Source organism: Xenorhabdus sp. KJ12.1 (assembly GCF_963876495.1).
GTDB classification, from domain to species: domain Bacteria; phylum Pseudomonadota; class Gammaproteobacteria; order Enterobacterales; family Enterobacteriaceae; genus Xenorhabdus; species Xenorhabdus stockiae.
In genome coordinates, this window is record NZ_CAWNQH010000024.1 from 1 (window position 1) to 57,671 (window position 57,671).

General features: G+C 44.8%; 42 protein-coding genes and 4 pseudogenes (1 of these 46 running past the window's edge). 13 read left to right on the forward strand and 33 right to left on the reverse strand.

Annotated elements, in window-relative coordinates; all coding sequences use genetic code 11:
- Positions 1 to 105, reverse strand: a pseudogene (locus AACS92_RS03035) (IS982 family transposase); the annotation flags it as partial.
- 343 nt (positions 106 to 448) lie between these two features.
- On the opposite strand from AACS92_RS03035, the gene AACS92_RS03040 reads away from it, so the two are divergent.
- A complete protein-coding gene (locus tag AACS92_RS03040) occupies positions 449 to 817 on the forward strand; it encodes a type I restriction-modification system subunit M N-terminal domain-containing protein (protein WP_099109892.1) in 369 nt (122 codons plus the stop codon).
- A gap of 98 nt (positions 818 to 915) precedes the next feature.
- Here AACS92_RS03040 and AACS92_RS03045 read toward each other — a convergent pair whose 3' ends face one another.
- From AACS92_RS03045 to AACS92_RS03060, 4 genes and pseudogenes are all read right to left on the reverse strand, one after another.
- Positions 916 to 7,908, reverse strand: a complete 6,993-nt coding sequence (locus AACS92_RS03045; RefSeq protein ID WP_241537933.1) for a TcdA/TcdB pore-forming domain-containing protein — start codon at positions 7,906 to 7,908, stop codon at positions 916 to 918.
- A gap of 481 nt (positions 7,909 to 8,389) precedes the next feature.
- Positions 8,390 to 8,533, reverse strand: a pseudogene (locus AACS92_RS03050) (IS630 transposase-related protein); the annotation flags it as partial.
- Between the two features lie 323 nt (positions 8,534 to 8,856).
- A pseudogene (locus tag AACS92_RS03055) lies at positions 8,857 to 9,492 on the reverse strand (IS256 family transposase); the annotation flags it as partial.
- Between the two features lie 91 nt (positions 9,493 to 9,583).
- Entirely contained in the window at positions 9,584 to 10,087 is a 504-nt protein-coding gene (locus tag AACS92_RS03060; protein ID WP_099109895.1) for a polymorphic toxin type 25 domain-containing protein, read from the reverse strand.
- Positions 10,088 to 10,272: 185 nt separating this feature from the next.
- Here AACS92_RS03060 and AACS92_RS03065 point away from each other — a divergent pair.
- From AACS92_RS03065 to AACS92_RS21820, 3 genes and pseudogenes are all read left to right on the forward strand, one after another.
- Positions 10,273 to 10,979 (forward strand): annotated as a pseudogene (locus AACS92_RS03065) (IS1 family transposase).
- Between the two features lie 561 nt (positions 10,980 to 11,540).
- On the forward strand, positions 11,541 to 12,704 hold the full coding sequence (locus AACS92_RS03070; protein WP_193756923.1) for an MFS transporter: 1,164 nt from the start codon (positions 11,541 to 11,543) through the stop codon (positions 12,702 to 12,704).
- Between the two features lie 73 nt (positions 12,705 to 12,777).
- A complete protein-coding gene (locus AACS92_RS21820; RefSeq protein WP_369800386.1) occupies positions 12,778 to 12,897 on the forward strand; it encodes an IS1 family transposase in 120 nt (39 codons plus the stop codon).
- A gap of 46 nt (positions 12,898 to 12,943) precedes the next feature.
- On the opposite strand, the gene AACS92_RS03075 is transcribed toward AACS92_RS21820, so the two are convergent.
- Both AACS92_RS03075 and AACS92_RS03080 read right to left on the reverse strand, forming a co-directional pair.
- Positions 12,944 to 13,690, reverse strand: a complete 747-nt coding sequence (locus AACS92_RS03075) for a class I SAM-dependent methyltransferase (RefSeq protein ID WP_099109898.1) — start codon at positions 13,688 to 13,690, stop codon at positions 12,944 to 12,946.
- An 81-nt stretch (positions 13,691 to 13,771) separates the two neighbouring features.
- Positions 13,772 to 14,734 (reverse strand): oxidoreductase, encoded by a 963-nt coding sequence (locus AACS92_RS03080; protein ID WP_099109899.1) that lies wholly within the window; start codon positions 14,732 to 14,734, stop codon positions 13,772 to 13,774.
- Positions 14,735 to 15,706: 972 nt separating this feature from the next.
- Between AACS92_RS03080 and AACS92_RS03085 the strand changes: the two genes are divergently transcribed.
- A complete protein-coding gene (locus AACS92_RS03085; RefSeq protein ID WP_099109901.1) occupies positions 15,707 to 16,459 on the forward strand; it encodes a M48 family metalloprotease in 753 nt (250 codons plus the stop codon).
- A 96-nt stretch (positions 16,460 to 16,555) separates the two neighbouring features.
- Here AACS92_RS03085 and secA read toward each other — a convergent pair whose 3' ends face one another.
- Positions 16,556 to 19,264 carry a preprotein translocase subunit SecA gene (gene secA / locus AACS92_RS03090; protein WP_099109902.1) on the reverse strand — a complete coding sequence of 903 codons (2,709 nt, stop codon included), beginning with the start codon at positions 19,262 to 19,264 and terminating at the stop codon, positions 16,556 to 16,558.
- Between the two features lie 155 nt (positions 19,265 to 19,419).
- Positions 19,420 to 19,956, reverse strand: a complete 537-nt coding sequence (secM, locus tag AACS92_RS03095) for a secA translation cis-regulator SecM (protein WP_099109903.1) — start codon at positions 19,954 to 19,956, stop codon at positions 19,420 to 19,422.
- 37 nt (positions 19,957 to 19,993) lie between these two features.
- Here secM and AACS92_RS03100 point away from each other — a divergent pair, with 37 nt between their 5' ends.
- A complete protein-coding gene (locus tag AACS92_RS03100) occupies positions 19,994 to 20,545 on the forward strand; it encodes a DUF721 domain-containing protein (RefSeq protein WP_099109992.1) in 552 nt (183 codons plus the stop codon).
- Between the two features lie 134 nt (positions 20,546 to 20,679).
- Here the strand turns inward: AACS92_RS03100 and lpxC are convergent, their stop codons facing one another.
- The 21 genes from lpxC to leuO form a co-directional block, all read right to left on the reverse strand.
- Positions 20,680 to 21,600, reverse strand: a complete 921-nt coding sequence (gene lpxC / locus AACS92_RS03105; protein WP_099109904.1) for a UDP-3-O-acyl-N-acetylglucosamine deacetylase — start codon at positions 21,598 to 21,600, stop codon at positions 20,680 to 20,682.
- 99 nt (positions 21,601 to 21,699) lie between these two features.
- Complete coding sequence (gene ftsZ, locus AACS92_RS03110) at positions 21,700 to 22,863, reverse strand: cell division protein FtsZ (protein WP_099109905.1); 1,164 nt, start codon at positions 22,861 to 22,863, stop codon at positions 21,700 to 21,702.
- 66 nt (positions 22,864 to 22,929) lie between these two features.
- Positions 22,930 to 24,186: a cell division protein FtsA gene (gene ftsA / locus AACS92_RS03115; protein WP_086955564.1), complete on the reverse strand. Its 1,257-nt coding sequence runs from the start codon at positions 24,184 to 24,186 to the stop codon at positions 22,930 to 22,932.
- Positions 24,187 to 24,221: 35 nt separating this feature from the next.
- A complete protein-coding gene (ftsQ, locus tag AACS92_RS03120) occupies positions 24,222 to 25,028 on the reverse strand; it encodes a cell division protein FtsQ (protein WP_099109906.1) in 807 nt (268 codons plus the stop codon).
- 1 nt (position 25,029) lies between these two features.
- A complete protein-coding gene (locus tag AACS92_RS03125) occupies positions 25,030 to 25,950 on the reverse strand; it encodes a D-alanine--D-alanine ligase (RefSeq protein WP_099109907.1) in 921 nt (306 codons plus the stop codon).
- On the reverse strand, positions 25,943 to 27,418 hold the full coding sequence (murC, locus tag AACS92_RS03130; RefSeq protein WP_099109908.1) for a UDP-N-acetylmuramate--L-alanine ligase: 1,476 nt from the start codon (positions 27,416 to 27,418) through the stop codon (positions 25,943 to 25,945). Before murC ends, AACS92_RS03125 begins: the two co-directional genes overlap by 8 nt.
- Positions 27,419 to 27,492: 74 nt before the next feature.
- Positions 27,493 to 28,560: an undecaprenyldiphospho-muramoylpentapeptide beta-N-acetylglucosaminyltransferase gene (gene murG / locus AACS92_RS03135; protein WP_099109909.1), complete on the reverse strand. Its 1,068-nt coding sequence runs from the start codon at positions 28,558 to 28,560 to the stop codon at positions 27,493 to 27,495.
- Positions 28,557 to 29,750, reverse strand: coding sequence for a cell division protein FtsW (gene ftsW / locus AACS92_RS03140; RefSeq protein ID WP_099109910.1), 1,194 nt, complete (start codon positions 29,748 to 29,750; stop codon positions 28,557 to 28,559). The genes murG and ftsW overlap by 4 nt, the downstream gene beginning before the upstream one ends.
- A complete protein-coding gene (gene murD / locus AACS92_RS03145; RefSeq protein ID WP_099109993.1) occupies positions 29,750 to 31,060 on the reverse strand; it encodes a UDP-N-acetylmuramoyl-L-alanine--D-glutamate ligase in 1,311 nt (436 codons plus the stop codon). The genes ftsW and murD overlap by 1 nt, the downstream gene beginning before the upstream one ends.
- Positions 31,061 to 31,077: 17 nt before the next feature.
- Entirely contained in the window at positions 31,078 to 32,160 is a 1,083-nt protein-coding gene (gene mraY, locus AACS92_RS03150) for a phospho-N-acetylmuramoyl-pentapeptide-transferase (protein ID WP_099109911.1), read from the reverse strand.
- Complete coding sequence (murF, locus tag AACS92_RS03155; RefSeq protein WP_099109912.1) at positions 32,154 to 33,536, reverse strand: UDP-N-acetylmuramoyl-tripeptide--D-alanyl-D-alanine ligase; 1,383 nt, start codon at positions 33,534 to 33,536, stop codon at positions 32,154 to 32,156. The genes mraY and murF overlap by 7 nt, the downstream gene beginning before the upstream one ends.
- Positions 33,533 to 35,035 carry a UDP-N-acetylmuramoyl-L-alanyl-D-glutamate--2,6-diaminopimelate ligase gene (gene murE / locus AACS92_RS03160; RefSeq protein ID WP_099109913.1) on the reverse strand — a complete coding sequence of 501 codons (1,503 nt, stop codon included), beginning with the start codon at positions 35,033 to 35,035 and terminating at the stop codon, positions 33,533 to 33,535. The genes murF and murE overlap by 4 nt, the downstream gene beginning before the upstream one ends.
- Positions 35,036 to 35,077: 42 nt before the next feature.
- Positions 35,078 to 36,832 (reverse strand): peptidoglycan glycosyltransferase FtsI, encoded by a 1,755-nt coding sequence (locus AACS92_RS03165; RefSeq protein WP_099109914.1) that lies wholly within the window; start codon positions 36,830 to 36,832, stop codon positions 35,078 to 35,080.
- A gap of 28 nt (positions 36,833 to 36,860) precedes the next feature.
- The gene (gene ftsL / locus AACS92_RS03170) at positions 36,861 to 37,181 is read right to left on the reverse strand and encodes a cell division protein FtsL (RefSeq protein ID WP_099109915.1); all 321 of its coding nucleotides are present in this window, start codon (positions 37,179 to 37,181) and stop codon (positions 36,861 to 36,863) included.
- On the reverse strand, positions 37,178 to 38,137 hold the full coding sequence (rsmH, locus tag AACS92_RS03175) for a 16S rRNA (cytosine(1402)-N(4))-methyltransferase RsmH (RefSeq protein ID WP_099109916.1): 960 nt from the start codon (positions 38,135 to 38,137) through the stop codon (positions 37,178 to 37,180). Before rsmH ends, ftsL begins: the two co-directional genes overlap by 4 nt.
- Before the next feature lie 2 nt (positions 38,138 to 38,139).
- Entirely contained in the window at positions 38,140 to 38,598 is a 459-nt protein-coding gene (gene mraZ / locus AACS92_RS03180; RefSeq protein WP_086955542.1) for a division/cell wall cluster transcriptional repressor MraZ, read from the reverse strand.
- 650 nt (positions 38,599 to 39,248) lie between these two features.
- Positions 39,249 to 40,256, reverse strand: a complete 1,008-nt coding sequence (gene cra / locus AACS92_RS03185) for a catabolite repressor/activator (RefSeq protein ID WP_099109917.1) — start codon at positions 40,254 to 40,256, stop codon at positions 39,249 to 39,251.
- Positions 40,257 to 40,345: 89 nt separating this feature from the next.
- Positions 40,346 to 40,840, reverse strand: a complete 495-nt coding sequence (ilvN, locus tag AACS92_RS03190; protein ID WP_086956589.1) for an acetolactate synthase small subunit — start codon at positions 40,838 to 40,840, stop codon at positions 40,346 to 40,348.
- Positions 40,840 to 42,567 carry an acetolactate synthase 3 large subunit gene (ilvI, locus tag AACS92_RS03195; protein WP_099109918.1) on the reverse strand — a complete coding sequence of 576 codons (1,728 nt, stop codon included), beginning with the start codon at positions 42,565 to 42,567 and terminating at the stop codon, positions 40,840 to 40,842. Before ilvI ends, ilvN begins: the two co-directional genes overlap by 1 nt.
- Positions 42,568 to 42,841: 274 nt before the next feature.
- A complete protein-coding gene (locus tag AACS92_RS03200) occupies positions 42,842 to 44,644 on the reverse strand; it encodes an AMP-dependent synthetase/ligase (RefSeq protein WP_099109919.1) in 1,803 nt (600 codons plus the stop codon).
- 226 nt (positions 44,645 to 44,870) lie between these two features.
- Positions 44,871 to 45,815, reverse strand: coding sequence for a transcriptional regulator LeuO (gene leuO / locus AACS92_RS03205; protein ID WP_099109920.1), 945 nt, complete (start codon positions 45,813 to 45,815; stop codon positions 44,871 to 44,873).
- Between the two features lie 887 nt (positions 45,816 to 46,702).
- On the opposite strand from leuO, the gene leuA reads away from it, so the two are divergent.
- The 4 genes from leuA to mutH all read left to right on the forward strand — a co-directional run bounded on the left by leuA (position 46,703) and on the right by mutH (position 52,646).
- A complete protein-coding gene (gene leuA / locus AACS92_RS03210) occupies positions 46,703 to 48,280 on the forward strand; it encodes a 2-isopropylmalate synthase (RefSeq protein ID WP_099109921.1) in 1,578 nt (525 codons plus the stop codon).
- Between the two features lie 2 nt (positions 48,281 to 48,282).
- Entirely contained in the window at positions 48,283 to 49,401 is a 1,119-nt protein-coding gene (leuB, locus tag AACS92_RS03215; protein ID WP_099109922.1) for a 3-isopropylmalate dehydrogenase, read from the forward strand.
- Between the two features lie 304 nt (positions 49,402 to 49,705).
- Positions 49,706 to 51,367 (forward strand): HTH-type transcriptional regulator SgrR, encoded by a 1,662-nt coding sequence (gene sgrR, locus AACS92_RS03220; protein ID WP_099109923.1) that lies wholly within the window; start codon positions 49,706 to 49,708, stop codon positions 51,365 to 51,367.
- A gap of 589 nt (positions 51,368 to 51,956) precedes the next feature.
- Positions 51,957 to 52,646: a DNA mismatch repair endonuclease MutH gene (gene mutH / locus AACS92_RS03225; protein WP_099109924.1), complete on the forward strand. Its 690-nt coding sequence runs from the start codon at positions 51,957 to 51,959 to the stop codon at positions 52,644 to 52,646.
- Between the two features lie 101 nt (positions 52,647 to 52,747).
- Here the strand turns inward: mutH and def are convergent, their stop codons facing one another.
- Positions 52,748 to 53,254 carry a peptide deformylase gene (def, locus tag AACS92_RS03230; protein ID WP_099109925.1) on the reverse strand — a complete coding sequence of 169 codons (507 nt, stop codon included), beginning with the start codon at positions 53,252 to 53,254 and terminating at the stop codon, positions 52,748 to 52,750.
- A gap of 47 nt (positions 53,255 to 53,301) precedes the next feature.
- Positions 53,302 to 53,856, reverse strand: a complete 555-nt coding sequence (locus AACS92_RS03235) for a TetR/AcrR family transcriptional regulator (protein ID WP_099109926.1) — start codon at positions 53,854 to 53,856, stop codon at positions 53,302 to 53,304.
- Between the two features lie 121 nt (positions 53,857 to 53,977).
- On the opposite strand from AACS92_RS03235, the gene AACS92_RS03240 reads away from it, so the two are divergent.
- Genes AACS92_RS03240 through AACS92_RS03250 form a run of 3 tightly spaced genes read left to right on the forward strand, consistent with a single transcriptional unit; the run spans position 53,978 to position 56,794 of the window.
- Positions 53,978 to 55,201: an MFS transporter gene (locus AACS92_RS03240; RefSeq protein ID WP_153044760.1), complete on the forward strand. Its 1,224-nt coding sequence runs from the start codon at positions 53,978 to 53,980 to the stop codon at positions 55,199 to 55,201.
- 1 nt (position 55,202) lies between these two features.
- Positions 55,203 to 55,415 carry a hypothetical protein gene (locus AACS92_RS03245; RefSeq protein ID WP_099109927.1) on the forward strand — a complete coding sequence of 71 codons (213 nt, stop codon included), beginning with the start codon at positions 55,203 to 55,205 and terminating at the stop codon, positions 55,413 to 55,415.
- On the forward strand, positions 55,412 to 56,794 hold the full coding sequence (locus AACS92_RS03250; RefSeq protein ID WP_099109928.1) for an amidase: 1,383 nt from the start codon (positions 55,412 to 55,414) through the stop codon (positions 56,792 to 56,794). The genes AACS92_RS03245 and AACS92_RS03250 overlap by 4 nt, the downstream gene beginning before the upstream one ends.
- Positions 56,795 to 56,991: 197 nt before the next feature.
- Here the strand turns inward: AACS92_RS03250 and AACS92_RS03255 are convergent, their stop codons facing one another.
- A protein-coding gene (locus tag AACS92_RS03255; protein ID WP_099109929.1) for a trans-sulfuration enzyme family protein crosses the window boundary here: on the reverse strand, positions 56,992 to 57,671 show its 3' portion. Its footprint extends 475 nt past the window's final position; the window shows 680 of its 1,155 coding nt (coding positions 476–1,155); its start codon lies off the right edge, out of view; its stop codon occupies positions 56,992 to 56,994.

Here is a 57,671-nt window from a genome sequence, read left to right on the forward strand (position 1 = left end):
GCGGCGCAGGCGGTATCCGTTATCGAGACAAAACGGCTCCCACTGGGGGATGAAAAGACGACAAAAGTCGTCGACATCGCAGAAAATTTCAACTAACTTGTCCATGGCCTGTTCCTCCCCGGAGTCGTTTTAGGCTTTCACCAAAACTTTGCTCCTGGAACAGGCCTCTCGTCAATTTCTTATCCAGAATTCAGGTTAGATACGTATTTTTTTGAAGAGAAATATTAGTTCGTAATTCACTAATTCATTTGCAATTTGCTATCTTTTGAAAGCCATAGAGCATATGTCAATCTAACTATTGGAGTCATGACCCACATCTTGACGACTTTGGTCATATAGGGAGACAACAGCGAATGGGATTTGATACAGAAACATACAATTTCGATACCTGCTTTGCCTCATTTAAGCACATTGCTCAGTCATTGATGAATAGTAATGAGAGTAAAACATGAATAAACAACAACTGACCGCCAAGATTTGGGAATCGACTAACCAAATGCGTTCTAAAATCGAAGCAAACGACTACAAAAATTATATCTTAGGCTTCATTTTTCATAACTTTTTGTCTGATAAGCAAATTCAGTTCTTAATCCAAAACGAATTTGATGAGCAATCGCTCAAAGATTTGAATGAGGGCGATAGCGACACCCTCAAATACATTCAAAACGAATTAGGTCACTTCATCGCTTATGACAATCTGTTCTTAACTTGGATCAGTAATGGTAAAGATTTCGACATTACTTATGTACGTGATGCGTTAACTGCCTTTACACTCCACCAGCAATGTATGAATTTGCTGGTGGAGATGCAATATTAGCGACGGTATTGGGCAGATACAGATTTGCCCAGTTGCTAAACACTGCGCTCTGGAGACTTTTTCACCAACTCCAGTTCTATCATAACTGCGGTAAGGCGTTACAATACTGAATTCGTCAGAATAGATGAAAACGACTCTAACTTCTCTGTACACTCAGCTGGTTTTATCCTGAGTTCACCTTCCTCTGATACCAGCGCGAAACAGCTGACATCAGGGTTTAATTCCATCAAGTTGGCCATTCTTCTTAGTAAGTTAATTATCTTCATTCTCTTCAGCGTGATTTCAAACCTCATATCGCGCTGCGCCGCCTGTTCAATATTGACAATACATATACTGGTGTCTTCTGCTGCCTGATGAAGCAGCACGAGATCTTGGTCACTGCGCTGCCGTGACAGGTTGGCTATGCCGGTATCAGAAAACCGGATGATTGAATCCTGACCCCGATCATCTATCGTGATATGTTGGTAATGAGCCAACACTTCGGGGTTAGAAAACCAGTAATACAATTTTTCTGAACGTCCGGTAATAGCCAGTCTATCGATATCCGCTAGCTGCGGCAGGTGGATTTTTGTTCCCGGAGGAACTTGCCCTACCTGCAATACCAGCCTCTCAGGTGTTCGGTTAACAAAACGGTAATTCCCCACTACTCGGGCGGAGCCGGATTCTCCTTCACTGATTTGCCATAAATCTCCGGTAGTCTGGTCATGGACATAACTGGCCTCCTGCCCGGCGACCTGCCCCAGATAATGCAGAACATGATCCGAGTTAAGTATACCGGCGGAACGAAGCGTTTTCTTTTCTTTCGGCAAATACCACGCAGGATAACCATGCTCAGAAAACAGTCTAACGGCTTGCGATAATTCAGCCTCATTACTGAGTGCCTCAATGGCAGAGGCAATTTGACTGTCCGAGCGATCCTGCACATGCCAGGCAATCAGCACTGGATGGTCTGTCATCTTGGCATCAGCTGACAGCAGTAAGACCGCTCCATCCGGGGTTTCCAGCCGGAGTGTATTGCCCTGACGAACCACACTAGAGTATTGATGGCTGGCCCGGAGCCAGGGTTTCGCCGCGGCAGGTTCCCCAGAAAGCACCCGCTTTTCACTCAACTTAAGGTCAGTCTCCGTCGACAGAGGCTGGCGATATAACTGATGGTTGTCAGTGTCAAAAATCCATGCCTGCCTGCCATCTTCCGCTTCCGCTAAACCAAGATAGACCAGAGTGTGTTCTGTATTGAGCCCAACTCTGCCCTGCACCACCAAATCTGCCTTACTGTCATACCAGGCACTGACGGGTTTTCCGTCTCTGTCCTGCAACCCCAGCAGCAGCAGGGTACTGAACTGATCTGGAGTATCCCGTGCCAACTGTCTCAGTGCGGCCGTCAGACCCTGCTGGTGAGGTTGCAGCAGCCAGTCTACCGTTACCCCGATCAGACGGATACTGCCCTGATCGTCTGCCAGCCACAATTTCCCATTGCTGGAGAGTGCAACCAACTGCTTGTTCACGATGGATACGGATCTGATATCATCAACTGACACCTTGCTGGCCGGGGTGTTGGACAGGCCATTATCCTGCTGAAAATAAAGACTATGTCTCTGATGGCTGTAAAAATAATAACCCGGTTTATCACCGGCCGTGGTGAAAACGCGGGTGAAATCCTCCGTTAGGGTCAGCAAATCCGGATTTTTCTTTTTCAGCTCAGCCAAGATGTCGGCATCCTCCTGATCCGGATTTATCCGATTCATTCTGACCACATTTTGCAGCTGTTTTCCATCAGTCTGTAACCAGTAATGTCTGTTCACACCCGCGACTTTCCCAGAAAGGCTGATCACCTCCGCCGGGCTGCTTTTAACCTGACGCTCCGGCGCGCAGAGCTCGACGCTTAACCTCTGCGTCGCTGCCTGTGGTGCCAGCAGGCCATTAAACTCACCGTCATTGGAACCGAGAAGAACAGGCAACGAGATTTTTTTACTGACTTCATCCAGAGTCGCCAGCATGGTCGTATTCCCGTCAACTGCCACCAGTTTCAGTGCTTCCTCTTCCACCTGATAAGTATACGAGATAAGGTTTTCATCCCGCTGCTGTTCCACTACAAACCAAAGCTGGTCATTGCTTTGCATCACGTGACTGCTGATTTTCCCCTGATCACTTTCCGGAAATATTATAGGCAGATACTGTCGCAGAACTTCGCCACTGACAATATCCACTTGCCAGAGCGTGGTATCCCGGTAAAACCATGCCTTATCACCCTTAACGCTCGCCAGCTCTACATTGTTGAGAAAATCTGCTGCGTCAGGGACGTTAGTGTAAATCATACGATCACGACCGGTTTCATAGAATGCACGGCCGACAGGACGGCTTTCCTGTGGTGAGTGTCGGTAGTGTTCCACCACTACATATGGCCTGTTGTGATGATCCGAATTGCTTAACTGCCTGAGATGATCATGCAAAGCCTGAAGGCTGTTAAATCGCTCAGCATTCGTTTCAATCTCTTTTATCTGCCACTGCTGATTCTTTTCGTCCTGCTTGACAGAAAATACCCCTGCATTATTTATCAGGGAAATATTAACCGACGTTTCAGGCAGGGTTATCTTTATATTACCAATATGCAGTTGTCTGTTATCTTCTTTGTTGAAACTGGGGTTATCATCAGAATGAATATGACGGGCATCCAGTACCCAATGGGTAGCGGTGTCATTCCCCTGTAAGGACAGAGAGACACCCTCCTGCAAGCTGATACGGTATTTGCCCTTTCCGCCAGTCAACGAGTAGGACAAGATCCCGTGAATATCCTTCGGTAACTGCGGGATGACAATATCCCGGTCTTCATCGTCCAGAATAATGTCAACCGGTGTTTCAACAAATTCTGGCTTTATACGGCGTACCACGCGTTCTGAGGGAAATGCATAAAAATCAAAGTCGAATCGTCCGTCTTCTTCCAGTCGTCTCAGAACGTCAAATCCCCGGTCGTTGCGAGCAGTGACGAAGGGCAGGATCATATATTCGTAATTAATGTAGGACTTCATGGTAACGGGCAAGATCAATATGTCTCGGCTTCTGGGAGAGAAATGGAAGTCGATCTGCGCCTGTTTGTAGCCGATGCCTTCACGGATATTAATTGCCTGTTTTTTATCAGTATTAGCTGGCCTGCCGGGCCACCAGCCAAAGTAATTACTCCGGCCTGAACCCCATGAGTAAGTTGGGTCGTTGCGATAGAGATACTGGCTGTCAAAAGTCAGATTACCATGGCGCAAATCGAGCTGACGGATTACTGCGCCGGGGATTGGTTCCATCACCGTATAACGACTGCCATCCTGTGCCACTTTTTCCGCCTGCCGGTATCCACCCTGCTGATAAGCTGCTTCCAGATCGGCAAAATAATTGCCTACCGCCTGTACATCACTGGCTACCCTGCCGAACGCTTCGGCCAGAGCCGTAAAACCAATACCCAAACCAGCCAGTGGCACTGCCAACGAAGAGGCAAAACCAGCAACAATCGGGGCACCTAAGCTCCCAGCGCCAATACCCACACCAGTTGTCACCAGGCCAGCACTGTCAAACGCCAGTTGAGTACCATAAACAGCCTTCTGGGATTCATTCTGTGCATGCGCCAGTTCTAGGCTGTCCAGTATCACACTGACGATATTTAACCCCACTCCGATACCCGTGCTGACATGGGACAGCGATGAAAACAGGCTGCTGGTCACTCCCCGGCCTTCACTGGCCATCGCTCTGTACAAACTGGCGAGTTTAGCGCCGTCCTCCAGCGCACCATGAGCCATCTGCGCCAAGTTAACATAAGTGTGCACCTGTAGTGCGGTCTCTAACGTATCAGGCACCTTATCACTGGACACGGTGGTGCGATTTCTATCAGCAAACCATGGGATCAGAGTCTTAACCATAAAGGCGGTATTCAGTCCGTGAACAGCATCTGCTTCGAGGATACCTGTGCGTTGGGTTAGTTTCCCTTTGGTATACTCGTGCGTTTTTCTGACAGTCTCGAGCTCTTTATCATAAGAATGAATAAAATCCATAATACGTTGGTCATCCGTCGTGAATATCCGGGGAGGAAGCTCAGACCGTACCCTATTAGTAAACCATAAAGAATAGCTTCCGGGCCGGGACTCATCCTCCCTGAGGCTGCCCAGTACTGGCAGCCATTCTTCTGCGGACAGTGCATTTTTGCTGTATAGCTGCTCCATGGCCTGCTGAAAATCTTCGGCACGATTAAGCATCGCCAGCAGCCTGATATCAATCTGCGCATTATCTGGGTTATTTTCCAGTGGTGGATTAACCATATCCCTTATAGGGACTGATTTATCTGGTGTTACTGTTCTTGTCTTCTCCGATATACTATTCTCCGGATCAAAATAGCGGCCAAAATGTGGTAAATGGAACTTCTTAGACTCTGGTAAGCCCTTATTGATGAGATCTATCACTCCGGCATACAGTTCACCCTGTAACGTTTTTTCTTTGCCTATATCGCGGTACTTGTCGAACATCTGTAACATGTCCTTGCCGATACTCCCCTTCCCTTCCGGTTCGTAACGTGCTGCGACATAGAAGGTTTCAAAGAACGAGTGATAGCCGTTATGGATCATGAAGGCGGCATTGACCATCTGGAAATCCCAGTATTCCTTGACACTCAACGCACCATCAAACAATTCCGGTAAGACATTGCTGACAGTCTGGGTAGTTCCTGAAATTCCGCCTATAAACGGGGTGTCCAGATCATTCATGTAGCGCGTGGCTTTATTTTCAGGGTCAGGTCGGAATTGGTTGTAGCTGCGGTACTTATCGTCCTTGATTAGGTACGAACCATCATGATATACCCGCTCTTCAGGGCGGGTATTGAGGAGCAGATACGGGTCTGGCTGATTCAGCCGATTATTGATTATGACCTTGTTTTCACCGTTTTCCGACCTCAGCTCAGCATGGGGATTTATCGGGACTGCACGTTTAGAATAGCTATCGGCTACTGGGCGTAAGACATGGAACAAGGCCTGTTTGCGCAGGCTTCTGCCCTTATTGCTCAACAGCGCCTCTCGTGACTTTTCAGCCGTCAGATCCGGTTGTACCTCGTTGCTCTCAAGGCTCTCGGGACCAGCCAACAACAAGGTGAGTAGCTTTTTGTTCACCGAACGCTCAACTTCGGTATGATTGACATCCTGTTTTTTCGGGTTGTTTGGATGCTGTCGGTTGATCCGCTGAGTTTCTTCTTCGATGGCCTGAATGCGCCATTGTTCGTACTGCTGTGCCAGTAACTCCTTAGATTGGGCGATGTCACTTTGCACATAGTTATTTTCTAGGATCTTGTCCACCATCTTGGAGGAGAACACGAGAGTATTCAGTTTATTCGCTAATTTGAACAATAGCGGGTCATATTCGATGTTTTCCCAGACCGAAGTGGCAAATTCCTTTTCCCACAACACCTTGTTCAGATTATTACCCTTGATATCGCGCGTTTTGGCATTGAAGTTCTTCGACTCCAACACCGCTGCGGGGGTGATGTGGTTGCGTTCGAGCAAACGCACCAGTTGCTGCTCGAACACGTTGCGTTCTCCGCTGTCTTCAAACAAATGGCTGGCTTCCGCACCCTTGTCTCGCAATAGATCCAGCTTCTCGAAAAATGCGGCGTTGTATTGATACAATTCGGCGGTCTGCGTCTGAGTCAAGTGCTTACTGTCGATCTTGTCGCCTTCAACGCTTATCTTCAAAAAGGGCGTTGCGGACAGGTAGGTTTCGCCCTGTGGCATTTCCAGCAAGTACTGGCGATCGGCAAAACCAACCGAGCGTTCCAGCTCATGGATATGAGTGAAAAGCCCATCACGATCCGGGTCATAACTGTTATTGCGAAAATCCTCCAAGCTGGTAGTCCGGAAGCTGGTGATATCAGCATTCTGGTTGATTAAGTCACTCAAGGTGCTAGCCAATGGAAACTTATCGGATCTGCTGGACACCTTAATTCCTATTTGGTTCGGTACCTTGCGGTCAACGTTGCTCAATAATATTTTGCGATCGTTATCCAGAAAATGCTCCTTGAGGCCTTCGCGCTCTGAGTTTTCCGAAACCAGATAGTTAGCGAAAAACTTCTCGACGAATTTGATTTTGACCAGTACTGAGCGAATTGGTGCATAGGTCGGGGAGCGCAAGGATGGCTCATACTTGAGCCGGTATTGTTGTTGCCAAGCCAGGGAGCGGGCTGGAGTACCAAAGGAAAAGTTGAATACCCTGCCCTCCGGCACGACCAGCCTGCCGTCCCTCATGAAGAAATCCTTGAAGCGTCCATCGGGGCTGGTATCAACCAGAGCGACACTCATGCGGATGTATCCAGGACGTTCCTCCATCATTAACAGTGAAACATTTACCGGCAGATTATCGGAGGTTTGGGGTATTTTGGTCAGCTTGTTGAGGGCCTCCACTTCTTCCGTAGGGGTTGCCTTGAGAAAGTCGTTGTAGCGAGTTTTGACATACTTGTAGGCCTGCAGATTGGAAAAGTGCTTCACGTATTTTGAGCTTAATTTTTCTAAAATGCGCTTCACGTCTTTTGAGTTTAACTCGGGGTCAGCCTTCTCCTGTATAGTGAGTTGCTGTTCCAGAAGCGGTTTCAGAAACGTTTCCTGAGACGTGATCTCGGTATCTAACTGAGCCTGCTTGTCTGCTGCGTTCTTCCTCAGAGTCTCCGCATCCAAGGGGAGATCATCACTGAGAATATTCAAGGCCTTTTTCCTAGCGTTGTCAAAGTGTGTGATGGCCGCCTGCTGCGTTCTGTATATCCGGATATCGCGCTCCAGTTGCAGCTTGTAGGCCTCTCTTGCCGGCGTGTTAGGTCGTTTGTCCAGCTCCTGCCGGCTTCTCTCTAGTGTCTGCAAATGATCCTCGATAGAAACAGGATTTTCCTGCATCTGAAAATGCTGTGCAGCCAATACACTCAGGGTACTCTGCTGCATTTCTTGCAACCGTTCGTTTACCTGCTTGATATAGTCGGCACGCGCGTTGGTATCCATGTCAAACCATTCAGTCTGACGGCCCGCCGCCTTGATCTGTTGATCGATCAGAGTATTGAGCAATTCTTCGAAGTCTTTGGACATATAAATCATTCCAGTAATCCCTTGGCTGTATTTGAGCAAAAATCAGTCATAATATCTAAAGATATCTACCTAAACAGAATTGATAATTATTATCATTATCAATAAGTAATTACAAGCATCGATTAATTTTTTATAAAATAATCATATGTATAAATCAGTTAGTTGATTTATAGCGATGATGTCTATTATCTTGTTGTTTTAGTTTAATTTATTGTCTGATTATGACGCTAAAGGCTTTATAACGACCTTAGCCAGTTCTGAAAAGTAGTGGGATAAATCCCCGCCATATGTCTGTCAGTTCACCAATAAACATCACGATATTAGCGATATCGGTTTCGGGCAGTTTTTTGAAGAAAGCATCATCAAGTTTTTCAACCCGGTCATAGAGTAGGCTCCAGTATTGTTGGCCTGCTTTAGTTTCCCGGAGACTAAAACCGGGGTTATTATCATTATCTATAGCAGAATCATATTAATGCTTGGGTGTCACGCAGGGTTCTATTTTGTGATACCACCGAAATAAGGTGCGCATAGAAATATCAAAATGGTTACTCGTTTGTTCGAATGTCAACGAATACTTTTCTTTGTATGCCAGTACTCGCTTTTGAAAATCCAGACTGTAGCCCATCTTACTTTATCCTTTTGTTATGTGAATACAGGCATTATGTCATATTAATATGATTTTGTTATAGCAGGGCGGGATTGTGTTGAGTTATTGCAGGAGCTCGCGATGTGCTCAGCACAGCGATGACATGCTCCCCGTTCAGTGCCTGATCAGCTCAGGATGAACGCATCATTATCTTGACGTGATTCATTTCTCCTTAATCTTTACTGCATCAGCCTGCAATCAGGCAGTGGGTTGAAAATCCGATAGGACAATCGTTTAACAGGGTGGTTAATAGTCTGTTTTACATGGTTTCATTGAGTAATGCGGGATTCAAATCGGTCGCCAAGCCAGAACTTCGCTCCTTCATTCTCGGCCAGCCATAAGCCCAGCAGCTCCTTGTGACCTTCGGTATTAATACCTAACGCGATGAAGACCGATTTATTGATAATCCGGTTATCCTGACGCACTTTAACCACCAGGCAGTCCAGATAAACAATCGGATACAAGCTGTCCAAGGGGCGGCTTTGCCACTCAATGACCTGCTCTTTGACCGCATCGGTCACTTTGGCAATCAGTGACGGTGAAACTTCAGCATCATAGAGTTCTTTGAACGCGCTGGCGATATCGCGAGTGGTCATTCCTCTGGCTTACAGGGCCAGTATCTGGCTGTCCCTGCCCGTAATCCGCGTTTGATTTTTCCTGATGATTTGGGGTTCAAAGGTACTTTCACGATCGCGGGGAATTTGCAGCGCCAGTCCGCCTTCTTCAGTCAGTAGCGTTTTAGCGGAGTAGCCATTCCGGGTATTAGAACCCGTTTTGGGTTGGTGTTTTTCATGGCTCAGATGTGCGGCCAGTTCGGCTTGAAGGGCCGTTTCCACGGTCAGTTTTTTGAGGAAACGGGAGAGCTGACTTAAATCTTCGGGCGTTTTGAGATTCTTAGCCAGCTCAGTAGCCAGGGCTTGTAACTGTTTCTCGTCCATCTTTTCACCTGTTTTAGTTGATAAATTAAACATATCAAAAACAGGCAATTACACAAATTTAGAAACAGGGTCGGAATATATACAATCATATTTATTTTTCCTTAAACTCATATTTATATATTTCAGCACCCTCTTTGCCATTTATGTCTACTTCACCCAATGAGATTTTTTGTGTTCCTTTCAAACCATATGATAGCCCGGCACCTAATGATGTACCTATTCCATCTTTTCCTACTGACAGCCCTACTGAACCAAAACCTAGGTCAAAAGAATAGTCTTTATTCAAGGAGCCTAACGAACCTGGGAAGTAAGGACCAAATTCTACTCCAACAGTTGCGCCAGTATGAACACCGATAGCGGTTGTTTCCCCACCATTAATTACAAATTTGTATGGTTCCAACGATACTTCAGCAAATCCAGCCCAACCTGCTTCAAATTCAGCTTCACCTTTCAAATAAGGCTTAACTTTATATTCAACTCCCAACAATGGTCTCTTATGTGAGGATTTTATCGCTTCAGTTATTTCTTCTACCGTTTTTCCTTTACTGTATAACTCAGAGGATAATGATGCATCTGAGCTAACTGAATTAGCCATTTACACCCAGAATGAATTCGGGCCAAATCCATCTCCCAAGGCATTATTCTCGACAACAAAAAATCCCAGCGTCATAGCTGGGATTTTTTTGTTATCTACACAATGGCTCCAAACTAAGTAAATGGGTCATGCTCCCAATAATTAGATGTTGTGATAAACTTCTCACTTTTTATTACTGGTGAGATATGGCTAAAGTTGATGTAGTTTGTCGTTACTGTCACAAAACAGAAGATGTCAAAGGACATGGCAAAGGAAGCAGTGGACATCCTCGATATCACTGCTATGCCTGCCGTAAAACCTTTCAACTGAATTACACCTATCAAGCCTGTAAACCCGGAGTGAAAGAACAAATCGTTGATATGGCAGAGAATAACAGTGGTATCAGAGACACCGCTCGCGTCCTGAAGGTCGGTATCAACACCGTGCTTCGCACGTTAAAAAACTTGAACCAAGACAGGTAGCGACAAGGCCTCTGGCGGGAAGTGATATCCATATTATCTGTGAAATCGACGAACAGTGGTCATTTGTCGGTAGCAAGAAGAATTAGCGTTGGCTTTGGTATGCCTGGGAGCCAAAGAAGAAGCAGATAGTGGCGCATGTATTTGGTGACCGCAGTCAGAAGGCACTGAAAAAATTGCTGGCACTTCTGGCTCCGTTCAAAATTAAATTTTACTGTACAGATGATTATGTCGTTTACAATTGCCTTCCTGTGGAAAAACCTCTCAGAGGCAAGACATTCACTCAGCGTATCGAAAGAACCAATCTCACCCTGCGTACTCGCATCAAACGGCTAAATCGGAAAACTATTGGCTACTCCAAATCCGAAGAAATGCACGACAAAGTGATAGGCACGTTCATTGAGCGTGAATACTATCTTTCAGAAGCAATCTAACTATTGGAGGCATGACCCCAGATTCATTGACCTATTAGCACAGTCTGAGCTTATTTAGCATGCAATGTTAGAGTGATTTTCGATTCCACCTCTGACATAACCAATAAAAAAGAAAACCGCCTAGCATTTAATGTTTATTCAGAAGTATCGCCGAGCAAGCCGGTGAATAAATAAACTATTAATTACAACAGAAAATATAACTCTCGAAACATTATTTATTGTAAATTTACTTCACATTGAATGAGTGTTTATTTCATTTACTTTCATTTTAGTATCAACCACATTGATGAGCTCGTTGATTATCCTCCATGAAAAAAGAGATTAATCAACCTTATTCGCTGCATTCATAGAAATTACCTTTTGTTAATAATAAACTCACCAAATCATTCCTGTTTAATTGAGCGCCTTTCAAATAAATCTGTTTTATATCAAAAATAACGGGAAAATTTCAAATAACATCAAGCATCTAAAAAAATATTTTCCTATTTTTTAGGGTAGAACATACATCACTTTGACGGAATTTTACTCGTATCTGGTTGTTTAAATAAGTGAAATATGAATATGAAAAAATTTAATGATAGTATACTAATAACACTGATAGCCATAATATGTGCTTTTACTGCTGCTAACATGTATTATGTTCAGCCACTAATCCCCATTATTAGGGATAACCTGTTGGTATCTTCTTATGAAAAAGCATCCATGCTATATTCGTTATCTCTGGTGGGTAATGCTGTATCACTATTTTTTATAATACCATTAGGTGATTTCTATAACAAAAAGAGACTAATAGCTATCCTTTACCTCATATCATCATTATCGTTATTAGTTTTTTTTGTATGTGACAACTATTACACCCTGTTATTGATGTCTGTTTTTATTGGTGTTGGAACCTCAGCCATTCCATTAATCATTGCAGGATTAAGTAAAAAAAAGAATGGAACGATATATATTGGTCGGATCATGGCTGGGATATTGATTGGTATTCTTTTTTCAAGATTTTTGTCAAGTATCTTTAGTAAAATTTGGGATTGGAAATCAATATATATTATTTCAAGCATTTTGATGCTATTTTCTGGTTTATTTTTATTAAAAAATTATTCAGCACCAGAAATAACAGAAAAAAACATGGTTAAAAATTATCGAGATATTTTATGTCTTAATATAACAGGCATCATTGAGAATGGCATTATCCGGTATTATTGTTTTAATGCCTTTGTCATTATGTTCGTATTCTCAGCATTCTGGAGTAATGTATCCATGTTTCTGACAACATCATTTAATTTTAGCCAATCAGAAATAGGAGTTTTTTCACTGGTTGGTATTGCAGGTGCTTCCTCTGCTCTGTTTTCATCTTATATCTTAAAAAGAATAAATTATAAAAATAAAATCCTCTATTTATTATCTGTCATAGCCTTAATTATTATGGTTAGTTCTAAAAGATACATTTTAAGTACTATAATAGGCGCATTACTGATTGATGCGTTTATTCAGTTAATACATGTCAACAATCAAAGGAATTTGTATCTTTCCTGTAAAGGGAATGAGGCTCGCGCTGCAAGTTGTTATATGACAAGTTTTATAATCGGTGGTGCCTTCGGAGGATTTGTTTCATCCTATATTTATACAATATATGGGTGGAGTATGGTCTTGATGATTTGTTCAATTATTTCTTTCGTTCCAGTGTGTTTAAATCCTAGAGAAAATAGCCATGAAAAACATTAACACATAACTAAGACGTATTGAATTTTTATGAAAGGGATTTGAACAGCATGATAATCTGGATTCTAACGGGAAGATCAGTAAAAACTATACCCAATGTATAGAGAGGAATAATTTGAGTCTTCGTCAGCATTTGGCAAAACTTCCCCTCAAAATATTATCTTGTCCAACATTCATGGAAATGTACCGCAGATAATTATTAGGCACTATCTGAACATTTATCACAACATCAATAATTCCTCCTAACGATTAACCGCAGTAAAGGCATGAATATCAAAGTTAACAGCTACTGATTCAGTACCTCCTATCTCAATCACTTTCCTCATAAATTCATTGAAATACAACTCACCACCTTCCTGCTCAATATAATGAGTGACATAACTGGTGGATAAGAAAAAAAGCGCCACTTCTTCTGGTGAAAGGAAAATAATGTTGGCAAACACTTCGCGCTGTAGATTATACAGGTGGGAACATTCACTCATCAGCTCCAAAGTATTATCATATTGAGTGAGCCGTGGATCACGATACTTAGCCCAGCGAGTAACCAGCTCTTTTTCAATGTAATCTCGCAGTGGCCCATAAACCAGAGGAAAATCGTACTTATAGGCACAAAACAGTCCACTGGGTTTCAGCCAGTTTTTCAGGTTCATTAGCACCGCCTTACGATCCATCCAATAAAAAGAGGTAGCACTTGTGATCAGATCATATGAATGTGACACCGAAAAAGTTTCTGTTGGTGAGATACTAAAAATAATATCAGGATAATTATGACGCGCTCGTTTAATCAATTCATCACCCAAATCAACCCCTTCAACGTATGCGAAGTATTTTTTCAAACGAGTCGTAGAAACACCATTACCACAACCAATATCTAATGCTGTTTCATTTGTTGGTGCGCGAGCTACGAGTGAATGATACAACTTGTCAGGATAAGTAATTTTTCCTCTGACAGCATCATAAGCTATTGCATTTTTATTGAATTGCTTCATTTAATGCTCCCTATTCATCTGGTTTAATTTAGCATTTATTCTAAGCGCAATATCCGTTTTTTCCTGTCTTCATTTTTTAATTTAGTCTTTGGTTACAAATGTATTTACACCAGTGAGATTAGCTGTGAAGTTCCACAACTTTAAGGCTTCTGACAAATCAATTGCATATTCACAAACACCAGTAAAAGGTTCTTTATAATCTGATGCAAGCCCGGCAATATCACAATCTTCACAATAAAGTCCTCCCAATCCATTCAAAACTGGGTTTGTTGCAGCCCATACCTCAGTCGCAGCACCTTGTGCCGGAGATTTAAAAGTTGGGTCAATTGGATTACCATCCTTATCCAACCATCCCTCGCTCTCCATCTCTTCATAAGACAAATGCCGCTGAAGTGGGGTAAATATTTTCCCCGGATGCAGAGAAAACGCCCTGATGTTTTTATCTTTCCCATATTCATCCAGCTGTAATGCAAAAAGTATATTTGCAGTTTTAGACTGTGCATATGCCACCCACTTGTCATAACCACTGGTAAATTGAATATCATCCCATCTGATTGGTGAATTGTGATGCCCAGCAGAAGAAACACACACGATTCTCCCTCCTACTCGGATATTATTCCATATGAGATTTACCAGTACGTAATGGCCAACATGATTTGTGGCAAACTGTGATTCCCATCCCGGGCCAACCCGTTTTTCCGGAGACGCCATAATGCCAGCATTACAAATCACATAATCAAAGAGATATTTATTCGCATTGATATAATTCGCTAATTTCCTAACAGAATTAACATCGGAAAGATCAAGTGGAAGAATTGTTATATTGCTTAGCTCACTTAATGTCTTAGAAGCATTCAATATATCCCTTGCCCCCACGACCACATGAGCGCCTGCTTCTGATAGTGCTTTGGTGGCCTCATATCCCAGCCCCGAATGCCCACCTGTGATAAAAGCTGTCTTACCTTTAATATCAATACCTTTAAGTATATCCGAGGCTGTCGATGATGAACTAAATCCTGAGTTGATCGGTTTTTGGACTCGCATAAAATTCCCTATCGCTATTTTAATTTAGAAGTAGTCTGCTCTTACAAGTTAAGTATAAAATTCCTTTAAGACAGTAACTCTATCATTGCTAATAGAGACAGTCATTCAACGAATATTTAATAACGTAAATTTGTATTGAATTAATGTGAATACTGATTAGTTTTAAAAACGAATGCGTTGCTGATAATTTATTCAAAAAAAAATAGAAGGGGGATTGAATGTGGATTCAGTCATTATTTTATACATTACTAATAATATCTCTATTCATTATTAGCAACATGGGTTTTATTTCTATCGATTTAACTACTAAGGAGATTTTAACTTTATGGTCAAGCAATAAACACACCTTAGATGAACTATCCTTTCTTATTTGTAGCACTAATTATCTAATGCTGACTAACAATTCACTGTTTCTTTTCTGCATTACTATTTTTTTGCTTCGAAATAAATTAAAGGAAAGTTTATATATGATTCTTTCTGTTATTTTAATCAGTGTCATAAATAATGCTATTACACTAATTTATATCCTTAATTTTTCAACCAGTTACCGATTCATTAAAGATCAGTCTCTAAATTGGATATTGATCTCATTTCCTATTTCAATGGTTATTATTTATCTCATTACCAGGATAGAACTCCATAAAAAGTAGCCAAGATGATCTAGCTAAACTGACTTGCTGCTACTGCTTAAAAGGAGTTATCGTAATGGACGTTCCCATTCTGGTTAACAGCATTATCTTTTCTAGCACGGCGATCATTTACGGCAAAAAGATAACGCATACTGTGCTATATTTGTTAAATTAAACTAAATTACTCTACTTATAGTTTGATTATTTTGTTTAAAACGTTATCAAATTCACATAATCACCATTATTAGAGTTTATTCCTATTATTATTTTTAGCAAAATGCATCATCTTTTAATGCCCTAAAAGTATTAGGGCTGCGTGTATTGCAAAGGAAAAAACAACGTTATGAAAATGAAATCTCTTGTCGCGGTAGCTGTTTCTGCTGTAATGCTGACGGGTTGTCAGAATCTTGATCATGGAATGCTGGCCAGCTCTGGGATGCAATTATTCAAGGCAGCGACGCTAAATGATTCTGATGTTAAACAGCTATCTGACCAATCATGTAGAGATATGGATGCACAGAATAAAATTGCCCCCGCATCCAGCCAATACGCTAAGCGTCTGAACAAAATCGCCAAAGCATTAGGACACGAAATTAATGGTACTCCAGTTAACTACAAGGTTTATCTGACTGATGATGTAAACGCATGGGCAATGGCTAATGGTTGTGTACGTGTATACAGCGGCCTGATGAATATGATGAACGATAATGAAGTCGAAGGTGTTCTGGGCCATGAAATGGGGCACGTTGCATTGGGCCACTCGCGTAAAGCAATGCAGGTTGCCTATGCAGCCGTTGCTGCGCGTACCGCAGCAGCATCAGCCGGTGGTGTCGCAGCACAGTTGAGCGATTCTCAACTTGCAGATCTGGGGCAAAAACTGCTCAACTCGCAGTTTTCACAACATCAGGAAAGTCAGGCTGATGACTTCTCTTATGAGCTACTGAAAAAGCGCAATATTAAAACTGAAGGCTTGGCAACCAGTTTCGAAAAACTGGCTAAGCTGGGCAGTGGTGAAACCAGTATGTTTGATTCACACCCACCTTCAAAGGAACGTGCTGAACACGTTCGTAATCGTATCGCAGCCGATAAGAAATAATAAGTTCTGCCCTGATTGAAGCGGTGACAATGGCACCGCTTCAGACTGCTGACAGCCAGAGATAATTTATCTCTGGCTGCTTATCGCTGGCTTTAATTATAAACGACCGTGGCAATGCTTATATTTTTTGCCTGAGCCACATGGGCAAGGATCGTTACGTCCAACTTTACGGGAACCGCTTGCCATTTGTGCTTCGGCTTCTGACATCAAAGCCCCTTGCTCAATCTCATGGCTTAAGTGCTGCTGGCTTGCCAGACGCTCCGCTTCTGCACGGCGCTGCTGTTCAAGAGCTTCCACTTCTTCCGGCATCCTGACCTGAACTTTGCCCAAGGTGCTGATAACTTCATATTTCAGTGATTCCAGCATATTGGCAAACATAGCGAAAGATTCACGCTTATATTCCTGCTTTGGATCTTTCTGCGCATAACCACGTAGGTGGATGCCCTGACGCAGATAATCCATTGCCGCCAGATGCTCCTTCCACAATGTATCCAGCGTTTGCAGCATGATGCCTTTTTCAAAGTTACGCATCATTTCTGCACCGACGATTTCTTCTTTCTGTTTATAAACTTCTATCGCCTTTTCAAGAATGCGCTCTCGCAATGTTTCTTCATGGAGTTCCGGCTCTTGATCCAGCCACTCTTTAATTGGTAAATGCAGATCAAAGTCATTGACCAAACGCTCTTCCAAGCCCGGAATATCCCACATTTCTTCCAGAGATTGTGGCGGGATATAAGCATCAATGGTCACTTTGAAAACATCTTCACGGATGCTGGAGATGGTTTCGCTGACATCGCTCACATCAAGCAGGTCATTACGTTGCGCATAAATTGCACGGCGCTGGTCATTGGCAACATCGTCATATTCCAGCAATTGTTTACGGATATCGAAGTTACGGCTTTCAACTTTACGCTGTGCATTGGCAATTGCTTTAGTGACCCATGGGTGTTCAATCGCTTCGCCCGGCTGCATCCCCAGTTTGCGCATCATTCCTGTTACACGCTCTGAAGCAAAGATACGCATCAGGGAATCTTCCATTGAGAGGTAGAAGCGTGAAGAACCCGCATCCCCCTGGCGACCAGCACGACCACGCAGCTGGTTATCGATACGGCGTGATTCGTGACGCTCTGTACCAATAATATGTAAACCACCCGCTGCCAGCACTGCATCATGACGTTCCTGCCATGCCGCTTTGATTTGCTCAATTTGATCTTCTGTCGGCTCGTCCAGCTTAGCAATTTCTGCCTGCCAGCTTCCCCCCAGTACGATATCCGTACCACGTCCAGCCATGTTGGTTGCTATAGTAACAGTACCAGCCTGACCTGCCTGTGCAATGATGTCGGCTTCCATTGCGTGGAATTTCGCGTTCAGAACATTATGCACAATATCCGCTTTGGTCAGTGCATTCGAAATCACTTCTGATTTTTCAATCGAGATAGTTCCCACTAACACTGGCTGGTTGTTATTAACGCGCTCTTTAATATCTTCAATGATCGCATCAATTTTTTCCGCTTCCGTCATGTAGACCAGATCAGGTAAATCCTGACGGATCATCGGACGGTTAGTTGGAACGACAATGGTATCCAGTTTATAAATAGAACTGAATTCAAAGGCTTCGGTGTCAGCCGTACCTGTCATACCTGCCAGTTTTTCATACAGGCGGAAGTAGTTCTGGAAGGTGATAGAGGCCAGCGTCTGGTTTTCATTCTGGATCTCAACATGCTCTTTGGCTTCCACTGCTTGATGCAAACCATCAGACCAACGACGCCCCTGCATAGTACGCCCGGTGTGTTCATCAACAATTATGACCTCACCATCTTTAACGATATAGTCAACATCACGGGTAAACAAGACATGTGCCCGCAATGCTGCAGTTACATGGTGCATCAGCATAATATTGGATGGAGAATAAAGGGATTCACCTTCATCCATCACTTTAGCATTCACCAACAACTCTTCAATCAGCACCAGACCACGCTCGGTCAGGTTAACCTGACGTGTTTTTTCATCAACAGAGAAGTGCCCTTCGCCCTGAAAAGTGTCTGAATCCTCTTGTTCCTGTCGGATTAATTGAGGGATCAGTTTATCTACTTTGATATAAAGCTCAGAACTGTCTTCTGCCGGGCCGGAAATAATCAGTGGGGTACGAGCTTCATCGATCAGAATGGAGTCAACTTCATCCACCAGAGCATAATGCAGTTTGCGTTGTACCCGCTCTTCCGGACTGAATGCCATGTTGTCACGCAGGTAATCGAAACCGTATTCGTTATTGGTACCATAAGTAATATCTGCGGCGTAAGCAGCACGTTTTGCTGGAGCTGGCATGTTTGGTAAGTTGATACCAACGCTCAGTCCCAAAAATTCAAACAACGGGCGATTATTTTCAGCATCACGCTGTGCCAGATAATCGTTCACAGTAACAACATGAACACCGCGTCCACTCAGTGCGTTCAAATAGGCTGGCAATGTTGCAGTCAGAGTTTTACCTTCACCTGTACGCATCTCTGCAATACAGCGCTCATTCAGTACCATACCACCCAGTAACTGCACATCGAAGTGACGCATACCAAACACACGTTTACTGGCTTCACGTACTGTAGCAAAGGCTTCTGGCAGAATTTTTTCCAGTGATTCGCCCTCTTTAAGACGGGCACGGAATTGCTCTGTTTTAGCTTTTAGTTCTTCATCAGACAGCTTTTCAAAATCAGGTTCCATACGGTTGATCACATCAACCGATTTACGCAAACGACGCAGGGTACGATCGTTACGGCTACCAAAAATCTTAGTAAGTAATTTAATCAACATAGTTAATACATCTCAAATGAGGCCACAATTACAGCCAATCAATTGTGTCTTTTATACCCATTATTATTCAAATTGCTGCCAGGCAACTTGCTGTCGATTGGGATATATGACTCGAATTTAGTTACTGTCTTATTATCAGAAATCAGACAGATACATTACAATAAAGATTGATGGTCAACCGCAGGCCCGGCTCTAATACCCTGAATTTGAGCAACCCAAAGTGCCGGTGTATGGACATCCGGAGAAATTGCTGCCACAGTCTCAGCACCAACCGCAGATTCAAATCGGGTCGGCGCCTGTATTAGCATGGCATGCAGTGTATCCAGCATGATCTGTTGCATAAAAGGTACTGCAACTCGGATACTTTCTTTTGCTTCTTCATATCTGACAGGCTCAGAAATAGAAAAAGCAAAAGAAAGTTGCCGAATAACATTACGAACAGCGTGTTGTTGCCAATAATTTAAGTAATTAGAGGGCTGGCGCTGAGCGTTTTGTAACTGAAACAGATGTTCAAATGATGAAAGTGCCCGATTTTGGTTTCTCTGGGCAGATGAGGTATTTGTATGTGGCAGGCTTTCTGCGGCTCCGGCCAAAACGGGAGGCACACCAATTCCTGTAGCAACCATGCTCAGTAAAAGATGAGGCCAAAAATAACGCCTGCCAAATTGTCGCCAAAGATTTAGAATACTCATGAAACCTTCATTAATAAATACTGGAACCGCCTTTATTATGCGAGATAGCCGCCCACAATCACTAGACTTGTTATTGTTTGAAAGTCAGCCAGAAAATGCGGCATCTGCCGGAAAAAGCCCGCTTCAGGCCATTCAACGACATGCCATTGCATTACTGAAACTCAACCGGGCTGTTCTTAGCCTGCTTCCGGGGCAAGTACGCCCTTGGTGCCGGGTCGCAAATTATCGTAAACATATTTTGGTGCTGGAAACAGGTAATGCCAGCTGGAAAACCAGACTTTACTATGAAATTCCCGTTTTACTCTCCGCATTAAGAAGTGAAATTCTACCATCTTTATCTTCTATCGACATCAGGATTAACCCATCATTAATGGTTAAAAGTCATAATAATGAACAGAGTGTCGAAAAAATATCAGAAAGAAAACTTAATAATGATAGCCAGAGCTTACCAACTCGCCAACTAAGCCATGAAAGTGCAGAAACATTGATAGCATTGGCCGAACGTAGCCCTGAAAAATTGAAAAGAAGGTTGGAGCGATTGGCTGCGCTGGCCGGAGAGAGTACCAGTACAGCCAAGATGAAACGTTAGCGCTGAATAAAAAACATCAGCGAGAGGAGCGTAATAGATAACATAACCCACTGATGAATCATAAGAATATTCTCAATACATAGATTATCAATAATAGCTGTATTAATAATCTACTGTCTTAACAATCGACTGTATTAATATGCCAACACTGTTGATGGTGCGCGGAAAGCCAGTGGCATTTCAGCTTCATCTTCAAATGTGACAAATTCCCAAGCACTTTCCTGCGCCAAAACTGCCTGTAACAGTTTATTATTCAAAGCATGACCTGATTTAAACGCAGTAAATGCGCCAATAATGTTATAACCACACATAAACAGGTCACCGATGGCATCCAACATTTTATGTCGGACAAACTCATCCTCAAAGCGCAGGCCATCTTCATTGAGTACGCGGTAATCATCTACCACGATCGCACAATCAAAGCTGCCGCCTAAGCACAAACCCTGAGATTGCAGGTACTCAATGTCACGCATAAATCCAAAAGTACGCGCACGACTAATCTGGCGAACAAAAGAATCTGCCGAAAAATCCAGACTATAACGCTGAGTGCTGGAATCAATCGCCGGATGTTTAAAGTCAATGGTGAAATCCAGACTAAAACCGTGATATGGTGCCAGTTCAGCCCATTTATCACCCTCTTCCACGCGAACTGTATCTTTCATACGCACGAATTTTTTCGCAACGTTCAGCTCTTCAATGCCTGCATCCAATAACAGGAAGACAAACGGGCTGGCGCTACCATCCATAATCGGAATTTCTGGCGCGTCAACATCAATAACAATATTATCGATACCCAAACCTGCCAGTGCCGCATTCAGATGCTCAACAGTTGAGATTCGCACATTTTGTTCATTTACCAGACAAGTGCAGAGCATAGTATCACGCACGGATTTGGCATCAGCCGGGAAATCTACCGGGGGATTCAAGTCAGTACGACGATAGATGACCCCGGTATTAGCCGGCGCGGGACGCATTGTTAATGTGACTTTTTTACCGGTATGTAAACCGACACCTGTCGCCTGAACAATACGTTTTAATGTCCTTTGTTTGATCATCGTTTATCTCTCGCAATATTACTAATCCTGCCAATCACTATAAAATATGATTGGCAGAATATTTTAACACAAAAAGCGGAGAAACCAATTTTTTAGCTATCAGTCAGCCTGCTTGCGCAAAAATGCCGGAATATCTAGATAATCAGGTTCTTTACTTGTCTGTGCATTTTGGTCATTGACCACTTTTGCTGCTGGTTTATTTTCATCAGGTAATGATGAAATTCCACCAGGCATTTGCTGATAGCGGCGATCCAATGTATTTGGCTGCGATGCTTTGTTATTAGTCACCAGCGTAATTTCAGGACGTTTATCCATCCCAATACCCGTGGCTACCACAGTGACACGCAGCTCATCATTCATATCCGGATCCAGTGATGTACCGATAACCACCGTTGCATTGTCTGAAGCAAATGCACGGATAGTATTACCCACTGTTTCAAATTCATCCAGACGCAGATCAAAGCCCGCTGTAATGTTGACCAGTACACCACGCGCTCCGGACAGATCGATGTCTTCCAGCAATGGGCTGGAAATAGCCATTTCAGCCGCCTCTTCCGCACGGTCTTCGCCCTGCGCGATACCAGAACCCATCATGGCATAACCCATTTCGGACATCACAGTACGAACGTCAGCGAAGTCAACATTCATCAAGCCGGGACGCGTGATCAGTTCAGCGATACCCTGAACCGCACCTTTCAGCACGTCATTGGCTGCACCAAATGCATCCAACAGAGAGATGCCACGGCCCAGCACTTTCAGCAATTTATCGTTTGGAATAGTGATCAGTGAGTCCACATGTTTGGACAGTTCAGTGATCCCCTGCTCCGCGAAGGCCATACGTTTTTTGCCTTCAAAATTAAATGGCTTGGTGACAACAGCAACGGTCAGAATTCCAAGCTCTTTGGCAATCTCAGCCACAACGGGAGCAGCACCGGTTCCTGTACCGCCACCCATACCGGCAGCGATAAATACCATATCGGCCCCTTCCAGTGCCGTACGCAGTGATTCGCGGTCTTCTTCCGCCGCTGTACGTCCGACCTCAGGGTTTGCACCAGCGCCCAATCCTTTTGTAATGCCGTTGCCAATCTGGATGGTCTGACCGACAGCTGTTTTACGCAATGCCTGAGCATCAGTGTTAACCGCAAAGAAATCGACACCTTCAATACGCTCACGCACCATATGTTCAACAGCATTACCGCCGCCACCGCCGACGCCGATGACTTTAATCACCGCGTCATTGGTTAATTCCAGTGGTTCAAACATAATTTCTCTCCGTTTTGTGCCTTTATGTCGAGGCCGACATCATTTTCACGGCCTCTGTATAAAAAATCAAAATTCTTTTCTCAGCCAGCTACTGACTTTTTTGAACCAGCCGCTTACTGAAGTTCTTTTATCAGCATCAGAATCGCCGCCAAGGTGGGATTCTTTGCCATAATGCAGAAGCCCGACTGCTGTTGAGTAGCAAGGCTCCTGCACGTAATCTGTCAGGCCGGTAATGTTCAGGGGACGTCCAATACGTACCTGAGTATGAAATACTCGTTGGGCACACTCAGCCAACCCATCTATCTGAGCACCCCCACCTGTTAAAACGATCCCTGCGGCCAGATGATGTTTTACCCCCTGCTGACGCAATTGCTCCTGCAATCGTAAAATTTCATCATTGACTAAATTCAGCAGTTCGGTATAACGTGGCTCAATAACCTCAGCCAGAGTCTGGCGTTGCAAACTGCGGGGAGGGCGTCCTCCCACACTCGGAACTTCAACGCTTTCATCCTTGCTGACTATCGAACCCAGTGCGCAACCGTGGCGTACCTTGATGGTCTCAGCGTCACTCGGCGGTGTACCAAATGCATAGGCAATATCACTGGTAACAACATTTCCTGCATATGGGATCACTTTGGTATGACGCAATGCACCGCCAGTATATACCGCGATATCCATCGTTCCGCCGCCGATATCAACGACACATACCCCTAATTCACGCTCATCTTCTGTCAAAACAGCATAACTTGCCGCTAATCCTGCAAAAATAAGCTGGTCAACTTTCAGCCCACAACGCTCAACAGCTTTTACAATATTTTTTGCCATGTCGTTATGGCAGGTAATCAAATGCACTTTCGCCTGCATACGCACACCGGAAAGCCCGACTGGGTTTTTGATACCTTCCTGATAATCGATAGCGTATTCTTGTGGGATCACATGCAAAATACGGTGCTCATCGCGAACACGAACCGATTTGGCTGTATGGACAACACTGTCCACATCATCCTGTGTTACTTCTTCTTCTGAAATTGGCACCATGCCAATTTCGTTCTGGCAACTAATATGTTTGCCAGACAGCGCCAGATAAACTGAAGATATTTGGCAATCTGCCATTAACTCAGCCTGATCAATCGCACGCTGGACGCATTTAACGACTGATTCAAGATCGTTGACGCCGCCTTTATCCATGCCGCGGGATGGGCAATTTCCCACTCCGATAATATTAACCATACCATCGGGCAGAATTTCACCAACCAGGGCAGATACATTTGCTGTCCCGATTTCAAGGCCAACTACCAATTTTCTGTCCGTTGATTTGATCATCGTTGTTCTGCCTGTCTCTGTATTATTGCCAGTCACTATTTATTTTCTTGCCCGTTCATTGAAGCCGGTGCGTCAGTTAATAAAGGAGCCCAGCCAACCGCAGCACCACTGTCATAACGTAAGTCCACATAAGCCACACGTTTTTGCGTGTTTTTCTGCAACACAGGGTAAAGTTCAATAAAACGCTGAATGCGCCCTTCTTGATCTTTATTACCCAATTCCAGCCGGACGTCATTATCCAGTACCAGTTGCCAGGAATTACGAGCCGTCATGATCACTGCTTTCAATTTCATTTTATGTGCAGCAAGCTGTTCAGCCATTGTGCGATATTCTGCCAATACGACTTTTTCTTTGCCTTCCGGGCCATAGAGCATGGAATAATGCCCTCCGGCGCTACGTTCGATAGGCAAACTGAATACTCTTCCTTCTTTATCCAGCATGTGCGTATCGTTCCAACGCACATAAGGGACGTATTCTACCAGATGAATTTTCAGTTCATCAGGCCATTGTTTACGTACAGTGACCTGACGGACCCATGGCAGCCGCTCTATCTGGCCCTGAATGACATTGACATCCTGTGTCATAAATGTCTCTGGCGTGCCCAGTGACAGTATTGCCTGCCTGACATCATCATCCGTGGTGTAATGCCGCTGGCCTGTCAACACCAGTTTTGAGAGTGGCAGCCGGTTTGAATCCTTCATCCACTCTAAGGTTACCCAGCCTCCCCATATGACAGTGCCAACCACCATCAGGAAGAAGAGGAACCCTGCCAGATAATAACCATTACTGGGGCGGGAACTCCGAACTTCAATTTCCCGCGTATTCCGGGCTGCCTGTGACATATCAATCAGCCAGCTCCAGAATTCTCGCTACTAATTGTGAAAAACTTAATCCCGTCTGACGCGCAGCCTGAGGCACCAGACTATGACTTGTCATGCCCGGAGAAGTGTTCACTTCCAGTAGATAGAAATTGCCATTTCCATCATCCATGATATCAACCCTTCCCCAGCCACTACATCCCACGATCTTGTAGGCTCTTAATGCGAGATCCGCCAACTCTTGCTCTTTTTCTGCACTTAAACCACTAGGGCAGAAATATTTAGTTTCGTTTGAGATATATTTCGCATCATAGTCATAAAATACTTCCGGTGCCTGAATACGAATGGAGGGAAGAACTTCATCACCAAGAAATGCCACTGTATATTCCGGGCCAAACATCCATTTCTCAACCAAGATAATTTGGTCATATTGGAATGCCAGCTCCAGTGCTCCACGCAACTCGGAGTAGTCGTTCACTTTTGTCATGCCAACACTGGAACCTTCCAGATTTGGCTTAACCATTAATGGCAGCCCTAATTCTTGAACATATTCTTTGATTTGAAAATCATTAAGTTGTTCAAATTGATGAGAATTAATCACAACATAGGGAGAAACAGGCAGTTTTGCCCCTTGCCATAACTGCTTTGTGCGCAATTTATCCATTGATAAAGCGGATGCCATTACGCCGCTGCCGGTATAAGGAAGCTGCAAAAATTCCAGTACGCCCTGTACTGTACCATCTTCACCACCACGTCCATGCAGGGCGATAAAGACTTTGCTGAACCCTTCTTCCTTGAGTTTAGTCACATCAAAGTATTTTGTATCGACTGAATGTGCATTAATACCTGCTTCCTTCAACCCAGCTACAACAGCCTGCCCGGATTGCAGTGAAACTTCACGTTCAGCAGAAGTTCCTCCCAACAAGACAGCGACCTTATCAGCCATGATGCTCCCCTTCATTAAAAGACGGCTGTAATTTTGTTTCAGCCAAATTGCGCGCTATTTTACCGATATTACCGGCACCCTGTACTAATACTAAGTCGTTGTTTTCCATTATTTGTGACAGCATGACCGAAATTTGCTCCGGTTCTGACACCAGTATCGGGTCTAGCTTCCCTCGACTGCGAATAGTACGACATAAGGAACGGCTGTCCGCACCCGGTATCGGAGTTTCCCCGGCAGAATAAACATCCAGCATTAACAACACATCCACCTGATTCAATACATTGGCAAAGTCATCGTACAAATCACGCGTTCTGGTATAACGGTGAGGCTGGAATACCATAACGATACGTTTATCTGGCCAGCCAGCTCGCGCAGCCTTCACTGTCGCATCAACTTCAGTCGGGTGATGACCATAATCATCAACCAACATGACACTGCCTTCTTTGTTGTTAATATTCCTGAGAGAAAAATCACCCAAGAAGTCAAAGCGGCGTCCGGTTCCCTGAAATTCAGCGAGCGATGCCAGAATCGCTGTATCATCAATGCCTTCTTCAGTTGCGACAGCCACAGCGGCTGTTGCATTCAGTGCGTTATGTTTTCCCGGAGCATTCAGGACAACATGAAGTTCAGGTAAATCTTCACGGCTGATGGTAAAGAAACCCTGTGCACCCTTCTGTTCATAATGGGTAATGCGAACGTCAGCCTCTTTGCTGAAGCCATAAGTCGTCACATAACGACCGATACGCGGAATTAACTCCTTCACAACCGGATCATCAATACACATCACGGCCCGACCATAAAATGGCAAATTATACAGGAAGTTGACAAAAGTCTGCTTCAGGTTTTCAAAGTCTCCCTGATAGGTATCCATATGATCGGGTTCAATATTGGTTACCACCGCCATCATGGGTTGCAAGTGCAGGAAAGACGCATCGCTTTCATCCGCTTCAGCGATCAGGTAACGGCTGGTACCAAGACGAGCATGAGTACCCGCAGACTTGACCAACCCGCCATTGACAAAAGTAGGATCAAGGCCAGCCTGAGCATAGATACCTGCAATCATTGCTGTCGTCGTCGTTTTGCCATGCGTTCCCGCAACAGCGATGCCATGTCGGTAGCGCATCAGCTCTGCCAGCATCTCTGCACGACGGATAACCGGGATACGGGCTTCACGGGCCGCAATAATTTCTGGGTTATCGGCAGGAATTGCTGTTGATGCAACGACCACGCTGGCATTGCGTACATTCTCCGCGCGGTGATTAAAATAAATAGTTGCTCCCAGTTCAATCAGTTGCTGCGTAACAGGATTAGGAGCGAGATCAGAACCACTTATCTGATAACCTTCATTGGCCAACACCTCGGCGATCCCACCCATGCCAGCACCACCAATGCCAACAAAGTGGATATGCCTGACTTTTCTCATTTCAGGCACTGAAGCTCTTAATTTCGCCAACTGTTGTATATTCACGTTTTAATCTTCACTAGTTATGTTTACTTCTCCGCCCTGCCGGTATCTTAAAAACCCACAGAACGGCCTGAATTCTATTTTTTAGCGGCATCAATCAATGCCGCAGCTACTCGTTCAGTAGCATCGATAATGGCAACAGAATGAGCTTTTTCTGCCATTTCCTGCAATTGCGGACGCTGCCACTGTTTCAGCAATTCCACGACGGCATCCGCCGTAAATTGAGGCTGTTCAAGTATTTTTGCTGCTCCTGCTTGTTCCAGCGGCAACGCATTCCAATATTGCTGGCGATCTTTATGCTGAAACGGTACAAAAATCGCCGGTAAACCTGCCGCTGAAATTTCACTGACGGTCAACGCACCAGAGCGGCAAATGACGATATCAGCCCACGCGTAAGCCTGCGCCATATCATCAATAAACTCAGTCACCCTGAAATCAGCGACAGCTAAATCAGCATATTTTTTCTGTGTTTCTGCCTGTGCACCTTTGCCCGCCTGATGCCATACAGAGATACTGTCTCCCAGACGGGAAGCGGCTTCTGGCATTGTCTGGTTCAGAATTCTTGCACCCTGACTACCACCAACAATAAGAACGCGCACAGGCCCTTGTCTGTCTGCGAGGCGCTGTGCTGGTGCAGGTAATGCCAACACATCTTTACGAACCGGATTACCGACCACCGGAGCATCCGGAAATGCTCCCGGAAAAGCCTGCAAAACTGTTTTTGCAATTTTAGCCAGCCAGCGGTTGGTTAATCCTGCGATACCGTTCTGTTCATGGAGAACAACCGGAACCCCACACAACCATGCAGCAATACCGCCCGGCCCTGAGACGTATCCTCCCATTCCCAGCACTACGTCCGGCTGATAACGTCGGATAATCGTTTTTGCCTGCCGGATTGCCTTAAAAATTCTGATAGGTGCAGCAAGTAACGCTTTTATCCCTTTGCCCCGCAACCCTGAAATCTGAATAAACTCGATCTCTATGCCATGTTTCGGAACTAAATCAGCCTCCATGCGATCAGCTGTTCCCAACCAGCGAATCTCCCAGCCCTGTTCTTTCAAATAATGGGCAACCGCCAGCCCCGGAAACACATGGCCTCCGGTTCCGCCCGCCATTACCATCAACCGCCGGTTTTTGCCACTCATTTAGGGCTCCTTACGAACGCCTGCGCTTTTGCCAGACGCACTTCATAATCAATTCGCAATAATAAAACGATGGCCGTTGACATCACGATCAAGCTCGAACCACCATAACTGACAAGAGGCAATGTCAGCCCTTTCGTCGGTAACATCCCTGAAGCTGCACCCACATTGATGAATGCCTGAAAGCTGAACCACAGACCAATGGCACAGGCCAGAAAACCTGCAAATCGCTGATCGAGCTGCAATGCGCGGCGGCCAATCATCATTGCGCGGAAAGCGACGAAGAATACCATTGCCAACACCAAAACCACACCTAAATAACCTAATTCTTCCCCTAAAATGGAGAAAATAAAGTCAGTGTGGGCTTCCGGCAGATATTCCAGTTTCTGAACTGAATTCCCAAGCCCTTGCCCGAAAAAGTCTCCGCGCCCAAATGCCATCAGAGATTGTGTAAGCTGATAGCCACTACCGAAAGGGTCATCCCACGGATTCAGGAAAGAAGTTACCCTGCGCACGCGGTATGGTTCCGCAATAATCAACACGATAACCGCAAAGATGCCGCAGCCAATGATGGCAAGAAACTGCCACAGTTTTGCCCCCGCCAAAAATAACAGAGCCAGAGTTGTTACAAACAGTACAACCACGGTTCCCAAATCGGGTTGGGCCAGCAGCAGGACAGCCAGCGCGATCATGACGCCCATCGGCTTACAGAACCCCCAGAAGTTGTTTCTCACCTCTTCGACTTTTCTCACCAGATAACTGGAGAGGTAACAAAAGAGTGACAACTTCGATAATTCCGCCGGCTGAATACGTAAAGGGCCTATGGCTACCCAACGAGATGCCCCATTCACTGAGCTACCCACAAACAGCACGACAACCAGCATCATGATCGTCATTAATAACATAACAATGCTGTAACGCTGCCAGAACGCCATCGGAATGCGCAGCGTAATCAGCGACAGGCCAAATGACAGCCCCAGATAAGCTGCATCGCGATTCGAAAAGATAAATGGATCCTGAGCAAGACGCTGCCCGACTGGCATTGAAGCCGATGTCACCATCACAAAACCAATCGCCGCTAACCCAAGTACCATCCAGACCAGGGTACGATCATACATGACGATATCTGTGGGATCTGTCTCCACATTACCCGCCAGCCAATTTTTAAATTTACCGAGGCCCGGAATGATCATTAACCCAACTCCTCCGCCAAACGGGAGAACTCATCACCCCGCTGTTCAAAACCACTAAACTGATCAAAGCTCGCACAGGCCGGTGACAATAACACCATGTCTCCGCTAACCAATTTGGGGGTAATTTCCCTCATGGCCTGTTCCATCGTATCCGTCAGTGTGGAAATTTCAGGACGCAGCTGCGCCAGTTGATTTCCATCACGACCAAAACAATAAAGACGAATGTTATTTCCGGCTAAATAAGACCGAAGAGGGGTGAAATCAGCTTCTTTCCCGTCTCCACCGACTAACAGGTAAAGTGTTCCCTCCAGCATCAGGCCACTCAGTGCTGCCTGAGTGCTGCCGACATTTGTGGCTTTGGAATCGTTGACCCAGCGAATACCGTTTCTCATATGAACTACCTGAAAACGGTGAGCCAGCCCCTGATAAGTACGCAGTGCCCGCAGACTTGCTTCACGGGGGATATTAACCGCATCGGCCAGCGCCAGCGCAGCAAGCGCGTTAGTGTAATTATGCTGACCTGTCAGACACATCTCACGTGTAGACAGGACGGGCTGTTGATTGGCAACTAATTGTTGCTGTTCACTGTCAAGCCGGTAATCACCACTTCCTACACCAAAACTGATACAACGGCTGTCTTTACCTGCTACCGGCAGGGTCAGATCATCCTGCTCATTCACAACACATACTTTGGACTGATCATAGATGCGCAGCTTGGCTGCGCGATATTGAGCCAGCCCTTCAGGGTAGCGAACCATATGGTCTTCGGTGACATTCAGCACGGTCGCAGCGGCTGCCCGCAGGCTGTAAGTTGTCTCAAGCTGAAAACTGGAAAGCTCCAAAACATATAGCTGACAAGGTTTTTTCAGTAACTCCAGAGCCGGGACACCGATATTCCCTCCAACTCCAACCTGCCATCCAGCGGCTTTCGCCATTTCACCCACCAGAGTGGTTACTGTGCTTTTACCATTTGAACCCGTAATCGCCACAATCGGCGCTGTTGCCTCACGGCAGAACAGTTCAATATCTCCGACTATTTCAATGCCAGCATCAGCCGCGGCCTTGAGTTCAGGTGTTGCCAGTGCAATACCCGGACTGGAGACGATTAAATCAGCTTCCATCAGCCATTGTTTGTTGAAGCTGCCGGTGTGACATTCAACATTATCAGGCAGCTTGTCACTTCCCGGCGGTACGATACGGGTATCCATCACACGAGGAATCACGCCACGCGCCATGAAAAAGTCAACGCAGGAAAGGCCGGTTAACCCCAGCCCAACAATAACGACTTTTTTACCTTCGTATTTTGTCATGATCCGTTCAGTCATGATTAACGTACCTTCAATGTTGCCAGACCAATCAGTACCAGCATCAGGGAAATAATCCAGAAACGTACAATAACGCGTGGCTCCGGCCAGCCTTTCAGCTCATAGTGATGATGAATAGGAGCCATACGGAAAATACGCTGCCCGCGTAATTTGAACGAGCCAACCTGCAAAATAACGGACAGTGTTTCCACAACAAACACCCCGCCCATAATGACCAGCAGAAATTCCTGACGCAGTAACACCGCGATGGTTCCCAGCGCTCCTCCCAGAGCCAGTGAGCCAACATCACCCATGAAAACCTGTGCCGGATAGGTGTTAAACCACAGGAAACCCAGCCCTGCTCCGACAATTGCGGTGCAGACAATCACTAATTCACCGGCATGGCTCAGGTAAGGAATATGCAAATAATTGGCAAAATTGACGTTACCTGTTGCCCATGCCACTAATGCAAAACCGGCTGCCACCAGTACGGTTGGCATAATTGCCAGACCATCCAGCCCATCGGTCAGGTTAACGGCATTACTGGTTCCGACAATTACGAAATAAGTCAGCAAGATGTACAGCAGGCCAAGCTGCGGCATCACATCTTTGAAAAACGGCACAACCAATTGTGTCGCCGACGTGTCTTTACCAATGCTGTACATCGCAAATGCCACACCAAGCGCCAGTACGGACTGCCAGAAATATTTCCAGCGGGCAATCAACCCCTTCGTGTCTTTACGGACAACCTTCCGATAGTCATCAACGAACCCAACGATGCCGTAACCCAGCAGTACAGCCAGTACACACCAGACATAAGGGTTATCCAGACGCGCCCATAGCAGGACAGAAATAGTAATAGAAAACAGGATCAGCAACCCGCCCATCGTCGGTGTTCCGCGCTTGCTGAAATGGGACTCCGGCCCATCGTTACGTACAACCTGACCGATCTGTAACTTTTGCAGATAAGCAATCAGAGTTGGCCCCATCCACAATGCAATAGACAACGCAGTCAGCAAGCCGACAATCGCTCTGAACGTCAGATAGGAAAAGACGTTAAATCCTGTATGATACTTAACCAGATACTCAGCCAGCCAAACTAACATTGGAAGTTCTCCTTCAGTGAGTCCACTACCTCTTCCATTTTGGCGCTGCGTGAACCTTTAATTAATACAGAAATCGTTTCGTGTTGCTTCAATACAGGAAGCAGTGCTGCAACTAACTCGGCCTTGCTGGAAAAATGCTGACCACGACCACTTGCATCACTAATATGAGCACTTAAAGGCCCGACGCTAAGCAGTTGTTCAATGTCTGTCGATGCAACAGCTTCACCAACCTGACGGTGGCACTCAATCGCCTGCTCACCCAATTCACCCATATCGCTGACTACCATCACGCGATAGCCGGGCATCCGGGCTAATACCTGTGCGGCAGCAATCATGGAGCCGGGATTGGCATTATAAGTATCATCCAGCACCACTTTTCCGGCGGCCAGAGAAACCGGGAATAACCGCCCCGGCACCGCTTTCAGCCCTAATAAACCGGTACGAATATCATCAAGGGATGCTCCGACTGAAATCGCCAGCGCACTGGCGGCTAAGACATTGGCTATATTGTGTCTTCCGGGCAACGGCAACGCGATTTCACAATTGCCGATTGGTGTATGCAGACAGAAGCGCGTTTCCAGAGGCTGCTCCTGAATATCTGTCACATAAAAATCGGCGTCTGCCGCAGGTGTAATGGAAAAACGCCATACCGTCTGCTGATCACTGATGCTCTGCTGCCAGTTATGCCAGTCATTGCTGTCCAGATTGATAATGGCGGTGCCTGTGGACAAAAGCCCTGCAAAAATTTCACCTTTTGCTTTGGCCACTCCCGCCAGTGAGCCAAATCCTTCCAGATGGGCAGAAAACAGATTATTAACCAGCGCACTTTCAGGCCGAACCATATCAGTGGTATACGCAATTTCACCAATATGGTTAGCACCCAGCTCAATAACCGCAAACTGGTGTTCCGGCGTAAGGCGGAACAGGGTTAACGGTACACCGATATCGTTATTAAAGTTGCCTGCGGTATAAAGCGTATTACCGCATTGACGTAAAATCGCAGCAGTCATCTCTTTCACGGAGGTTTTGCCGGAAGATCCCGTCAATGCAACAATTCGTGCATTGCTTTGCCCGCGAACCCAGCCCGCCAGTTTGCCCATTGCCAAACGGGTGTCTTCTACAACCACCTGAGGGCAATCCACTTCAAGAGGTCGCTCGACCAACAAAACAGCGGCACCTTGCTTCGCTACATCAGCCGCGAAGTTATGAGCATCAAAGTTTTCCCCTTTTAAAGCAATGAACAGATCACCACCTGTGATTTTGCGGCTGTCAGTTGTCACCGCTTCAATACGGATAATGGCCGCCTGTTGCCCGGAAACGTGATGTAACGTTCCCTCGGTCACTTGTGCCAGCTGTTGTAGAGTCAGTGAGATCATGCTGTCACCCCCAACAGACGCGCAACTGTCAGACGATCTGAATAATCCAGACGGCGGTTCCCTACCAATTGATAGTCTTCATGGCCTTTACCTGCGACTAACACAACATCGTCTTCTGCCGCCTGCATAATGGCACTGGTAACTGCTTCAACACGCCCATGAATCACCATCGCACGGCCCGGATCGATGAAGCCTGTCAGAATATCCGCAACTATGGACTGAGGCTCTTCGCTACGTGGATTGTCATCAGTCACAACCACCCGATCTGCCTCTTGCTCAGCAACACCTCCCATTAATGGGCGTTTGCCCTTATCGCGATCGCCTCCACAACCGAATACACACCAGAGCTGCCCTTTGCAGTGCAATCTTGCTGCTGCCAGGGCTTTTTCCAGTGCATCCGGTGTGTGAGCATAATCGACGACTACCGTAGGACGGCCTGAGGCTGCAAATACTTCCATTCGCCCACAAACCGGGATCAGACAAGATACAGTTGCCAGCAGTTTTTCTAACGGATATTCTAGTGATAATAGCGTTGCAAGAGCTAATAACAGGTTGCTGACATTAAAGGCTCCCATCAGAGGACTTTCAATAGTTCCGCTTCCCCAGCTGGATGTGAAGGTAATAGACGCGCCTTTATCGTGGTAATGAATGTCTTTTGCCGATAACCACCGCCCCTGCCAGTTTTCCGGCAGGCGATTTTCCATCGTGACAGCGACGGTTTCAGATAACACTGCATCAGGTAAGTGGGATAACCATTTCAGACCGATGTCATCATCAGCATTAATAATTTTTTGTTTAACGTTATGCGTGCTGAACAGCAGCCATTTGGCTTCTTCGTAGCTTTCCATATCGCCATGATAATCAAGGTGATCACGGCTTAAATTAGTAAAAACAGCGGCCTGATACGGTAACGATGCTACACGGCTTTGAATTAAGCCATGTGATGAAACTTCCATTGCTGCAAACGTTGCTTTCTGATTGACGAGTTGCTGTAAATCAAGCTGAATGTCAACGGCTGAACCTGTCGTATTTTCAGTTGGAACCGTCATGCCCAGCAGACCATTTCCCACCGTTCCCATCACGGCACTGGTTTCTCCCAGCCCCTGACTCCACTGTGCCAACAATTGTGTTGTTGTTGTTTTACCGTTGGTTCCTGTGACGCCAACCAGCTTTAATTTGTTACCCGGGTGCTGATAAAATTCACCTGCCAATTTCGACAGTTTATTATTTAAATCATCAAAATAGATAACCGGAACACCGTGCATTTCCTGAATGGTGCCGTTATCCGCTTTTCCCTCCGCTTCAGCGATCACCGCAGCGACCCCCTGAGCGATGGCTTGAGGAATGTATTTTCGACCATCTGCCTGATGCCCTTTAACCGCAACAAACAGATCTCCGGCAGCCGCTTTGCGGCTGTCCAATGTCATTTCTCGTAGCGGAAGCTCAGGGGCGTTAATCCCCCAGAGAGCTAACAAATCGCGTAAATTACGATCTTCCACTTTTATCCTCTTTTTATTTATTCATCACAGATTAGTTATTAATTAGTTATCAACTACAAACTCTTTTTTATCGTCCGCAGGCAAGGCATCAGGCTCAACATTCATCGTACGGAGAACACCACTCATGATGGCACCGAAGATAGGCGCTGAAACTGCACCGCCATAATATTTTCCTGCCTGTGGATCATCGATAATCACAACCAGTGCAAAACGTGGATTACTCGCAGGTGCAACACCTGCGGTATAGGAAATATATTTATTTACATATTTACCGTCCGGCCCGACCTTTTTAGCCGTACCGGTTTTAATCGCAATACGATAACCTTTTATCGCCGCACGTACCCCACCACCACCGGGTAGTGCCACACTTTCCATCATGTGTACCACTGTGCGCATAATATGCTCAGGAAATACCCGGGTTCCCGGAACGGGGGGATCAACTTTGGTAATCGATAATGGACGATAAACACCCAGACTACCTATCGTTGCATAGACTCGCGCTAACTGTAACGGTGTTACCATCAGCCCGTAGCCGAAGGAGAAGGTGGCCCTCTCAAGATCTGACCACCTTTGTCTATTTTTTGGAAATACGCCACTCTTTTCTCCGACCAACCCCAAATCGGTCGGTTTTCCCATCCCAAAGCGGTAATACACATCTACCAGCTCTGAGGCGGGCATCGCTAACGCCAGTTTAGAAACACCAACGTTACTCGACTTCTGTAAGATCCCCGTGATGGTTAATTCAGAGCGAGGGGCAACGTCTTTAATTTCATGGCCTCTCGAACCATACATCAACCGGTAGGGTCTGGTATCCAATACGGTATTTTCTTTGACAATCCCATTATTCAGCGCGCTCATCACAACCAGCGGTTTTATCGTGGAGCCGGGTTCAAACATGTCAGTGATAGCCCGGTTACGCATCGCATCTTTGGGAGTGCCAGCCAGATTATTCGGGTTATAGGACGGGCTGTTTGCCATTGCCAGAACTTCGCCGGTATTAACATCTACTAATACGGCTGTACCGGATTCAGCTTTGTTAAGTACGACGGCTTTAGTTAATTCCCGATAGACCAATGTCTGTAGACGTTCATCAATACTGAGCGCCAAATCATGAGCAGCCCTGCTGTCTACAGATGAGATATCCTCAATAACCCGACCGTTACGATCCTTACGAACAGTCCGGCTACCCGGTTTACCCGTCAGCCAGCTGTCGAAACTCTTTTCCACCCCTTCAATACCATTGCCATCGATATTGGTCACACCGATAATGTGTGCCGTCACCTGACCGGCCGGATAATAACGGCGGGACTCCTGACGCAAATAGATACCCGGGAGTTTCAGTTTTCCGACATAATCGCCAATTGAGGTATTAACCTGACGGGCAAGATAGACGAATCGACCTTTAGGATATTCATTAATTTTACTGGTGAGTTGGTCTAGAGGAATAGAGAGTGCATCAGCCAACGCTTGCCAACGGGTATCATCCGTAATCCCGCCTTTTTCAAAGACTTCTTTCGGGTCCGCCCAGACGGCATCTACCGGTACGCTGACAGCCAGCGGACGCCCATTGCGGTCGTTAATCATGCCACGAGAGGTAGGAATGGACTGGACACGCAAAGAGCGGGAATCCCCCTCTTTCACCAAACGGTCAGGGTTGATAATCTGCAAATAAGCCACTCGAATCAAAAGCCCGATTAAAGCAAGCGAAATGCCCCCGCAGAGCAAGACAAAACGCCACTTAACAAAACTGGCTTTATCTTCTTGTTTTTTCAACTTTAAAGAGCGTGCAGCTTTCATCGCCTACCTTTTAGTTGTCAACTGGACTTTATTGAGTGATCACAATATTTTCTTGTGCTGGATCGACATGTTGCATGTGAAATTTTTCAGTCGCTATAGATTCGATCCGACTGTGGTCACCCAATGCATTTTCTTCAAGGAGCAAGTTACGCCATTCAATATCCTGAGCATCAATCTGAATTGCCTGACGTTCTTTCTCCGCAGTCAATAAGCGGGTCTGATGGGTGACCGTCACTACACTGATGGCTGAAACCACAACAGCCACCAGTAAAATCAGTGGGATTTTGGCATTACGGAACAAATCCCTGCCAATAACTCCCACTAATCCATGACGTTCACCTGCCACTATTCACCTGCCTTCTCATCACCCGCCTTTTCAGCAAATCGCAATACCGAACTTCTTGCTCTCGGATTGGTTGCCACTTCATCCTCTGAGGGTTTTAACCTGCCAATTGATTTCAGACTACGTCCTCCCAATGCCCTCAATTGTACTTCGGTAAGCGGCAGACCTGCCGGCACCTTAGGCCCCTGACTATGTTGCTGGATAAAGCGTTTCACGATGCGATCTTCCAACGAGTGGAAACTGATGACTGATAATCGCCCTTGTGGTGCTAAAACTTGCAATGCACCGTCCAATGCACGTTCTATTTCTTCCAGTTCACTGTTAATGTAGATTCTGATAGCCTGAAAACTGCGTGTCGCAGGATGCTTATGTTTCTCCTTAATTGGACTTGCCTTCGCAATTAACTCTGCCAATTCTCTGGTTCGCGTAATCGGTTCTTCCTGATTGCGAGCAACAATGGCTCTTGCAATACGTTTGGCAAAACGTTCTTCACCAAACGTTTTCAGTACCCACGCGATATCATCTGCTTCAGCCTTCATCAGCCACTCTGCGGCTGATTGCCCTCGGGTTGTATCCATCCGCATATCCAGTGGCCCGTCACGCATAAATGAGAAACCACGTTCAGGATCATCCAGCTGCGGTGAAGACACGCCTAAATCCAACAGTACACCATCAATCTGTCCAGCCAGACCTGCATCTTTTACATAGGTCGCCAAATCTGAAAATGGCCCATGTGTAATGGAAAAACGCGGGTCAGTAATCGCCTTTGATGCTTCAATGGCCTGCGGGTCGCGATCAATTGCCATCAAACGACCATTCGGCCCTAATTTTGATAAAATCAGGCGAGAGTGCCCCCCTCGCCCGAATGTTCCATCAATATAAATTCCATCTTCCCGGATATTCAGTCCATTGACAGCTTCATCCAGTAATACACTGGTATGCTTGAAATGACTATTTGCCATGTTTATAGTGATAAATCCTGTAGCCTTGCTGATAAAGGTTCTTGTGTAGATTGTTCAGCAGCGATGTCACTTTGTACTTGCTGATACCAGACCTGCTCATCCCACAATTCAAATTTATTAAATTGCCCAACCAGCATGACCTCTTTTGTTAGCCCTGCATGCTGACGCAATGTATGGGCTAACAAAAGACGTCCTGCACTGTCCATTTGGCATTCACTAGCGTGTCCTAATAACAAACGTTGAACACGACGTTCGGCTGGGTTCATGCTGGATAAGCGAGATAATTTTTCTTCGATGATTTCCCATTCGGGTAATGTATAAAGCAACAGACACGGCTGGTGAAGATCAATAGTACAAACCATTTGACCTTTTGATTCCGTATTCAGCGTTTCCCTATATCGGGCGGGTACAGTAAGTCGCCCTTTAGTATCGAGATTAACCAGCGTTGCTCCACGAAACATACTCAGGTTACCCCTTGATGGCCGAAATCTCCACATTATCCCACAAATCACCACAATTAAGAGTTTACGGATGGTATGAAAACCTTGTCAAGCCAGAGCCAGTGTGCTTTAGCTAGATTTACAGAAAGATTTAAGAGAGAAAAAGAAGGATTTTTTAGATTTGGCAATATTATTGTCAGCTAACACCATGATAAAACTGATTTATTTATGAATGACGCCAAGACTAACCTGAAAAAAATTTTTTAGGACAAATAATTATCACTTAAATTAATTTATGCAATCCATATCTCATTATTGCACAATTGTTAATCAATCGTAATCTATCAATAATAAAAATATACTCAGATCAAAATAGTATAAAAAGTAATAATAAGCTGAAATAAAGCAGAACAAAAAAATCTGCAATTATTTGAATATAAAGTATATAACCAAATATCTCACAAAAAAGAAATAACTTATCTTTATAATATATTTCTTAAGCAAAGATATTGTTCTTTTCACCTTCAATAGCCTATTTGCCATTTTTTCACTCATAGATTTTCGTTCAGAAAAATTTTAGTCGGAATAGTCTCAAAATTAAATCAACGAATCTATTTGAATGATTTTTGGAACAACATATTGCACCCTCACCTAAAATGAGGGCACACCAATCAGTCTTTACGACTCAAACGTCCCCGACGGCATAAGTGACGACGCATACGGGTTATTCCCGGTTCCGGCCTCTGTTTTTCATCAAGGCTAGCTAATACCAGTGACAAAGCCTGTTCAGCAACATCACGATGGCGCTGTGCTACCGATAATACCGGGCACTCAAGAAAATCAAGCAACTCATGATCACCAAATGTTGCAATGACTAGCTGTTCTGGCAACCGTCCGCTGCGTTTCAGAATGGTATCCATTACTCCCTGAAGCAAGGCAAATGAAGTCGTGTAAAGTACCTGAGGCAAAGGATTTTTTTCCAGCCATGAAGCAAAAACATCAGCCGCTGCTTCACGTTCATAGCTGTTCGCATAGAGATAATTCACCTGTCGCGGATCATTTTCCCATGCTTCGCGGAACCCTTGTTCACGTAAGAAACTGACGGATAATTCAGGCAGTGCGCCCAAATAAAGCACGGATTCTGAAGGAAACTGGCGTAATTCCTGTGCCAGCATTTTCGCATCTTCAAGATCGTCCCCGACAACACTGACGAAATGCTCGCTGTCCAATGCACGATCCAGCGCGATAATAGGCAGGGAGCGATTCGCCCAGCGCTGATAGAATGGATGCTCAGGAGGCAGAGCAGTGGAAACAATAATTGCATCAACTTGCCGTTGCAAAAGATGCTCAACACAACGCATTTCGTTATCTGGCTGGTCTTCAGAGCAGGCTATCAATAACTGATATCCGCGCTGCCGTGCCTGACGTTCAAGGTAGTTAGCAATACGGGTATAGCTCGTATTTTCCAAATCCGGTATCACTAAACCAATGGAGCGGGTACGTCCTGCCCGTAGACCGGCAGCAACAGCATTAGGGTGGTAGTTATGTTCTCTGACTACCGCCATTACTTTTTCTACTGTTTTATCGCTGACCCGATACTGTTTAGCTTTACCATTGATAACATAACTGGCCGTAGTACGTGAAACACCTGCTAAGCGGGCGATCTCATCCAGTTTCACATTAACCCCTCAGTAATATGATAGAAAAAGCCCCACGTTACAGTAGGGCCCAGTAAATATCTGTATATTAACCCGCAGATTGCGAATTTTCATCGCATAATTTTTTCTCCGCGCGCAACACCTACAATGCCTGATCGCGCCACTTCCACGATTTCTGCAACTTCCCGTACCGCATCAAGAAAGGCGTCCAGCTTTTCGCTCGTGCCCACCAACTGAACAGTGTACAGTGACGAAGTCACATCAACGATCTGCCCACGAAAAATATCGGTGCTGCGTTTAATTTCTTCGCGCCCGTATCCACTGGCCTGCAATTTTACCAGCATGATTTCACGCTCAACGTGAGCACCAGCCGTTAACTCATTAACCCGCAGAACATCCACTAACTTATGCAGCTGTTTTTCTATCTGCTCCAATACCTTCGCATCACCTTTAGTCTGGATGGTCATGCGTGACAGAGTCGGGTCTTCCGTTGGTGCCACCGTCAGACTTTCAATATTATAACCCCGTTGGGAAAACAGACCCACTACGCGAGACAATGCTCCCGATTCGTTTTCAAGTAATACAGACAAAATCCGGCGCATGATCAGGTCCTCTCTGTTTTGCTTAACCACATCTCATCCATTGCTCCTCCACGGATCTGCATAGGATAAACGTGTTCTGTTTCATCAACGGTAACATCAACAAAAACCAGACGCTGGTTTTCTGTCACTTCACGCAAAGCCTGAGCCAATTTGCTTTCCAGCTCATCATAATTCTGGATGGAGACACCAATGTGTCCGTAAGCTTCTGCCAGCCTGACAAAATCGGGCAGTGATTCCATGTAGGACTGAGAATGGCGCCCCGCGTAAATGATATCCTGTATCTGTTTCACCATGCCCAAAAAACGGTTATTTAAGTTAAGCACCAGAACCGGTAAACCATACTGTAATGCGGTGGACAGCTCCTGAATATTCATCTGAATACTGCCATCGCCGGTCACACATATAACCGTTGCTTCCGGGTTTGCCAGCTTAACGCCCAGAGCCGCAGGCAGACCAAAGCCCATCGTTCCCAGACCACCGGAATTAATCCAACGCCTTGGTTTATCAAATGGATAATGCAGTGCAGCAAACATCTGATGCTGACCAACATCGGATGCAATATACGCATCTCCTTTGGTCAAACGATAAAGTGCTTCAATAACTGCCTGTGGTTTTATTTTCGGGCTGGCGCGATCATAATCAAGGCATTTGCGATTACGCCACTGTTCAACAGATAGCCACCAGTCTTTGATTGCATCGGGATCCTGAGGGCTTTCCGTTGTGTCCAACAGTTCCACCATCTGACCGAGTACCTGTTTCGCATCGCCAACAATCGGAATATCAGCCGTCACTGTTTTAGAAATGGATGTTGGATCAATATCAATATGTAATACCGTCGCTTGCGGGCAATATTTTGCTAAATTATTGGTCGTGCGATCATCAAAACGCACCCCTACGGCAAGAATAATGTCGGCATTGTGCATCGCTTTATTGGCTTCAAACATGCCATGCATCCCCAGCATACCCAGACTCTGCTGATGAGTAGCAGGAAAAGCACCAAGCCCCATCAATGAACTTGTCACAGGAAGACGAAGGGATTCCGCTAGTTTCAGCAATTCTTCTGAACAGTCCGAATTAATCGCACCGCCTCCTACATAAAGCACCGGCTTTTTCGCTTCCTGTAACGCTTTCAGTGCTCGCTTAATCTGTCCCTTATGCCCCTGAATCGTTGGATTGTAGGAGCGCATATTGATTTTTTCTGGATAAATATAGGGAAATTTCAGCGCTGGATTAACGGTATCTTTAGGGAAATCAATAACAACAGGTCCCGGACGGCCACTTGCAGCTAAATAAAAAGCTTTTTTGATTATATTTGGAATATCTTCCGCTTTCTTCACCAGAAAGCTATGTTTGACGATAGGACGGGAGATACCCACCATATCACATTCCTGAAAAGCATCGTTACCGATCAAAGAGCTGGCCACCTGACCAGACAACACCACCATTGGAATCGAATCCATATACGCCGTTGCAATTCCGGTTATGGCGTTGGTTGCTCCCGGCCCTGAAGTGACCAGAACAACCCCCGTTTGCCCCGTTGAACGCGTATAACCATCCGCCATATGAACAGCGCCCTGTTCATGACGGACCAGAATATGTTCTATTCCGCCAATCGTATGTAAGGCATCATAAATATCCAGGACGGCCCCTCCCGGATAACCGAATACATGCTCAACGCCCTGATCGATTAACGATCTGACGACCATTTCGGCTCCTGACAACATCTCCATTGAGTTTGCCTCCAGGCTCTGTTTGCAAGTTAATGTCAGGACTTCATAAGGTCATCATGAGAGTGACCTTATTTATCCCATTCTATTTATTCGCAGTGTTTATTAGATTAGCATTCGTAATGACACGCATTTCATTAATACACTAAGCCATTAACATAACGTCAGATCTCAAGGTTATCAAACAACAATTCACATATTGAAAACATTTTTTTAATGAAATGATTTCGTTATTCTCAGTTAAACCAAAGCAGGAGCGTTATTATCCAGAGCTGATTCAATCCCGATACATGGATTCAATTTCACTCTGATAACGTTGAGAAATCACCTTACGCCGTAATTTCAGTGTCGGAGTCAGTTCGCCTTTTTCCATCGAAAAGGCTTCAGGCAACAGCGTAAAGCGTTTTACCTGATGGAATTTGGCGATATTTTTCTGCAATTCTTTCAGGCGTTGTTCAAATAATCCGATAATCTGATGATTACGCAGTAATTCCAAACGACTCTGGTAATGAAGATTTATCGATTTTGCGTAATCCTCCAGCGCTTCATAGCTGGGAACAATCAACGCTGAAACAAACTGGCGGGTATCGGCAATCACAGCAATATGCTCAATAAAACGATCCTGCCCCAGTGCTCCTTCAATTAATTGCGGAGCAATATATTTTCCCGTTGACGTTTTCATTAAATCTTTCAGGCGTTCTGTAATGAACAAATTCCCGGTTTCATCCAGCCCTCCGGCATCCCCTGTTCGCAGCCAGCCATCTTCAGTAAAAGCATGAACCGTGTCTTCCGGTCGATTGTAATACCCTTTCATTACGATTGGGCCACGTACCTGAATTTCACCCGCTGTGCTGATACGAACATCCACTCCGGGCAATGGCGTACCTATTGAACCCAACAGATAATTTTTCTCTTCCCAGCAGGAAACCGTGGCGCAGGTTTCCGTCATCCCATAACCGTATTTGATATTGAGCCCAACTGACAGGAAGAAGCGCATAATGGAGTCTTCAAGGCGTGCTCCGGCTACCGGCAGAAAACGGATCCGCCCACCTAATAGCTGGCGAAGTTTGTTCAGTACCAAACGATCAGCCAGTTTTTCGCCGCATAAAGAAAACGGACAGCCCTTTTTACCGTTTAATTGACGTGACCAACGGCGTTCACCCCGTTTGATCGCCCACTGGAAAATCATTCTGCGCCAGAATGGAGCGCGGGACACTTTCTCAAGAATTGCACTATGTATTTTTTCATACAGACGAGGAACAGAGCACATCACGGTCGGACGCACATCAACCATCGCCTCCCGAACAAAATTGGTGTCGGTCAGATAGACATTTAAGGCGCCTGTATGCATGACGTAATAACTCCATGCACGCTCAAAAATATGGGATAACGGCAGAAAACTGAGAGATACATCCTGTTCAGTCAGCGTCAACCGCTGATCATGCAGATAAAGCTGGGCAGCTATATTCTGGTAATCCAGCATGACACCTTTTGGCTCTCCTGTTGTACCGGAGGTATAAATCAGCGTAAAAAGATCATGCAAATCCAATCCGGCAATGCGGCTATCAAGTTCAGCCTGATACTGTGGCCTGTCATCAGCAATAAATGCCGATAAATACAATGCTTGTGGACATTCTTTCAAATCGACAGATTCATCCAGAACAACCAGATGATTAAGCTGCGGGCAAAGGGCTAACAATGTCAACGCTATATCGTACTGCTCCTGCCCTCCCACAAATAATATCCGTACTCCTGCATCATTGAGAATAAATGCAGCCTGATCACGGCTACTTGTCGCATAAAGCGGTACTGTGACGGCCCGTAACTGCAAAATGGCCAGATCCGATAATGACCATGCCATTGAGTTATCGGCAAAAATACCGATTTTCTCCTGAATTCCCACCTCAAGTGACAGCAGGGATCTTGCAATGGATTTCGTTTTACTATCAACATCCTGCCAGCTCATTTCAAGCTGTTCTGATGCTGACCATTGGCGAAATGCAATTTTTTCAGGGTATTTGCTGACTTGCTGTTGTAATCGCGTGATCAAGTGATAGGAGTGGAGAGAATTTGTTACCACAATATATTCCTGTTCTAAATCTTTGGTTCATCACATTCAGCAAGAAAACTGCCTAATTTTCAGCTTACATGTGTTAGCTATTTCCGCGCAGTCTACCCATTCCTGATGAAAGGGGGAAGCGTATTTTTAATAAGACAGGCCTCCCTAAAAAGAGGGAGGCCTGCTACTGTAATGCGATTCGAAATAGATTGGATAAAAGATAACGACAGGTGAATACCGCGTTTTATTACCGGTCGCCAAGACAACTCAGTAATGATTTCATCCACTGATGTCCTTTATCTCTGTTCATTGAAGCATGCCATATCAAATAACACGGGCGGGAAACACTGTTATTAGGCAATGATACAGTACGGATATTTAACTGCCCGGAATAGTGCTCAACCATCCATTTAGGCGCGATGGCAACCAGATAAGTCTGAGATACGATGTTAAGAACACTATTTAAATCAGTTCCCTGATAAGAGACAGAATCTATTAATTCACTGTTTTCATAGTAAGGTTTGCTGAAGGAATCTGAATTATCTAATGCTACAATTGCATGACGCTCATCCTGCAATTGCTGCTGACTGATACATTCACCAATTCTGGGATGACTTTGAGAAACAGCCAGAACCAGCTCGTCATCAAATAATGGGAAATGCTGAAAATCAGGGTGTTCAAATTGGGTATAACTGATAACAAATTCGATTTCTTGATATTTTAATTTCTTCTCAATATTGTCGTTTATTTGTGTTTTAATCACGACATCGATATTGGGAGAATGCCTTTTTATTTCACCAACAATTTGAGCAGCTAAACGGATATCAAGTGGACTACAGATAGAAAGATTAAATGTTCTTACACTATTATCGGGATCAAACCCTGCTCCGGGTAACTCATTATGTACAATCTGAAGTGCCTGCCTAAGTGGCCCGAAAAGTTGTTTTGCCCTCGCCGTTGGCTGAATACCACGCCCATGCCGCACAAATAATTCATCATCAAACATCGTTTTTAAGCGAGCTACTGCGTTACTGACCGCCGGTTGTGACATACCTAATGCCTGAGCTGCACGTGTAATATTCTGCATTTGCATAACAGCATCAAAAACCGTCAGCAAATTGAGATCTACACTACGCAATTGAACTTCACATGGTTCTTTTTTTCCTGTGTTTACCAGGTTGCATCCAGCCATTATTTAATTTCACTCCACTATATTTATTGCGGCGATCTTATTATTAATAAATGAATATAGACTGCCTTACCATGTAAGTTTCAACATTTTAAAGAGCTACTTCAAATAATAAGATCATTTATCTCAATCAATGACAATTTAATTGAGATTCTTCCTTGTATAAAAACAATTATATATTATTAAAAATAATCAAAAATAAATTATTAACCCATAACTCTGAATTAGAATAATCCTTATGAATTTGTTTATATAAATTTTCCAGCAGGATTAAATTGTTATGTTAACTATGGCTGGTTATTTTCCAGCGCACAGAAGAAAATTTATTCATATGATGAATAAATATTTTTCGTTAATATATTTATATTTAATATAGTTATTGATTAGTAAGCCAAGAACACCATAGTGAGTATTCATTCTATCCCTGTCCCGTTAATAAACATCTTTATAACATTATAAGCATTATATTTATTATCCATTAGGGCCGGATTTTACTTCATATATAGATATGAAAAATAGATAAAAACATCGTTAAAAATGTAAAAAATAGTCACTCCGGCTACGAAAAGGTCAAAAAAAATCCTATTAATGCACATTATTCATTCCCGGCCTAAATTTGTACTGCTTGACAATGTTTTTCAGATGACGTATCAATAATTATATCGAAACGGTAATACTCAATTAACAGATTTTCAAAGGTTGACTTACATGATTCACAATATTCGTCTACTAAGCCTACTACTAAACGCCTTTAATGTGCGCGGTATGCTGGTAGATTGAATTCAGAGTTAATCTTTACCAGAGATAAAAACCCGCGCTAACGCGGGTTTTTTTATACCTGCTCGGCGCCCTAAAAAAATTAAAACATGACAACTGACAGGAGCACAACTATGAGCCAGCAAGTTATTATTTTCGATACCACATTGCGAGATGGTGAACAGGCGTTACAGGCCAGCCTGAGTGTCAAAGAAAAACTGCAAATCGCTTATGCACTGGAAAGGCTGGGCGTTGATATTATCGAAGCGGGTTTCCCCGTTTCTTCCCCCGGCGATTTTGAATCAGTCCAGACTATCGCTCGCGAGATCAAAAACAGCCGTATCTGTGCCCTGTCCCGTTGTGTTGATAATGATATCGATGTTTCGGCGGAAGCTCTGAGTGTTGCAGAAGCTTTTCGCCTGCATATGGTGTTGGCGACTTCCAACCTGCATGTTGAACATAAATTAAAAAAAGGGTTTGATGATATCGTCGAAATGGCGGTTCGTTCCATCAAACGGGCGCGCAGGTATACCGATGATGTGGAATTCTCCTGTGAAGATGCAGGACGCTCAGATATCGATAACTTGTGCCGCATCGTCGAGCAGGCCATAAAAGCAGGCGCAACGACCATCAATATTCCTGATACCGTTGGTTATACAACGCCCTACCAATTTGGCGGTATTATTAAAACCTTATTTAATCGCGTACCTAATATTGATAAGGCAATTATTTCTGTTCATTGCCATGACGATTTGGGGATGTCAGTCGCTAACTCCATTACTGCCGTTCAGGCAGGCGCCAGACAAGTTGAAGGAACCATTAACGGACTGGGTGAACGTGCCGGAAACTGTTCACTGGAAGAAGTGATTATGGCGATAAAAACCCGCCAGCAAATGTTGGGGGTTCATACCAATATTAACCATAAAGAAATTTATCGTACCAGCCAGTTAGTCAGTCAAATTTGTAATACTCCGATCCCGGCCCATAAAGCGGTTGTAGGCAGCAATGCTTTCGCCCATTCATCCGGCATTCATCAGGACGGTGTTCTGAAAAATCGTGAAACCTACGAAATTATGACACCGGATTCCATCGGCCTGAAAGATACCCAACTGAATCTGACTTCCCGCTCTGGCCGCTCTGCCGTAAAACATCGTATGACTGAAATGGGCTATCAGGAGAAAGATTATGATCTGGATGCCCTGTATGAAGCCTTCCTGAAACTGGCTGATAAAAAAGGTCAGGTCTTTGATTACGATCTGGAAGCGCTGGTGTTCATTAACCAGCAACAGCAGGAAGATGAGCGCTATCGTCTGGATTATTTCAGTATTCAGTCCGGAACCAGCATAGTATCAACAGCAACAGTGCGTCTGGCTTGCGGTGATGAAATTAAATCTGAAGCAGCAACCGGAAACGGGACTGTCGATGCTATCTATCATGCTATGAACCGGATTACGGGCTATCCGATAAAATTACTTTCCTATCAATTATCCGGCAAAGGACATGGGAAGGACGCACTTGGTCAGGTCAATATTATCGTAGAGTGCTTTGGTCGCCGTTTTCATGGCGTGGGGTTAGCGACAGATGTGATTGAATCGTCTGCTAAAGCAATGATCCACGCGCTGAACAATATCTGGCAGGCAGAACAGGTCAAAAAAGAAAAACAACGCATACAAGACAATATTTCCAAAAGCACAACAAAGGAAACTGAATAACAATGTCTACCCATTCTATTACAAAACAACAGGAACCTGCTTACCATATTGCGGTGTTGCCCGGTGACGGTATTGGCCCGGAAGTCATGAAGCAAGCCTATAAAGTACTGGATGCTATTCGCCGTCGTTTTTCTATTCGCATCACAACCAGTGAATACGATGTTGGAGGGATTGCCATTGATCGGCATGGTTGTCCTTTACCCGAAGCCACTGTTGCTGGTTGTGAAAAAGCGGATGCGATTCTGTTTGGCTCTGTCGGTGGCCCTAAATGGGAGCATTTACCCCCGGCCAACCAGCCAGAACGCGGGGCATTATTACCACTGCGCAAGCACTTCAAGCTATTCAGTAACCTACGTCCGGCACACTTATATGCCAGTCTGGCGTCTTTTTGCCCGCTGCGTCATGATATTGCGGAAAAAGGTTTCGATATTTTATGTGTTCGTGAACTGACGGGCGGGATCTATTTTGGTCAGCCCAAAGGACGGGAAGGAGAAGGAAGATATGAACGTGCTTTCGACACAGAAGTTTATCATCGGTTTGAAATAGAAAGAATTGCCCGCATTGCTTTCGAATCGGCCCGCAAACGTCGTCATAAAGTGACTTCGATTGATAAAGCCAATGTTTTGCAAAGTTCTGTTCTGTGGCGTGAAATTGTCAGTGAAATTGCGAAAGAATATCCTGACGTTGAAATCAATCACATGTATATCGACAACGCCACAATGCAGCTCATCAAAGCACCTTCTCAGTTTGATGTACTGCTTTGCTCCAATATCTTTGGTGATATTCTGTCTGATGAATGTGCCATGATCACCGGTTCAATGGGCATGTTGCCTTCTGCCAGCCTGAATGAGAAAGGATTTGGTTTATATGAACCTGCCGGGGGCTCTGCTCCGGATATCGCAGGAAAAAATATAGCCAATCCAATCGCCCAGATCCTATCCACCGCTCTCTTGCTTCGTTACAGCATTAAACGTGATGATATTGCAGATGCCATTGAAACAGCAGTCAATACTGCACTGGAACAGGGTTATAGAACTGCTGATTTAGCGGGTAACGGAAAGGCAATCAGCACTGATGAAATGGGTGATATTATTGCTCAAAATATCATCAAGAAAAATTAATCTGGTATATACACAATGGATTTCAAGATGCATCGCGGCGGCAAGGGAGTAAATCCCCAGGAGCATAGATAACTATGTGACTGGGGTGAGCGAGCGCAGCCAACAAAGAGGCAACTTGAAAGACGAAGTGTATAAAAGAAAGGCCAGTAAGTCGCCTTACTGGCTGGTAAAAATACCATTACTCAAAAAATCGGGAGTCAGTAAGTGATAACTTTCCACTTATAAATGACTTTAAATCTGACTTATTATCGGCTTAATATAAGGAAATAAAAATTGATGGAAAAATCAGTGGAGTTCCTCTTTTATGCCGAACCCTCGCCTGCAACAACAGTTCATCCAGTTATGGCAGCATTATCAGGGCGAAAATGCTGAAACCACACTCCAGATACTCGCTGATATCCTGCACTGTTCACGTCGCCATGTCCGTTCTCTATTAAATAATATGCAGCAGTCTGGCTGGTTACGCTGGCACGCTGAAGCCGGCAGAGGAAAACGTTCCCGGCTCCACTTTCTGCGTAGTGGACTAGAACTCCAGCAACAGCGGGCAGAAAAGCTGTTCGAACAGGAAGACATTGAGGAGCTAGTTCATTTAGTCGGTGACAAAAATACCGTCCGTCAAATGGTACTATCGCAACTGGAGCGCAATTTCAGGCAGGGGAAAAGCACACTACGCATTATTTACTATCGCCCATTTCCAAATTTATTACCCGGCACAGCACTCAGGCGTTCAGAAATTCACCTGATACGGCAAATTTTCAACGGATTAACCCGTATAAATGAGGAAAAAGAGGAAGTTGAAGGTGATCTGGCTCATCACTGGCAGCAAATGACAGAACATCATTGGCGTTTTTATCTGCGGCCAGCCATCTATTTCCACCACGGCAGAGAATTACAGGCAAAAGATATCATCAGCTCACTGGAGCATTTAAAATGCTTTCCGCTTTTTTCCCACATTGCAAAAATCACCTCTACTATTCCCTATACGGTAGATATCTTTCTTCATCAGCCTGACACTCGGTTTGACTTTCTGATGGGCAGCCCTCATGTCATGATCCTGCCAGAAGAATGGAAAAGCCTGCCCAACTTTGCTCAACGCCCAGTCGGAACCGGTCCTTATCAGGTCGTTACCAATAATAGCCATAAATTAAAAATTAAAGCATTTGATCACTATTTTGGTTTCAGAGCACTACTTGATGAAGTTAATATCTCGATTCATCCTGAATTGACAGAAAAACTGGTTTGTACAACTCTGCATCTGGGAAATGATGGCAACAATAACAATTCATTGGATAGCCGAATGGAAGAAGGCTGTTATTTCCTGTTAAGTGATCAACGCTCGGCAAAATGTGCAAGGCAAGAGGTGCGCGATTGGCTGTGTAGTTTACTCACGCCTATTAATTTATTAGCCCATTGTGATCCTTTCTATCAGCGCCACTGGTCACCGGCGTATGGGTTATTGCTGCGCTGGCATCACAGCAAACTCCTCCCGCAACGTCAGAAACCGGAAGATATTACCAGCCTGACGGTCACTTTTTATCAACAGCATCATGAGTACCATACTATCAGTAAAATCCTGCAAGTTATTCTGGCAAAGTATGGTGTTGAGCTGACAATCAATATTGTGGATTACGAAACATGGTTCAATGGCGATAACGAAAGTGATGTCTGGTTAGCCACCGCCAATTTTTATAAGCCACTGGAGTTTTCACTGTTTGCAACTCTTTACGAAATACCCTTGCTGAAAAAATGTCTGAACAGCGATTTAAACATCGAGGTTTCTTTATGGCGACAGGATAAGCTGAATGTTGAAGAGTGGTGTGAAAAAATCGTTGATGAGCATAGGTTACACCCATTATTCCATCATTGGCTTGAATTACAGGGGCAAAGAAGCATGAGAGGGGTGAAAATGAATACTTTTGGATGGTTTGACTTTAAATCTGCATGGTTTACACCTCCGGAAGGATAATTCACAGAAAAAGCGAAAGTTATAAACAATTATAGTCTGACAATGATAATTTTATTCACTTTTTCTGTGGATATGTATGTGAAAAAGTCAGGGGTAATGCAGGTATAATTTTCTTTACCCCTTTCAATCGTCTGATAAGATTAAATAAATACCTATTATTTTTCATTATGTTAATGTTTATAACGTGCATTACCTCAACCTGTGCGGAACATCACAGTTTTCTATTTTTCTTACACTGCGCAAATATCAACCAATGGTGAATTTATCCACAGGATATGCCTTTTAGTTAAACAAATACATGCGGTTTTTGTAGAAAACCACCTTAGATAAGGCTGTAAATCAAACCAGTGATCGCAATTTTCATCACTTATCCCATAGTTCTGTGGATAACATGGTGTAAGATCCTGTTTATTATCACGGTGAATAGGTGAACAATCATAATGAGTTTATTTTTAATACGAAGAACACGAATTAAAATATCTTTTATATCATGTCATTATCTGGTTAATCCGCATACTGATAAACTCATAATGAAATTACACAATTATTGTGTTCATTTTTTAAACAAGGCTAAATATATCTTATAATCATGCAATTCACACCACCAGCACCACCAGAAAACGAACAACAACTCTTTAAGCGAGCCCAGTCTCTGGCCGGCTTAACGTTAGGAGAACTGGCTACCCAAGCCAGCATTCCCATACCGCCTAATCTGAAACGGGACAAAGGTTGGGTGGGCATGTTGCTTGAATATTATCTGGGCGCGAGTGCGGGAAGTAAGCCAGAACAAGATTTTGAGCATATTGGTGTTGAACTGAAAACAATTCCGGTGGACAGAAAAGGCACGCCTCTGGAAACCACTTTTGTCTGCGTTGCTCCTTTAACTGGCAACAGCGGCATCACATGGGAAAACTGCCATGTCAGGCGTAAGCTGTCTCGTGTTTTATGGGTGCCGGTTGAAGGAGAAAGAGAGATCCCGCTTGCTGAACGTCGTGTTGGTTCTCCGCTCCTCTGGAGTCCAAATCCGGTTGAAGAAGAGTTATTAAGATGTGATTGGGAAGAATTGATGGATCTCATCGTGTTAGGCAAAGTTGAGAGTATTACAGCCCGTCACGGTGAAGTCTTGCAATTGCGCCCAAAAGCGGCGAACAGCCGGGCATTAACAGAAGCTATTGGTGAATATGGACAACCGATTATGACGCTTCCCCGTGGTTTTTATTTAAAGAAAAGCCTTACCGCGCCATTATTAGCTCGTCACTTTTTCATAGGTTCTGATTAGTGTTACCACGTAAATTTCACTATTTTCTGCTCCCCCGCTTATTCCAGTCACCATAGCCATAGTGACTGGAGCATATTAAACTATATACTTACCATTTCTCGCTAATTTACTCTACTGTTCAAATATTTTTTCACTTTTTTTAGTGCCATTTGTCTTTTTAATGGCGATAAATAATCGATGAAAATAATACCGTGCAAATGGTCAATTTCATGCTGCATCACGATAGAAAGAAAATCTTCACTTTCCACTGTGATAGCCTGACCGTTTCGATCCAGCGCTTCTACTTTCACTTTTTCAAATCGTTCTACATCAGCATAATAACCGGGAATTGATAAGCAACCTTCCTGATTCACGACCCTACGTTCTTTTTCAACGATTTTAGGATTGATTAAAACCAGAGGCTGATTCCGCTCTGGTGAAATATCAATAACTAATACAGATTCTCTTCTTCCTACCTGAGGTGCGGCCAGCCCAATGCCATTATCCGTGTCATACATTGTTTCCAACATATCATCGACCAACGTTTGGATAGCTTCAACATGGGCGACATCAACACATTTCTGTTTCAGTCTTTCATCAGGAATTGTGAGTATATCTAAAACAGCCATAACCATTCTCCTTTGTTCACGGAACGTTAAGAATAATATAACTCGCTTTACCTTGCTTCCAGCTGTTCGAAAAATGTGTGTATCTGTTCACTTGTAGGGGGATCATTTGCAAATAGGATGCGATACATTAACGGTGCAACAACACCCGAAATAATCAAATCAACAGACATAGATTTTTCGCCTTTTTCCTGTGCTCGCTGACAGATTGCCTCTATTTGCTGGCGTATACATCCATCACACTTACCGGCATATTCATGGCCCGGCGTACCCAGTACATCTCTTAACATTGCCCGACCGGGTTCAGATGCCATCTCTTCAAAGTATTGCTCAAGCCATGTCAGAAGATCTGTTCGAAATGAACCTGTTTCAACAGGAGAGTGATCCGGCCGTAGCTCTTCAACTGCAACATCTGCCAGTAATTGTGACAAATCCCCCCAGCGGCGATAAATAGTTGATGGTGTCACACCTGCACGGGCAGCAATCGCGGGCACAGTCAATTCAGTACGGGAAAGTTCTTGTTGTAATTCCCGCACAGCCTGATGGACAGCCGCCTGCACGCGGGCACTACGACCACCGGGACGCGGTGCTGCTCTGTGAGTCATTTCTTTCTCTGCTCCTACTTCTGTCACTATTCACACAAACCCACTAAAGCAAAAAAATTGCGTTAGTGGGATAATTCTTGTAGCATCATTAAAGCTAACATTTTGCTTTTATGGAGTTGTTATGTCAAATAACACACCTGATTCTTGCCCACAATCTCATAACAATCGGATGTCTTACCAAGCCGCGACTGTACTTCACGCCATCACGTTAATGGCCTTCTTAGCGGCATCCAGTGCACCTACGCCACTCTATCGTATTTACCAGCATGAATGGGGGTTCAGCTCAACGCTACTGACGGTAATTTTTGCCGCCTATGCACTAGCTTTGCTGCTGGCTTTATTGATAGCAGGGCGCTTATCAGATCATATAGGGCGACGACCGGTGATTAGTTTAGCCTTAGTGTTACAAATCATATCAATGAGTACTTTTTTACTGGCCTCTGATCCCGCATGGCTGGTAGGTGCACGCATTATACAAGGGCTTGCAACCGGCTTGGCGACTGCTTCTGTAGGGGCTGCTCTGTTAGATATGAACAGAGAACGTGGGGCGCTGATTAACAGTATTGCACCGATGCTGGGTATGGCTGCCGGTGCATTAGGCAGCACCACATTGCTGGTATTTGCTCCCGACCCACTCCACACCATATATGTTTTATTACTGATTGTGTTTTTGGTGGTATTCATTCTTACCCGACTGGCTCCTGAAACTGTACAACGTCGTTCGGGAGCATGGGAAAGCCTACGCCCCCGCATTATGGTGCCCGTACAGGCCCGCAATGCGTTACGGGCAATTACTCCGGCTAATTTTGCTGTGTGGATGATCGGTGGATTCTACTTATCTCTCATGCCATCACTGATTGTTGCAACAACTCACACAACATCACCGTGGATGGGAGGCCTTTCAGTCGCAGCATTAACGCTCAGTGGTGCGATTGCAATCATCGCCGCCCGTAAACTAACCTCTTTTATGACCCTGTTATCAGGTGAACTCGCTTTAGCAACAGGGTTATTACTGATCCTACTGGCTGCAAATCGGGAATATGTCATGCTATTGCTGATAGGCTCAGTTATCACTGGATTCGGCTTTGGAGCAACCTTTCTTGGTGCGATAAGAACCGTATTACCACTGGCTGAACCTCATGAAAGAGGCGGTCTGATGGGCGCTTTTTATATTGAAAGTTACCTTGCCAACAGTGTTCCTACAATTGCGATTGGTTATTTCGCCCATCAGTCTGGTTTGCTGGTTGCGGTCAATGTCTACGGAGCAGTCATCATAGCTCTGGTTTTACTGGCTATTCTACTGACAATATTGAATAAAAATATCTCAATACCGTTAAGGAAATAATATGAATATAACAGTACCTGATCCTTTATCTGCGGAAGAAACACAATTACTGGCAGCCAGTGTCGGCCTGATACTGGATGCAGAGCGAGCGCAATATATTGCAGGAGCACTGCATCATATCCGTACGGCAATCGCCCGATTAGATGAGCTGCCGATGGATGATGCTGATCTTCCGGCGCTGGCTTTCAATGCCGGAGGAGAAAGAAAAATATGATTGACCTGAAAAACCTGACTATTTCTCAAGCCAGTCAAGCGATTGCTGCACAGACATTATCTCCGGTAGAGCTGGTTGATGCCGCCCTTGCCAATATAAAAATAGCAGAGCCAGAGATTAATGCTTTTGTATCTGTCTGGGCGGAAGAGGCACGGGAACAGGCCAAACAGGCAGAACGTGAAATCAGTCAGAGAAAATATCGCGGGCCGTTACATGGGATCCCTCTGGCATTGAAAGACCTGTTCAATGTCGCCGGTAAACCGACCACAGCCAGCTCTAAAGTCCGAGCAGGACATATTGCCCAATCCAACAGTGCAGTAACGGATGCTTTACATCGTGCAGGTACCATCTTACTGGGGAAAACCCATACTCACGAATTTGCATTTGGTGTAACTACGCCACAAACACGTAATCCTCTTGATACTCGTCGTATCGTTGGCGGCTCCAGTGGTGGTTCTGCTGCTGCGGTAGCCTACGGCGGAGTATTGGCAGCAATGGGAACAGATACCGGCGGTTCTATCAGAATACCGGCCGCACTGTGCGGAATTGTCGGCTTTAAACCGACCTATGGATTAGTTTCCTGTTATGGTGTTACGCCACTAGCATGGTCACTGGATCATGCCGGGCCGATGACCCGAACAGTAGAAGATGCCGGATTAATATTACAGGCATTAATGGGCTTTGATGAACGTGACCCGGCAAGCCGTCAGGCACCGAATACAAATTATGCGGATTTCTCTAAACAGGAAATTAAAGGATTACGGGTTGGCATTCCACAAAACTATTATTTTGATCAGGTTGCTGAATCAGTGAAAGCAGCCGTAAAACAGACCGCAGAACGCCTTAAACAGCAGGGAGCTGAAGTCACGACCGTCAACATACCTCTGGCAGATTACCTGATGCCAACCCAGTGGGGCATCACAGTGGCTGAGGCGGCTTCAATACATTCTCGTACTTTACGTAAGTCTGCATCACTGTATGGGGATGATGTGCGGACTTTCCTTGAAGCAGGCCAGTTGTTACCTGCCGGAGATTATCTGAAAGCACAACGAGCCAGACGGATAATATGCCAGCAGTGGAATACATTATTTAATGATATCGATATCTTACTCACGCCTACAGTCCCTGAGACAGCAGCGCTCGTCGGGCAGGAATCGTTTACTTGGTCTGACAATTCTCAGGAAACCATCATAAATGCCTATCTTCGCCTATGCACTCCTGCCAATATCACGGGGCTACCGGCCTTAACACTGCCTGTAGCGAAGGATAAACAAGGCCTGCCTATTGGTATACAAGTGATTGGCCGGGCAATGGATGATGCAACAGTACTACGAGTAGGCCATGCTATAGAAGTGGCGGGCAAAACTGAGTCTGTATAGAAATAAAAACATAAAAAAATGCCAACCCGAAAATCGGGCTGGCATATTATACACAATGAATTTCAAGGTGCGTCCCGGCGGCAAGGGAGAAACCCCCCAGTCACATAGATAACCGTATGTTTATAAAAACGGTGACTGGGGTGAGCGAACACAACCAACAAAGAGGCAACTTGAAAGACGACGTGTGTATTTCAGCTTTACAGATTTGCTGCGCTAAGAGCCTGCGATAAATCGGCAATCAAATCATCGACATTCTCAATACCCACTGAAAGACGGATTAATTGTGGTGTAATGCCTGCCGCTAAACGTTTTTCCAACGGAATAGATGCATGAGTCATGGTAAATGGCTGACCAACCAGACTTTCCACGCCACCCAGACTTTCTGCCAGTGTGAATAGTTTCAGTGCTTTTATCATCCGATGAGTAGCATCATCATCCCCTTTCAGCACAATAGAAATCATGCCACCAGCACCTTTCATCTGACGCTTCGCCAGCTCATGCTGAGGATGAGAATCAAGACCAGGGTAAAAGACTTTTTCTATTTGTGGCTGCTGTTCCAGCCAGTGGGCAATTTTTTCTGCATTGCTGATATGTCTTTCCATACGCAGTGATAGTGTCCGTATACCACGCAAGACAAGGAAACTACTGAAAGGGTCAAGGATCCCACCAATTGAATTTTGCAGGAAAGCAAGCTGCTCAGCCAATTCAGCATTGTTTCCCACTACCGCAAGGCCAGCAACAACATCGGAATGACCATTCAGATATTTAGTTGCGGAATGAACAACAATATCAAACCCTAAATCCAATGGGCGCTGGATATAAGGAGAAGCAAACGTATTATCTGCAACACTGATAATTTTATGGTGTTGTGCTACCT

What these genes read in the sequence shown, in the direction of transcription:
- AACS92_RS03040 (WP_099109892.1), top strand. Translation starts at nt 449, where the DNA reads ATGAATAAACAACAACTGACCGCCAAGATTTGGGAATCGACTAACCAA.
- AACS92_RS03045 (WP_241537933.1), bottom strand. Translation starts at nt 7,908, where the DNA reads ATGTCCAAAGACTTCGAAGAATTGCTCAATACTCTGATCGATCAACAG.
- AACS92_RS03060 (WP_099109895.1), bottom strand. Translation starts at nt 10,087, where the DNA reads ATGGCTAATTCAGTTAGCTCAGATGCATCATTATCCTCTGAGTTATAC.
- AACS92_RS03070 (WP_193756923.1), top strand. Translation starts at nt 11,541, where the DNA reads ATGAAAAAATTTAATGATAGTATACTAATAACACTGATAGCCATAATA.
- AACS92_RS03075 (WP_099109898.1), bottom strand. Translation starts at nt 13,690, where the DNA reads ATGAAGCAATTCAATAAAAATGCAATAGCTTATGATGCTGTCAGAGGA.
- AACS92_RS03080 (WP_099109899.1), bottom strand. Translation starts at nt 14,734, where the DNA reads ATGCGAGTCCAAAAACCGATCAACTCAGGATTTAGTTCATCATCGACA.
- AACS92_RS03085 (WP_099109901.1), top strand. Translation starts at nt 15,707, where the DNA reads ATGAAAATGAAATCTCTTGTCGCGGTAGCTGTTTCTGCTGTAATGCTG.
- secA (WP_099109902.1), bottom strand. Translation starts at nt 19,264, where the DNA reads ATGTTGATTAAATTACTTACTAAGATTTTTGGTAGCCGTAACGATCGT.
- secM (WP_099109903.1), bottom strand. Translation starts at nt 19,956, where the DNA reads ATGAGTATTCTAAATCTTTGGCGACAATTTGGCAGGCGTTATTTTTGG.
- AACS92_RS03100 (WP_099109992.1), top strand. Translation starts at nt 19,994, where the DNA reads ATGCGAGATAGCCGCCCACAATCACTAGACTTGTTATTGTTTGAAAGT.
- lpxC (WP_099109904.1), bottom strand. Translation starts at nt 21,600, where the DNA reads ATGATCAAACAAAGGACATTAAAACGTATTGTTCAGGCGACAGGTGTC.
- ftsZ (WP_099109905.1), bottom strand. Translation starts at nt 22,863, where the DNA reads ATGTTTGAACCACTGGAATTAACCAATGACGCGGTGATTAAAGTCATC.
- ftsA (WP_086955564.1), bottom strand. Translation starts at nt 24,186, where the DNA reads ATGATCAAATCAACGGACAGAAAATTGGTAGTTGGCCTTGAAATCGGG.
- ftsQ (WP_099109906.1), bottom strand. Translation starts at nt 25,028, where the DNA reads ATGTCACAGGCAGCCCGGAATACGCGGGAAATTGAAGTTCGGAGTTCC.
- AACS92_RS03125 (WP_099109907.1), bottom strand. Translation starts at nt 25,950, where the DNA reads ATGGCTGATAAGGTCGCTGTCTTGTTGGGAGGAACTTCTGCTGAACGT.
- murG (WP_099109909.1), bottom strand. Translation starts at nt 28,560, where the DNA reads ATGAGTGGCAAAAACCGGCGGTTGATGGTAATGGCGGGCGGAACCGGA.
- ftsW (WP_099109910.1), bottom strand. Translation starts at nt 29,750, where the DNA reads ATGATCATTCCGGGCCTCGGTAAATTTAAAAATTGGCTGGCGGGTAAT.
- murD (WP_099109993.1), bottom strand. Translation starts at nt 31,060, where the DNA reads ATGACAAAATACGAAGGTAAAAAAGTCGTTATTGTTGGGCTGGGGTTA.
- mraY (WP_099109911.1), bottom strand. Translation starts at nt 32,160, where the DNA reads ATGTTAGTTTGGCTGGCTGAGTATCTGGTTAAGTATCATACAGGATTT.
- murF (WP_099109912.1), bottom strand. Translation starts at nt 33,536, where the DNA reads ATGATCTCACTGACTCTACAACAGCTGGCACAAGTGACCGAGGGAACG.
- AACS92_RS03165 (WP_099109914.1), bottom strand. Translation starts at nt 36,832, where the DNA reads ATGAAAGCTGCACGCTCTTTAAAGTTGAAAAAACAAGAAGATAAAGCC.
- rsmH (WP_099109916.1), bottom strand. Translation starts at nt 38,137, where the DNA reads ATGGCAAATAGTCATTTCAAGCATACCAGTGTATTACTGGATGAAGCT.
- mraZ (WP_086955542.1), bottom strand. Translation starts at nt 38,598, where the DNA reads ATGTTTCGTGGAGCAACGCTGGTTAATCTCGATACTAAAGGGCGACTT.
- ilvI (WP_099109918.1), bottom strand. Translation starts at nt 42,567, where the DNA reads ATGGAGATGTTGTCAGGAGCCGAAATGGTCGTCAGATCGTTAATCGAT.
- leuO (WP_099109920.1), bottom strand. Translation starts at nt 45,815, where the DNA reads ATGGCTGGATGCAACCTGGTAAACACAGGAAAAAAAGAACCATGTGAA.
- leuA (WP_099109921.1), top strand. Translation starts at nt 46,703, where the DNA reads ATGAGCCAGCAAGTTATTATTTTCGATACCACATTGCGAGATGGTGAA.
- leuB (WP_099109922.1), top strand. Translation starts at nt 48,283, where the DNA reads ATGTCTACCCATTCTATTACAAAACAACAGGAACCTGCTTACCATATT.
- sgrR (WP_099109923.1), top strand. Translation starts at nt 49,706, where the DNA reads ATGCCGAACCCTCGCCTGCAACAACAGTTCATCCAGTTATGGCAGCAT.
- mutH (WP_099109924.1), top strand. Translation starts at nt 51,957, where the DNA reads ATGCAATTCACACCACCAGCACCACCAGAAAACGAACAACAACTCTTT.
- def (WP_099109925.1), bottom strand. Translation starts at nt 53,254, where the DNA reads ATGGCTGTTTTAGATATACTCACAATTCCTGATGAAAGACTGAAACAG.
- AACS92_RS03235 (WP_099109926.1), bottom strand. Translation starts at nt 53,856, where the DNA reads ATGACTCACAGAGCAGCACCGCGTCCCGGTGGTCGTAGTGCCCGCGTG.
- AACS92_RS03240 (WP_153044760.1), top strand. Translation starts at nt 53,978, where the DNA reads ATGTCAAATAACACACCTGATTCTTGCCCACAATCTCATAACAATCGG.
- AACS92_RS03245 (WP_099109927.1), top strand. Translation starts at nt 55,203, where the DNA reads ATGAATATAACAGTACCTGATCCTTTATCTGCGGAAGAAACACAATTA.
- AACS92_RS03250 (WP_099109928.1), top strand. Translation starts at nt 55,412, where the DNA reads ATGATTGACCTGAAAAACCTGACTATTTCTCAAGCCAGTCAAGCGATT.